Genomic DNA, 55,737 nt, shown 5'->3' with positions numbered 1-55,737 from the left:
GACAAGTGGACGATGCTGGTGGCCCCGAAGGCGGGCACGTACCGGCTGGCGGCGCCCTATGACGTGCCGCGCGGCACGCCGTGTCCCGACGCCCTGAAGTGACCCTCCTCAGCGGAGCTGGTCGACGTACCTGTCGGTGCCCGGGACGGTCGGGACGAAGGGGGCGAGCAGTTCGATCCGGCCGAGCCCCTCGGTGCTCAGCTCCGTGAAGTACGGCTCCCAGCACTCCCGCGGGTCCGTCTCCAGGAACCACAGCAGGGTCAGCCGGGTGTCGACGCCCTCGACCTGCTTGACGTAGGTCATCCGGTCGCCGGGCAGCGGGGTCGGCCGGAAGATCGTCACCATCGCCGCCGGGGAGCCCGCGAGGCGCCCCGGCAGGTGGCGCGAGCGCAGCCACTCCAGCAGCTCGGCCCGCCGGTCGGCCGACTCCGCGTCGACGACCTCCAGCACGAGCCCCCGGTACGGGTGGTCCAGCGCGTGGAAGTCACGCGGGCCCGCCGCCCCGTCCCGGTACACCGTCGTCTCGTGGTCCTGGAAGGCCGTGAAGACGTGGGTGCGGTCCTGGTGGACGCGGGCGTCGCGGTTGAGGCGCTTGTTGATGGCCACCGTCCACCGCATGTGGTCGTCGTAGCGGCCCTCGGTGATCCAGTACGTCGAGAGGTAGCAGCCCGCGGTGACCGGCTGGGCGACGGCCGACTTCTCGGGCACGCGCAGGAGTTGCAGGTCCCGGGTGGCGACCCAGCGGCGGCCCGCGTACATCCAGGGCATGGCCATGGCGCCGGCGTAGTAGTGATCGTCCTCGTACCAGCGGTTGTAGGCGTACTCGTGGCCCGGGTGCGGTTCGACCATGGTGATCAGGGCATGGCCGGGGCGGACGCCGTACGGGCCGACGGCGGCCAGTTCGGCGTAGACCTCGCTGCGGGTGTCGCTCCCGCGGTCCTGAGCGCTCATGCGGTTCCCCTTTCCTGCGGTCGCCCATACTCTGACGCTCCGTCAGATAGAGCGCCAGAGGCCGGGAGGGGTCGGGATGTCATTGCTCGCGGGCAGGACCGTGGTGGTGTCGGGAGTCGGTCCCGGACTCGGACACCAGGTGGCGGCGGCGGTCGTACGGGACGGCGGGAACGCGGTGCTCGGGGCGCGCACGGAGGCCAACCTCGCCAAGAGCGCGGCCGAGATCGATCCGGGCGGGGCGCGCACGGCGTACCGTCCGACGGACATCACCGACGAGCGGCAGTGCCGCGCGCTCGCCGAGCTGGCGCGGGAGCGGTTCGGGCGGATCGACGGCGTCGTCCATGTGGCGGCCTGGGACAGCTACTTCGGGGGCCTGGAGGACGCGGACTTCACCACCTGGCAGTCGGTGCTCGACGTGAACCTGCTGGGGTCGCTGCGGATGACGCGCGCGTGCCTTCCGGCCCTGCGGGACGGCGGCGGCGGTTCGGTCGTGTTCATCGGTACGCAGTCGGCGGTGGCGGCGCCCTCGCAGGTGCGGCAGGCCGCGTATGCCGCCTCGAAGGGGGCGCTGACCAGCGCGATGTACTCGCTGGCGCGGGAGCTCGGGCCGTCCCGGATCCGGGTCAACACCGTGCTGCCGGGCTGGATGTGGGGGCCGCCGGTGCAGGCGTACGTCCAGTTCACGGCGCAGACGGAAGGGGTGGCCGAGGCTGTCGTCCTGAAGCGGCTCGCGGACCGGATGGCATTGCCGGAGCTCGCCACGGACGGGGATGTGGCGGACGCGGCGGCGTTCCTGGTGTCGGATCGCGCACGAGCGATCACTGGGCAGTCTTTGCTGGTCAACGCGGGGGAGCTGATGCGATGAGTTCATACATGTGAACCAAAGCCATGTTCTCGAATACTTTTACCTTCCCTTGACCCTACGCTCACTTGTCGTGCTCACGCAGCAGTGCGGACGATGAGCGCCGGGCTGAACCCCTGGGAGGGCGCACATGAACGGTCTCGACTGGGCCGTGCTCATCGGCTATTTCGGCGTGATGGTGGCCATCGGCATCTGGTCGCACAAGCGCGTGGACAACGTGAGCGACTTCTTCACGGCCGGCGGGAAGATGCCGTGGTGGCTCTCCGGCATCTCGCACCACATGTCGGGCTACAGCGCGGTGATGTTCACCGGGTACGCGGGGATCGCCTACACCTACGGTGTGACGTCCTTCGTCACCTGGTCCTTCCCGATCGCCCTGGGCATCGCCATCGGCTCGAAGCTGTTCGCGCCGCGGATCAACCGGCTCCGCTCACGGCTCCGTGTGGCCTCCCCGCTGGAGTACCTGAAGAACCGGTACGACCTGAAGACGCAGCAGGCGCTGGCATGGTCCGGGATGCTGCTGAAGATCGTGGACGTGGGCGCGAAGTGGGCGGCGATCGCGACCCTGTTGTCCGTGTTCACCGGGATCTCGCTGAACCAGGGGATCCTCATCACGGGCTCGATCACGGCCGTGTACTGCACGATCGGCGGGCTGTGGGCGGACGCGCTGACGGAGCTCGGCCAGTTCGTGATCCAACTCCTGGCCGGTGTGGCGATGTTCGTGGCCGTGGTCGTCGAACTGGACGACAAGGGAATCGGGTTCTTCGGCGCCTGGGACGAACCGGAGCTCCAGGGCCACGGTGAGCCGCTGGTGGGGCCGTACGGGACCGTCTTCCTGCTGGCGTTCCTCTTCATCAAGCTGTTCGAGTACAACGGCGGCATGCTCAACCAGGCGCAGCGGTACATGGCGACGCCGAACGCGCGTGAGGCTGAGCGGTCGGCGCGGCTGTCGGCGGTGCTGTGGCTGGTCTGGCCGTTGGTGCTGTTCTTCCCGATGTGGATGTCGCCGCTGCTGGTCGAGTCGCAGAAGCCGGACGGTTCCGACTCCTACGGCCTGATGACGGAACAGCTGCTGCCGCACGGCCTGTTGGGCCTGGTGATCGTCGGCTTCTTCTCGCACACCATGGCGATGTGCTCCTCGGACGCGAACGCGATCGCGGCGGTGTTCACCCGGGACTGCGCGCCGGTGGTGTGGCGCAGGGCGCGGAGCTGGAGCCAGGGTCAGGGGCTGCGGGTGGCCCGGGTCGCGACGGTGGTCTTCCTGGGCCTGTCCATGGCGGCGGCGACCCAGGTGAACTCACCGACGTTCGGGGACATCATCACCGTGGTGATCAAGTGGGTGGCCGGTCTGATGGGCCCGATGGCGATCCCGATGATGCTGGGCCTGCTGCGCCCCTTCCGCCGCTCCGGCCCGACGGCGGCGCTGACCAGCTGGTCGCTCGGGCTGCTGGCCTTCTGGCTGGTGAACTACCCGATCAGCTGGAGCATCGAGGGCGGGGTACCGCTGCAGTACCAGGTCTCGATCCCGCTCGCGGTCTCCCTGGTCCTGTACATCCTGGTCGGCTACATCAAGCCGGAGGACACCCCGGAACGCCTGGCCGTCATCGAGAGGATCAACACGGACGACGACAGCGCGGCGGCCGCGGTACCGGCCCCCGCACCGGCCGGGGACGACGTGGTCGGCATGCGGGTGAAGGACTAGCGCGGGTAGCGGGCCAGCCAGCCCGGGGAGGAGCCCGCCGGGCCGTGCAGGGCCGGGCCCTGGGTCATCTCCATCGCGAAGTCGTCCGCCAGTTCCAGGATCGTGGGACGGCCCTCCAACTCGGCCAGCCAGGCCGGGGGAAGGGCCGTCTCGCCGTGCAGGGCGCCCAGGAGGCCGCCGGTCAGGGCGCCCGCCGCTCCGGACGGGCCGCCGTGGTTCACCGACAGGCACAGGCCGTGCCGTACGTCCTCGCCCACCAGGGCGCAGTACACCGCCGCCGCGAGGAGACCGTCCGCCGTGGCCTCGCCCAGCAGTTCCTCGACCCGCGCCGGCGTCGGCATCCCCTGCCGCACCGCCCCGAGCGCGTGCTGGAGCGCCGCCGAGACCGGCTGGTGGCCGGGGCGGGCCGCCAGCAGCGCCAGCGTCCGCTGGACCGCGCCGTCGAGTGACTCCCCGCAGGCCAGGCCGTGCACGATCACCGCGTACGCGCCCGCCGACAGGTATCCCACGGGGTGGCCGTGGGTCTGCGCCGCGCACTCGATGGCCAGCTGGGCCACCAGTTGGGGCTCCCAGCCGACCAGGAGCCCGAAGGGGGCCGACCGTGCCGCCGCCTCCGGGCCTGCCTCGCCGGGGCTCTTCGGCGTCTCCGGCGTGCCCATCGTCTCGTCGCCCAGACCGATCAGCAGCGACCGCGCCGGATCCCGCCGCGCGTACAGCCACTCCTCGCGGGCCAGCCAGCCGTCGTCCTTGCGCCGCTCGTCGGGACCCCAGTCCCGCTGGGTCGCCGCCCACCGCAGGTACGCCCGGTGCAGGTCCGTCGGCGGATGCCAGGCGCCGGTGTCCCGGCGGACCTGCGCGCGTATCAGCCCGTCGACCGAGAAGAGGGCGAGCTGGGTCAGATGCGTCACCGCGCCCCGGCGGCCGTAGCCGAGCCCCAGATCGACCAGGCCCTCGGCGCCGTACGCCTCCCTGATCTCCGCCAGGCTCAGTGCGTCCACGGGCGCGCCCAGCGCGTCCCCGACCGCGACCCCGAGCATCGTGCCGCGCACCCGGCTGCGGAAGTCCTGCTGTTCGGAACGGCCCCAGACCGGGCCGGCTGTCGCACCCACCAAGACCTCCCCGGGACACCGTGCGTACGTAGACCGCTCAGCACTGTAATCGACCAGGAACGGTCGGTTCAGGGCATGGAAGGGTATGCGGGGTGTGCGGAGAACGGCTCGTACTGACCCGCCTTGCTCACCGATGGTCACATTTGCGGCTACGGCGGATCAGGCGCCGTCCAGCCGTCCCGCCCGCTCCTCGTCCGCCGCCGCGAGCTCCTCGGCGCCCAGCGCCCGGTGCACCGCCGTCCGCTGCACCAGCGCCCATGTGTACGCCGGCCGCGCCGCGAGCACCCGGTCCAGTTCCGCCAGCGCCTCCTCGCACCGGCCGTGCACGGCCAGGGTGGCCCCCCGGCTGGCCCGCGCCGACACGTACCCGGGATCCAGGGCCAGCGCCCGGTCGAGGTCGGCCAGGGAGTCCTCGCACCGACCCACCGCCCGCAGCGCGTCTCCCCGCTCGCACAGCCCCCACGCCCAGTCCGGGTCCACGGTGAGCGCCCGGTCCAGGTCCGCCAGTTGCCGCTCCGGCTCTCCGAGCGCCCGCCAGACCCTGGCCCGGCGCGCGAGGGCCCACGGGTACTCCGGGTTCAGCTCCAGCGCCCGGTCCAGGTCCGCGAGGGCCGCCCGCGGGTCCCCGTGCCGCAGCCGGGTCGCGCCCCGGGACGCCCAGGCGAAGTCGAGGGCGGGGTCGAGCCGGATGGCCTCGTCCAGGTCCCGTACGGCCTCGTCGTGGTGGCCCTGGGCCCGGTGGTACTCCCCGCGGACCGCGAGCCAGCGGGCGTCGTCCGGGGTCAGGGCGAGCGCCCGGTCCAGGTCGGCCACGGCGGCGGCGTAGTCGCCGAGTTCGGCGTGGGTACGGGCCCGGCCCCGGTGGGCGTGGGTGTGGCCGGGGTCGAGGGCGACGGCCCGGCCGTACTCCACGAGCGCCTCCTCGTGCGCCCCGGAGTCCCGCAGCGCACCACCCCGTACCGTCAGCGCCCGGGCCTTCGCGGCGGCATCGAAGCCCGCGGCCCGTACCAACAGCCCCAGGGCCGCGGGTACTCCGCCCTCCGCAAGCGCCCCGCCCAGCTCACTCCCCCACCGGCCGGCCTCCCCGGCCCCCGCGTCCTCGCCCGCCTCCGCCAGCGCGCGTGCCCAGCGCACCGCCACGGTGTCCCCGGCGTCGCAGGCGGCGACGAACTCGCGCAGCACCTCGGGCAGTGCCTCCCGCGCGCCCGCGCACAGCCGGTGGTAGGCCTCCGCGAGCCGCAGCTCCCGCCACTCCTCGTCCGCCCACAACTCCTCGGCGTCCCGGCCGCCTTCGACCTCGGCCCGCCACGCCGCGAACGCCTCCGCGAGCCGCCGCTGCCGCGCGGCCCACCCGCGCGGGGAGCGCCGCCGTTCCAGGCGCAGCATGGGCGCCCGTACGACGTCGTGGTACCGCACCCACCCGCCGTGCTCGACGACGAACGGCAGCGAGCGCAGCCAGTCGTACAGGGCGTCGGCCTCGTCGTCCGGGCAGTCCACCAGTGCCCGGAACACATCCGCGTCCAGCCGGCGGGGCAGCGCGCAGGTCAGGGCCACCCGGCGGCGGACGGGATCGCCCTCCCAGCGCAGGAAGCGTTCGACGGCGGTGGCGCTGGGATCGCCCACGTCCGCCAGCCCGCCGGGCCGGGCCTCGGCCAGCGTCGAGACCAGGACCGGCAGCCCGCCGGTCAGCCGGAGCACCTCCGCCACCACGGGCTCGGCCACCACGCCCCGCGCCGCGAGCAGGTCGCGCGCCTCGGCGTCGGTGAACGGCGCGAGCGGCACCTCGGTCACCGAGTCCAGGCCGCTCCAGCGGGCGGCGGGCAGCGGCCGCTGCCCGGCGGTGACCACGACCACGGCGGCGGGCAGTCCGCCGTACCGCTCCGGCTGGGTGAGCACGTCGTAGAGCCAGGGATCGAGGAAGGGTCCGGTCCGCTCGTACGTGTCGAAGAACAGGACGATCCCCGGTACGGCCGAGGCGGCGGCGCGCAGTTCGTCGAGGAGGACCGGGGTGAGCACCTTCTCCGGTGTGAGGACCAGGTCCACGTCCTCGGGGCTGCGGAAGCGGGCGCTGAGGCCGGCGCGCAGCCGGTCCGCGCCCTGGGCGAGCCGGTCCACGGGCACGGCCCGCGTGACGAGCCCGGCGCCCGGAACGGCCGTGTCCAACAGTCCGAGGCCCAGTTCGACGGCCGCCCTGCCGCCGTCCGAGGGCCCCTCCGGCTCCGCCGCGAGCGCGGCGACGGCCGCCGCCTGCGCCTCGTGCCGGCGTTCCCGGTAGGACGTCAGGCGGCGCTCCAGTTCCTTCAACCGCCGCCCCTGGTCCGCAAACTGACGGCACAGCACGTCCAGCGCCTCGGGCACACTGCCCGCGCCCTCGTCGACGTAGGCCGTCAACGCACCTCGGTCGCGCGCCAGTTGAGCCAACTCTTGGATCAGGAAGGTCTTTCCGACGCCCGCGCTGCCGTGCACATGGAAGCGGAAGCGGCGCCGGGCGTCCCCGGCAGGGATGTCGAAATTCCCGGTGAACAGGGCCCGTTCGGCCTCGCGGCCGACGAATCCGGCACGGGCGCGCTGCCGGATCAGTTCCTGCCACGAGGGGTCAGCGTGCGCCATGCGCTCCATTCTGGCTCAGTCGGTCTGGATCACACCGCCCCGCCACGGGAAGATGGCCGTCATGGCATCGACACCCCCACGCACCGCCCTCCGCCTCACCGCCACCCTGCTCACCGCGAGCGTCGCGCTCTACATGGCGCTCGTGGCGTTCGGGAACATCACGGACTACGGCACGAACCAGCAGTTCGTACGGCATGTGCTCGCGATGGACACCACGTTCAAGGACGACGACCTGATGTGGAGAGCCATCACCAGCACGGGACTCCAGGACACCGCGTATGTCGCGATCATCGTCTGGGAGACCGTCGCCGCGCTCGTCCTCATATACGGCACCTGGCTCTGGGCCCGCGGCGGTGACCGCGGGGCCCGGCGCTTCTCGACCTACGGTCTGCTCATGGTCATGCTGCTGTTCGGCGCCGGGTTCATCGCGATCGGCGGTGAGTGGTTCGCCATGTGGCAGTCCGGGGACTGGAACGGTCTGGACGCGGCGACCCGGGTCTTCGTGTTCAGCGGGATCGTGCTGATCGTCAACCAGCTGCCGAGTCCGGCCGAGTCCTAGTCGGAGCCGCCCGAGCCGCTGTTGCTCCGCGAGCCCTTGCCCGAGGACTTCGCCAGGACCGACAGCAGCTCGCCGGCGCCCCGGGTCACGGCGGCCCACACCCGGGCCCAGCGCGGAGCCGTGCCCCGGGCCGTCCACACCACGCAGACACAGCCCCCGACGGCCAGCACCAGAATCACCGAAAGGATCAGTACGCCCACTGCCGCGTCCCCCGCTCTCCGTCCGCTCGACCAGGTCTGGTCGATCAGGTCTACTCGACCACCGTCACGGTCGTCCCCGCCGTCCCGAACTTCCACACCGCCGAGCCGTCCGCCGCCCTCATCCGGATACCGCCCGTGCTGGCCCCCTCGGCCGGGGGCGGCGGGGACGAGCCGTCCACGGCGTTGGAGAAGGCGAAGTTCACGCCGGACCCCGCGGCGAAGTAGACCACGTTCTCGATCTCCACGCCGTCCGAGCCCGTCGTCTCCTCGGCCCGCGTGCCCACCTCGTAGCTGCCCGGGTCCGGGGACACCGTGCCGGGCCAGACGGTGAACGTGCGGCGCGTGGCCTCGCTCGCGTCCACCAGCCACACCCGCTTCTCGCCGAGCGAGTACACGATCCGGCGGCCCGTGCCCGAGCCGTCCGGCACCCGTGTCGGCTTCGCGGACTCGGTCGGCTTCGGCGTCACGGTGGCGGAGGCGCTCGGCCGGGCGTCGCCGGCCGTGGGGCGCGGGCCCTTGTCGGCCTGTACGGCCAGGACGGCGACGGCGGCTATCGCTCCCACCGTCAGACCGGTCACCCAGACCTTCGGGGCAGGCACGGCACGGATCTCCTCAGCTCACCGACAGGGTCGGATCATCGTACTGCCCAGTGGCGGAGACCTTTGCTCCAGCCAGGGGGCAGCAGCCCTCCGCCCCGGACTGCGGCCGCGGCCTGCTACTCCAGCACCGGCAGCAACTCCGGCAGATGCCCGTCCGACATCGCCGCCGCCCGCCGGCGCTCCTCCGGGACCTCGCCGTACAGCGTCGTGCGCGGTCGCGCCGGGCGTCCCGCCGCCTCCGCCACCGCGACCAGGTCCTTGACCGACTTGTAGGAGCCGTAGGAGGAGCCCGCCATCCGGGAGATCGTCTCCTCCATCAGCGTGCCGCCGAGGTCGTTCGCGCCGGAGCGCAGCATCTCCGCCGCGCCCTCCGCGCCCAGCTTCACCCAGCTCGTCTGGATGTTCGGGATCCAGGGGTGCAGCAGGAGACGGGCCATCGCCGTCACCGCCCGGTTGTCCCGCGGGGAGGGGCCGGGGCGCGCGATGCCGGCCAGGTAGACCGGCGCGTTCGTGTGGATGAAGGGAAGTGTCACGAACTCCGTGAAGCCGCCGGTCTCCCGCTGGATGCGGGCCAGGGTGCGGAAGTGGCCGAGCCAGTGGCGCGGCTGGTCGACGTGGCCGTACATCATCGTCGAGGAGGAGCGGATGCCCAGCTCGTGCGCCGTCGTGATCACCTCGATCCACGTGGCCGTCGGCAGCTTGCCCTTGGTCAGCACCCAGCGGACCTCGTCGTCGAGGATCTCCGCCGCCGTGCCGGGGATCGAGTCCAGGCCCGCTTCCTTCGCCGCGCCCAGCCACTCGCGGATCGACATCCCGGTGCGGGTGGCGCCGTTCACGACCTCCATGGGCGAGAAGGCGTGCACATGCATCCCGGGCACCCGCTCCTTCACCGCCCTCGCGATGTCGAAGTACGCCGTTCCCGGCAGGTCGGGATGGATCCCGCCCTGCATGCAGACCTCCACCGCGCCCACGTCCCACGCCTGCTGGGCGCGGTCGGCGACCTGGGTCAGCGAGAGCGTGTAGGCGTCGGCGTCCGTGCGGCGCTGGGCGAACGCGCAGAACCGGCAGCCGGTGTAGCAGACGTTGGTGAAGTTGATGTTCCGCGTGACGATGTACGTCACGTCGTCGCCGACCGCTGCCCTGCGCACGTCGTCGGCGATCCGCGTCAACGCGTCCAGCGCCGGTCCGTCGGCGTGCAGCAGCGCCAGCGCCTCCTCGTCGGTGAGCCTCGTCGGGTCGTCGGCGGCGGTGGCGAGCGCCGCCCGTACGTCCGTGTCGATGCGCTCCGGCGCCATCCCGGGGGCCGCCGCCTCACGCAGGGCGCCCCAGTCGCCGTAGACCTCATCGAAGTCGTCGCGCCGGTCGGACGTACGGCCCTCGGTGTCGATGGTGGCGTGCAGATCCGTCCGGCCGGAGGCCTCGAAGACCTCCTCGGGCTCCTGCCAGGGACGGCCCTCGACCACGGCGTCCGCCCTGGCGAGCCCGGTCGACGGATCCGCCAGCGCCGCCACGTGCGGACGCAGCCGCGGGTCCAGCCAGGGCTCGCCGCGCCGCACGAACTCCGGGTACACACAGAGACGTTCCCGCAGTGTGAACCCGGCGGCGTCCGAGCGGGCGGCCAGTTCCTCGATCTGCGGCCACGGCCGCTCGGGGTTCACATGGTCGATGGTCAGCGGGGAGACCCCGCCCCAGTCGTCGATCCCGGCGCCGATCAGCCGCTCGTACTCGGAGTCCACCAGGTTCGGCGGGGCCTGCAGACAGGCGGCGGGCCCCATGATGTGCCGGGCGACGGCGATCGTGGCGACGAGTTCGTCGAGTTCCGCGTCCGGCATGCCGCGCATCGCGGTGTCCGGCTTGGCGCGGAAGTTCTGGATGATCAGTTCCTGTATGCCGTGGTAGGCGCGGGAGACCTTGCGCAGCGCGAAGAGGGACTCGGCGCGCTCCTCGTAGGTCTCGCCGATGCCGATCAGCAGCCCGGAGGTGAAGGGGACGGAGGACCGGCCCGCGTCCTCCAGCACCCGCAGCCGTACGGCCGGTTCCTTGTCCGGGGAGCCGTAGTGCGGGCCGCCGGGCTCGGACCACAGCCGGGTGGCCGTCGTCTCCAGCATCATGCCCATGGAGGGCGCCACGGGCTTGAGGCGCTGGAAGTCGGTCCACGTCATGACCCCGGGGTTGAGGTGGGGCAGCAGGCCCGTCTCCTCCAGGATCCGGATGGAGACGGCGCGGACGTAGGCGATGGTGTCGTCGTAGCCGTGCGCGTCCAGCCACTCCCGCGCCTCCGGCCAGCGGTCCTCGGGCTTGTCGCCGAGGGTGATGAGGGCTTCCTTGCAGCCGAGGGCGGCGCCCTTGCGGGCGATGTCGAGGACCTCGTCCGGGGACATGAACATCCCGTGCCCGGCCCGGCGCAGCTTGCCGGGCACGGTGACGAACGTGCAGTAGTGGCACTTGTCCCGGCACAGCCGGGTGAGGGGGATGAAGACGCTCTTCGAGTACGTGATGACCCCGGGCCTGCCCGCCGCCTCGAGGCCCGCGTCCCGGACCCGGGCGGCGGACGCGGCGAGGTCGGTGAGGGCCTCGCCGCGTGCCTGGAGCAGGACGGCCGCCTCGGTGACGTCCAGGGCGACGCCGTCCCGGGCCCGTTTGAGGGCGCGACGCATGGAGTTCTCGGTCGGGCCGGTTCCGGAGGTCGCCGAAGTCGTCATCCTTCGAGGATACGGTCGCCTTGATCGACGCTCGCCGGTCACTCGGGCCTCCCTCGTACGTCAGCGCCCGCCTCGGCCGAGGAAGCCCGCGAGGTCGTCCAGCACCCGCAGCACCTCGGCCTCTCCGGCGGGCGGCAACTGCGCCACGACCTCCTCGATCCCGAGGTCCGCGTAGTGCGCGAGCTTTCCGGCGGTGGGGAAGACGGCGTACGGCACGACCTGGAGGGCGGCCGGGTCGCGGCCCGCGTCGGCCCAGACGGTCCGGAGCACGGGCAACGATTCGGTCAGGCCCCGCCCGCCGATGGGCATCCAGCCGTCGGCGTACTCGCAGATGTGGGAGAAGAGCTTCGGCCCGGCGGCGCCGCCGACGAGCGTGCGCGGCCCGAGCACGGGACCGCGCGGCTTGCGCACCGGCTTGGGGTAGGCGTACGAGGCCCGGACGCTGCCGAACTCGCCCTCGTACGCGGTCGGTTCCTCCGCCCACAGCGCGCGCATCAACGCCATCCGGTCGCGGACGAGTTCGCGCCGGGTGCGCCACTCGACGCCGTGGTCGGCGGCCTCCTCGACGTTCCAGCCGAAGCCGAGGCCGAGGGTCAGGCGCCCGCCGGAGAGGTGGTCGACGGTCGCGATCTGCTTGGCGAGGGCGATCGGGTCGTGCTGGGCGACCAGGGTGATGCCGGTGCCCAGGGCGAGCCGCTCGGTCACGGCGGCGGCCTGGCCGAGCGCGACGAAGGGGTCGAGGGTACGGCCGTACTCGGGCGGCAGCTCGCCGCCGGCCGGGTACGGGGTGGTCCGCTCGACGGGGATGTGGGTGTGCTCGGGCAGGTACAGCCCGGCGAACCCCCGCTGCTCCAGCTCGCGCGCGAGCCGGGTCGGGGAGATCGTCTCGTCGGTGAGGAAGATCGTGACGGAGAGGCGCATGACCCATCTGTACCGGGGGCGACGCGAGAAGTCGATACCGACTGGTCGGCATCGTGTGCGGCCGGTGACCGATTCCCGCCGATCTCCTTCCCACCCTTGCGAGTTCACGCCCGATGGGCACACTCCCGGGCATGGGTGATGACGACGCGAGGCTCACAAGACGCGCCCTGTTCGTGACGGGCGCCGCGGCCGCGCTTACGTTGGGAAGCGTGACCTTCGCGAGAGGGGCGGACGACATGGACCACACCGAGACCCGCACGGTACGCGGGACTCTGCCGCCCGGCTCGCCCGATTTCGTGTACGTCCCCGTCGAAGTACCCGACGGCGTACGGGAGATCAAGGTCTCCTACACCTACGACCGCCCGACGGTCCCGGCCGGCACCCCCGGCAACGCCCTCGACATCGGCATCTTCGACGAACGCGGCACCGACCTCGGCGGCAAGGGCTTCCGGGGCTGGTCGGGCGGCGCCCGGACCGAGTTCCACCTCCGCACCGACGACGCCACGCCCGGCTACCTCCCGGGGCCCGTCAACGAGGGCACCTGGCACATCGTCCTCGGCCCCTACACGGTCGCCCCGCAGGGCCTGGGCTACGAACTCACGATCACTCTCTCCTACGGCGAGCAGGCCCCGGTCGCCGAACCCGTGTACCCGCCGCAGCGGGCCAGGGGGCGCGGCCGGGACTGGTACCGCGGAGACTGCCATCTGCACTCCTGGTACTCCGACGGCCGCCGCACCCCCGCCGAGATCGCGGACCTCGCCCGCGCCGCCGGGCTGGACTTCATCAACAGCTCCGAGCACAACACGCACTCGGCGCACGCGCACTGGGCCGACGTGGCCGGGGACGACCTGCTGGTGATGCTGGGCGAGGAGGTGACCACCCGCAACGGGCACGTCCTCGCCCTCGGCACGGACCCCGGCACCTTCGTCGACTGGCGCTACCGGGCCCGCGACAACCGGTTCGGCAGGTTCGCCCGCCGGATCCGGAGGTCCGGCGGCCTGGTCGTCCCCGCGCATCCGCACGCCCCCTGCATCGGCTGCGCCTGGAAGTTCGGGTTCGGCGAGGCGGACGCGGTCGAGGTGTGGAACGGCCCGTACACCCCGGACGACGAGGTGGCGCTGGCCGACTGGGACGGCATGCTGGTGGCGTCCGTGCGGGAGGGGCGCGGCTGGATCCCGGCCATGGGCAACAGCGACGCCCACCGCTCCCCCGATGCCGTGGGCTCACCGCAGACGGTGGTGCTCGCCGACGACCTGACCCGGGAAGCCGTCCAGGACGGCATCCGGGCGGGACGGTCGTACGTCGCCGAGTCCCGTCATGTGTCCCTGGCGTTCACGGCCTCCGGGGGGCGGGGTCAGCACGCGGGCGTGGGTGAGCGGTTGCGGACGGACCCGGACACTCCCGTCACGGTCCGGCTGGAGGTCACGGGAGCGCCGCGCTGCACGGTGCGGTTCGTGACGGACCAGGGCGTGCTGTTCACGAGCGCGCCGCTGCCGGTCACGGGCGACGGGACGGTGGAGTGGGTGACCACCGCGTCGTACGCGGCCTATGTGCGGGCGGAGTTGCGGCACGAGGCGGTGCTGGCGCCGCTGCCGGGGGCGTTGGCGGCGTTCACGAATCCGATCTTCCTCGGGCGCGACTGAGTTCGGGCCGGGGCGTGCCGCTGAACCCGCGCATGATCGCCGGACGTCAGCACACCAGGTCGGCGACGACCGCCGCGTGGTCGGAGGGCCACACCCCGTCCACGGGCCGGTCACCGGCCCGCCGTACCGCGCGCGCGGACACGGGCCCGCCCAGCCGGACGTAGTCGATCCGGGCCCCCCGCCGCGGTCCCCGCCGGTACGGCAGCCCCGGGTCCCAGTCCCAGGTCGCGGCCGGGGCCGCGGGATCGGCGGCCTCCGCCCAGGCGTCCCGGAAGTCACCTGCGAACAGGCACAGTTCGGGTGAGTCCGGCTCGGCGTTGAAGTCGCCGGTGACGATGGTCGCGCCGTCGCGCCGGGCGAACCCGGCGAGCGCTTCGACCTGCCGGCGGCGTACGGCGGAGGCGTTCGGCGCGCTGGTCAGGTGCGCGGTGACGAAGGACACCGGTCCGGTGCGGGCGTACAGAGCCAGCCGCCCGTCGTCCAGTTCCCCGGGCGCCGGAAGCCGCAGGACCTCCGTGGCCTGCACCGGCCAGCGGCTCAGTACCGCGTTGCCGATGTCCACCGGCGCGTCCCCGATCCGTCGGCGCCAGCGCTCGGGGGCCGGAGAGGCGGCCCAGGTCCAGTGCAGGCCCAGTTCGCCGGCGAGCCATTCCGCGAGGTTCTCCCCGTCGGCCGCCCACACCTCCTGGAGGCCCACGAGGTCGGGCCGCAGGTCCCGCAGCACGGAGCGGATCGCCTTCTGCCGCTCCCGCCACGGCCCGAACCGCCACCACAGGTTCCAGGTCACCACGCGCACGGGCCCACTCCTCGGTCATGGCACCGTCAAGGGCACCATTAAAGGGGGGCGAGGGACCGCCGCCCGGCGACACCACCGAGAAACCTTCGTGAACACGTCCCCCCAGCGCCGCACCGGCCGATGACAGGAGACCGACCGAGCATGCCCCGCAGCATCGAGAGCAAGTACCGGACCGCCAGGGCGTTCCAGCGCCGCCTCAACGCCGTGATGCGCCGCCTGCCGAACCACACCCTCCTGGAGACCACGGGCCGCACCTCGGGACTGCCCCGCCGCACCCCGGTCGGCGGCCGTCGGGTCGGCGACTCCTTCTGGCTGGTCTCGGAGTTCGGCGAGCGCTCGCAGTACGTGCGCAACATCCTGGCCGACCCGAAGGTACGGGTGCGCATCCGTGGCCGCTGGCACGAGGGCACGGCCCATCTGCTGCCCGACGACGACCCGGTGGCCCGGCTGCGCACCCTGCCCCGCCTCAACAGCGCGGCGGTACGGATGATCGGCGCTCAACTGCTGACGGTACGGGTGGACTTGCAGGACTGAACGGCCGTTCCCTAGCCCGGCCAGACGATCGCCTGCACCTCGCTGTACGCGTGCAGGGCGTGGGACCCGACGTCGCGGCCGACCCCGCTCTTCTTGAAGCCGCCGAACGGCGCCTCCATGTTCCGGCCGACCGTGTTGACGCCCACTCCGCCCGCCCTCAGCCGCCGGGCGACCCGGAAGGCCCTCGCCACGTCCGCCGACCAGACGTAGTCGATCAGCCCGTAGTCGGAGTCGTTGGCGAGGGCGATCCCCTCGTCCTCCTCGTCGAAGGGGATCACGGCCACCACGGGACCGAAGATCTCCTCCCGCGCGACGGTCATGTCGTTGGCGCAGTCGGCGAGGAGGGTCGGGGCGACGTAGAACCCCTGGTCGAGCGGGGGCCGTTCGCCACCCGTCACCACCACCGCGCCCTCCTTGCGGCCGAGTTCGACGTACGCCTCCACGCGCTCCCGGTGCGCGGCCGAGATCACCGGCCCGACCACGGTGTCCGGCTCCCGGGGATCGCCCACCTTCAACCGGCCCGCATAGGCACACAGTCGGTCCACCAGCCGGTCGTAGACCCCTCTTTGGGCCAGCACCCTGGTGGGTGCCGTGCAGATCTGCCCGCTGTAGAAGGAGAAGGTCGTCCCGATCCCCGCGACCGCCGAGCCCAGGTCCGCGTCGTCGAAGACGAGGGCCGCGCCCTTCCCGCCCAGCTCCATCAGCTGCCGCTTCATGTCCCGGCCGCACACCTCGGCGATCCGGCGTCCCACGGCCGTGGAGCCGGTGAAGCTGACCATGTCGACGTCCCCGGAGGCGACCACGGCCTCCCCCGCCTCCGCCGAGGCACCGGAGACCACGTTCACGACCCCCGGCGGCACCCCGGCCGCCTCCAGCGCCTCCGCCATCCGGTAGACGGACAGGGGATCCTGCGGGGCGGGCTTCACCACGACCGTGTTGCCCATGGCCAGCGCGGGCGCGATCTTCCCCGCCGCGTTGGCCCAGGGGTTGTTGTACGAGGAGATGCAGGCCACCACCCCGACGGGCTGCCGCACGGCCAGCGCGCCCATCACAGCGGCCTTCCCCATCGGCCCGGCCTCGTTGATCTGCGGTGGAACGGCCCACTCGGCCGGCTCCACGCGCGCGTACCGCCGGAACCGAGCGGCGGCCACGCCCACCTGCATCCCCCGGGCGGTCCCGGTCGTCGCCCCCGTCTCCGCCCGCGCCAGCTCGGCGTACGGCACCAGCCGCTCCCGTACGAGGTCCGCGGTCCGGGCGAGCAGCGCGGCCCGTTCCTCGGGTGCCGTGCGCGACCAGGAGCCGAAGGCCTCGCGGGCCGCGGCGCAGGCCGCGAGCACCTGGTCCCGCGAGGCCTCCGGAGCCCCTCCGACGGTCTCCTCGGACGCCGGGTCGACGACGTCGTAGAACCCGCCCTCCGGCTCGACCCAGCGTCCGCCGATGAACAGCCGCTGCCTCACCGGGTGCTCACCGTCCGGGTGTCCTGTCCGGAGCGCAGCACCTTCCCCGGCACCGCCCCGCTCACCACGTCGTCCCGGATCGCCTCGACGCCGTTGACCCACACGGCGCGCACGCCGAGGGCCTTGGAGTCGAGCCGTGGGCTGTCACCCGGCAGGTCGTGCACCAGGGTGGCCGTGCCCGCGTCGATCCGTTCCGGGTCGAAGAGCACCAGATCGGCATGGAACCCCTCCTGCACCCGCCCCCGATCGCGCAGCCCGAAGAGCCGGGCCGGGTCGTCGGTCAGCATCCGCACGGCCTGCTCCAGACCGACCAGCCGCCGCCCGCGCAGGCAGTCACCGAGGAACCGGGTGGTGTACGGCGCCCCGCACATCCGGTCCAGATGCGCCCCCGCGTCCGAACCGCCGAGCAGCACGTCCTCGTGCTGCCAGGTCTGGGCCCGCAGGGCCCAGGAGGCCGGGTCGTTGTCGGTGGGCATGGGCCACAGCACGGTCCGCAGGTCGTCGGCGGCGCAGATGTCGACGAGGCAGGCGAAGGGGTCCTGACCGCGCTCGGCGGCGATGTCCCGCACCACCCTCCCGGTCAGCCCGCGGTTCGCCTCGCTGTAGGTGTCGCCGATGACGTACCGCCCGAAATCGGCGAGCCGCCGGAAGACGCCGGCCTCCTTGGACGCGGCGCGGGCCAGCATCTCGGCCCGGACCCCGGGTTCCCGGAGCCTGGCGATGCGCTCCGGGACGGGCAGCTGGAGGATCGGCCCCCACCCCGGGATCAGGTTCAGCGCGCAGAAGGTGCCCAGGGACATGTTCATCGGGGTCAGGATCGGCATCGTCAGCGCGACGACCCGCCCGCCGGCCTTGCGGGCCCGCTCGCTCGCGAGCAGCTGCCGGGGCACGCGGTCGGGCACGGCGGCGTCGACGGTCAGCACGTTCCAGTTCAGGGGCCGTCCGGCCGCCGCGCTCATCTCCGCCAACAGGTCGATCTCGGCGTCGCTGAACTGGTCCAGGCACCCGGCCACGATCGCTTCGATCTGCGTCCCCTCGTGCTCGCCGACCGCCTTGGACAGGGCGAGCAGCTCCGCGGGCCGGGCGTGCCGGGAGGCGACGGGCCGCCCGTCGCCGTCGGAGTGGGTGGACGACTGAGTGGTGGAGAACCCCCAGGCCCCGGCGTCCATGGCATCGCGCAGCAGCCGCACCATCGCGTCGAGCTGCTCGTCCCCGGGCTGCCCGCCGACGGCCTCCGCGCCCATCACATACCGCCGCAGGGCGCAATGCCCCACCATGAACCCGGCGTTGACGGCGATCCGCCCCTCCAGGGCGTCCAGATACTCCCCGAAGGAGTGCCAGTTCCAGGGCGCCCCCTCCTCCAGCGCGACCAGCGACATCCCCTCGACCTTGGACATCATCCGACGCGTGTAGTCGGCATCGGCAGGCCGCGACGGATGAAGGGGCGCGAGCGTGAACCCGCAGTTCCCGGCGGCCACGGTGGTCACGCCGTGATGGAGCGAGGGGGTGGCGTACGGGTCCCAGAAGAGCTGGGCGTCGTAGTGGGTGTGGGGGTCGACGAACCCGGGGGCGAGGACGAGACCGGTGGCGTCCTCCACCGTGCGAGCGTCCTCGGTGACCCGGGGCGCGATGACGGCGATCCGCCCGTCCCGGATGCCGACGTCGGCGGTGTAGGCGGGGGCTCCGGTGCCGTCGACGACGGTGGCGTTCGTGATGACGTGATCGAGCAAGGGGGTCACCTCCTGAGCTGGGGATGCGGTGTCCTACTCAGGGGCGCGGGGAACTGCGCGACCAGCCACACATCACCCGCACCCGCCGACGAAGGCTCAGGCACCCCGACGGAACCGCGTAGTCCGATGCACCGGATCCGTGTCGATCTTCGGAATCACGTGCTCGCCGATCAGCCGGATCGTCTGCAGCGTCTCCTCCTTCGGCACCCCCACCGGCAACCCGAAGCTCAGCTGGTCCGCCCCCGCCTGCTCCCACCGCTTGCACTGGCGCAGGACCTCGTCGGGGTCCCCGCAGATGAGCAGTTCCTCCTCGATGAGGACCTCGACGAACTCCTCGGTGTACTCGGGCAGCGTCTCCGGCCACACCGGGAAGCCCTCGGGCCGCGGGAAGGTGTCGTGGTACCGGAAGACCAGCGAGGGCAGATAGTGCAGCCCCCCGCTCACGGCGATCCGCACGGCCTCCTCGTGCGTCGGCGCGCAGATGGCGGTCGTCGTCACCATCACGTTGTCGTTGACGAAGTCCCCGATCGGCTCCGCGTCCACGATCGCCGTCTTGTACTTCTCCAGCACCCACTCCATGTCGGCGACCTTCTGCACGCTGAACCCCAGGACCCCGAGCCCCTTCTGCGCGGCCATGGCGTACGACGGCGGCGACCCGGCCGCGTACCACATCGCGGGGTGGGACTTCCCGTACGGCTTGGGCAGCACCTTCCGCGGCGGCAGCGACCAGTGCTTGCCCTGGAACCCGACGTACTCGTCCTGGAGCCACATCTTCGGGAACTCGGCGATGGTCTCTTCCCAGATCTCCTTGGTGTGGTTCATGTCCGTGATGCCCGGCAGGAAGCCGAGGATCTCGTGCGAGCCCGCCCCTCGTCCGCTGCCGAACTCGAAGCGGTTGCCGGAGAGATGGTCGAGCATGGCGACCTTCTCGGCGACCTTCACGGGGTGGTTGACCTGGGCGAGCGGGTTGAAGATGCCCGAGCCCAGATGGATCCGCTCCGTCGCGTGCGCGAGGTACCCGAGGAAGACGTCGTTGGCCGACAGATGCGAGTACTCCTCCAGGAAGTGGTGCTCGGAGGCCCAGGCGTACTTGAAGCCGGACTTGTCCGCCTGGATGACGTACTCGGTCTCCTCCATCAGCGCCTTGTGCTCGGCGAGCGGATCGGTCTCCGCGCGCTTGCCGACGTATCCCTGTACAAAGAGCCCGAATTCCACGGCGGTTCACCGTCCCCGGTCTGGAGTTCCCGTCCATTTTTCTGATGGTTCGTCAGATCGCTGACTGTGGCACCACCGGCATGAACCGTCAATAGCTGACGGCCAGTCAGATAACCGACACCCCCGCCAGCCAGCCGCCGTCGATCACGAAGGGCTGACCGGTGATGTAGGAGGAGTCCTCCGAGGTCAGGAAGAGGGCGAGCCGGGCCACCTCCTCCGGTCGCCCGATCCGCCCGAGCGGCACGAGCTTGCGGTACAGGCCGTCCAGGGCGCGCGAGGTCCCCTCGGCGTCCGCCGCCGGATCGAGCTGGGCCGGGTTGGACATGGCCGTGTCCACGGCGCCGGGGCACATGGCGTTGACACGGATCCCCCGGGGCGCCAGTTCCAGGGCGGCCACCCGGGTGAGTCCGACGATCGCGTGCTTGGTCGCCGCGTACGCCCCGACCGCCGCCATTCCGGTCAACCCGGTGTAGGAGGCGGTGTTGACGATGGTCCCGCCGTCCGCCATCTCCGGCGCGACGGTCCGGAGCCCGAGGAAGCACCCGACCTGGTTGACCCGCACGACCCGCATGAACTCGTCGAGGGGCGTGTCCACCAGGGAGTTGAACCGCAGGATCCCCGCGTTGCCGACGAGCCCGTCGATGTGCCCGTAGGCGCGCTTGGCGGCGCCCACGGCGGCCCGCCAGTCCTCCTCCTCCCCCACGTCGAGGTGCACGTACAGCGCACCGATCTCCTCCGCGAGGGCCTTGCCCTGCTCGTCGAGCACGTCCGCCACGACGACCTGGGCCCCCTCCGCCCGGAACAGCCGCGCCTCCTGCTCCCCCTGCCCGCGTGCCGCGCCGGTGACGATCACGACCCGTCCGTCCAGCTTGCCCATGCGCTGACTCCTCACAGATGGGGTCCGATGTCGGCGCCGAACGCCGCGATCTGGTCGACGAGTTCATCCCGGCTCCGGCTGCGGAACCGCACCTGTATCCGGTCCACGCCCATCGCGCGGTACGCGCGCAGCGACTCGGCCAGTTCGTCCGGGCGGCCGGTCAGCGTACGGCGGCCGACGTGCCAGTCCGGGGTGCCGACGTAGAGCGGTTCGGCGATGGCGCCGATGGTGAAGGGGCCGCCGCGCCCGGCCTGCTCCCGTAGCTGCCGGATCCGGCCGATCTGTGCCGGCAGCCGGTCCCTGGGATCCCCCTGGGGCAGCCACCCGTCCCCCCTGAGCGCCGCCCGGCGCACCGCGGCGGGCGAGGAGCCGCCGACCCAGAGGGGGACGTGCCGCTGCGCGGGCCTGGGCAACTGCCCGAGCCCCTCGAAGTCGTAGTGCTTGCCGTGGTGCTCGGGGAACTCCTCCGGTCCGAGCGCGGCGCGCAGGGCGTCGATGTTCTCGTCCAGTACGGCGCCCCGCTGCCGGAAGTCGACGCCGAGGGCCTCGAACTCCTCCTGGACGTGCCCGGCGCCGACGCCCAGGATCAGCCGCCCTCCGCTGAGGTGATCGAGGGTGGCGTACTGCTTGGCGGTCAGGAGGGGGTGCCGCAGCCCCACGACGGCGATGTGGCTGAGCAGCCGCACCCGCTCGGTGCCGGCGGCGAGGTAGGCGAGGGTGGCGACCGGGTCGTACCAGACCGTGCTCATCGCGGAGGCGAGCCGGCGCGGGATGGCGACGTGGTCGCAGCAGGCGACGTAGGAGAAGCCGGCGTGGTCCGCGGCGCGGGCGACGGCGAGGAGGTCGTCAGGGCTCGCGGCGGCCTCCCAGGGCTCGGCGAAGAGGGTGCTCTGGGACTGGATCGGGAGCTGGATGCCGTAGGACACGCGGGTCCTCCTTGTCTGGCGGCACGTCACCGACATGGCGGGAGCCGCCGGCTCGTCAGCGCATCGGGCGAGTTCCGGGTGGTCGAGGGCGGCATCGCCTTCGGCCGGTCAGGGGCGCCGGGGGTGGGAGCCCGGCCACAGCCCGGCGTCCGTCAGGCCGAGCAGGTCGATGGCGTTGCGCCGTACGATCCGCTCGACGACGTCCGCGTCCAGGTGGCCCATCTGGGCCTCGCCGACCTCCCTCGACCTGGGCCAGGTGGAGTCGGAGTGCGGGTAGTCGGTCTCGTAGAGCACATTGCCGAGCCCGATGGCGTCGAGGTTCCGCAGCCCGAAGGCGTCGTCGAAGAAGCAGCCGTAGACGTGCTCGGTGAACAGCTCGGACGGGGGCCGGTGCACCTTGTCGGCGACCCCGCCCCACCCCCGGTTCTCCTCCCACACCACGTCCGCCCGCTCCAGGATGTACGGGATCCACCCGATCTGCCCCTCCGCGTACATGACCTTGAGATTCGGGAAACGCTCGAACTTCCCGCTCATCAGCCAGTCGACCATCGAGAAGCAGCAGTTGGCGAAGGTGATGGTGGAGCCGACGGCGGGCGGGGCGTCGGCGGAGGTGGAGGGCATCCGGCTGCTGGAGCCGATGTGCATGGCGACCACGGTGCCGGTCTCGTCGCAGGCGGCGAGGAAGGGGTCCCAGTCGTCGGTGTGGACGGACGGCAGCCCGAGGTGCGGCGGAATCTCGGAGAACGCCACGGCCCGGACACCACGGGCGGCGTTGCGCCGCACCTCCTGGGCGGCCAGCTCGGCGTCCCACAGCGGGATGAGGGTGAGCGGTATGAGCCGCCCGCCGGCCTGCGGCCCGCACCACTCCTCCACCATCCAGTCGTTGTAGGCGCGAATGCACAGCAGCCCCAGCTCGTGATCGCGGGCCTCGGTGAAGGTCTGCCCGCAAAAACGCGGGAAGGTGGGGAAGCAGAGGGCGGACTGGACGTGGTTGAGATCCATGTCGGCGAGCCGCGCGGGGACGTCGTACGACCCCACCCGCATCTGCTCGTACGTGATGACCTCGAGCTTGATCTCGTCGCGGTCGTACCCCACGGCGGTGTCGAGCCGGGTGAGGGGCCGCTGGAGATCCTCGTACACCCACCAGTCACCGATGGGTCCGTCGTCCCCCTTCTCCCCCATGACGGGCTTGAACCGCCCGCCGAGGAAGGTCATTTCCTTGAGGGGGGCGCGGACGATCCGGGGCCCGATGTCCAGGTACTTCTTCGGGAGCCGCTCCTGCCACACCCGAGGGGGCTCCACCGTGTGGTCGTCGACGGAGATGATCGGAGGAAGGGGGGTTTTGGTCTCCATGGCCGTACGGTAGCGCCGATCTGACGACCCGTCAGCTACTGGGTCGTACCTGGAACCCCGCGTAGAGGTTGTAAGGACCTTGTGGTGTACCGCACGTCTGGCTGTGAGTGCCGTCTCGCACGGCTGACGCATCCGCCATGAACAAGGCAAACTGGCCTGGTTGTCATGACGTTCTGCAGGGGGACGGCGATGGACGGTGTACCGCGGGTGCCGGAGCAGCGGCGGGGCGGCTCGGTCGGCTCACCGGAGCCGACGGCGCTGCGCTTCGGCGTGCTCGGCCCGGTGCGCGCCTGGCGCGAGGAGGAGCTGCTCAACACCGGCTCCCCCCAGCAACGCGCGCTGCTCGCGGCCCTGCTGCTGCGGGAGGGCCGCACGGCTACGGCGGCCGAGCTGATCGACGCCCTGTGGGGCGAGGAGCCACCGTCCCAGGCGCTGGCGGCGGTCCGGACGTACGCCTCACGGCTGCGGAAGGTGCTGGACCCCGGGGTGCTGGTCAGCGAGTCCGGCGGCTACGCGGTGCGCGGCCTGGGCTCCGGTGCGCTGGACCTGGCGGTGGCGACGGAGCTGGCGACCGAGGCGGAGAAGGCCCGGGGCGCGGGCGACCTGTGCCACGCGCGGGAGGTCCTGAACCGGGCGCTGGCGCTGTGGGACGGAGAGCCGCTGGCGGGGGTGCCGGGCCCGTACGCGGAGGCGCAGCGGGTCCGCCTGGAGGAGTGGCGCCTGCAACTCCTCGAATCCCGCCTGGACATGGACCTGGAGCAGGGCTGCCACTCGGAGGCGGTCTCGGAGCTGACGGCGCTCACGGCGGCCCACCCGCTGCGGGAGAGGTTCCGCGAACTGCTGATGCTGGCGCTGTACCGGTCGGGCCGGCAGGCGGAGGCACTGGCGGTGTACGCGGACACCCGGCGGCTGCTGGCGGACGAGCTGGGCGTGGATCCTCGCCCGGGCCTGCGCGAGCTGCAGCAGCGCATCCTCCAGGCGGACCCGGGCCTGGCGGAACCGTCGGCTCCGCTGGCCGAACCGTCGGTCGTCCCGGTCCGCCCCGCGCAGCTCCCCGCGACGGTCCCCGACTTCACCGGCCGCACGGGCTTCGTCTCGGAGCTGAGTGAGGTGCTGGCGTCCGCGGAGGGCAGGGTGATGGCGGTCTCGGCGCTGGCCGGGATCGGGGGCGTGGGCAAGACAACGCTGGCGGTGCACGTGGCCCACCAGGCCCGGTCGGCCTTCCCGGACGGCCAGCTGTACGTGGACCTCCAGGGCGCGGGTTCGAGGGCGGCGGAACCGGAGACGGTGCTCGGGTCGTTCCTGCGGGCGCTGGGGACGGCGGACTCGGCGATCCCGGACTCGCTGGAAGAGCGGGCGGCGCTGTACCGCTCGGTGCTGGACGGCCGGAGGGTGCTCGTCCTGCTGGACAACGCGCGAGACGCGGCGCAGGTACGGCCGCTGCTGCCCGGCACGTCGGGCTGTGCGGCGCTGGTGACCTCCCGGGTGCGGATGGTGGACCTGGCCGGGGCGCATCTGGTCGACCTGGACGTGATGTCGCCGGACGAGGCGCTGTCGTTGTTCACGAAGATCGTGGGCGAGGAGAGGGTGGCCTCGGAACGGAAGGCGGCCCTGGACGTGGTGGCGGCGTGCGGCTTCCTTCCCCTGGCGATCCGCATCGCGGCGTCCCGCCTGGCGGCGCGCCGGACCTGGACGGTCTCGGTCCTGGCGGCGAAGCTGGCCGACGAGCGCCGCCGACTGGACGAACTCCAGGCGGGCGACCTGGCGGTCAAGGCGACCTTCGAACTGGGCTACGGCCAACTGGAACCACCCCAGGCCCGAGCCTTCCGCCTGCTGGGCCTGGCGGACGGGCCGGACATATCGGTGGCGGCGGCTGCGGCACTGCTCGATCTCGGGGTGCAGGAGACGGAGGAGCTGCTGGAGTCCCTGGTGGACACCTCGCTGCTCGAGTCCGCGGCGCCCGGCCGGTATCGGTTCCACGATCTGGTCCGGCTCTACGCGCGTGCTTGTGCGGAGAGGGACGAGTGGCCGCCGAGCGAGCGGGACGAGGCGCTGTCCCGGTTGCTGGACTTCTACCTGGCGACGACCGCACAGGTGTACTCGATCGAGCATGGCGAGGACCGGCTGACCGATCACCTGGCGCCTACCCGGTATCCGGGGCTGCGCTTCACCGAGGCGACGACGGCCCTCGACTGGCTCTACACGGAAGCTGGGCAACTGTTGGCCTGCGTGCGTCAGGCAGCGGGGACGGACCGGCTGCGGCGGGCCGTCGATCTGTTGTGGGCGGCGAAGGACCTGACCGAGTCGGGCGCCAACTCGCATCAGTACGAGATGACGGCCGAGGCCACCTGCGAGGCCACCCGGGTCGCGGGCCACGCACAGGCGGAGGGAAGGGCCCGCACGGTGCTCAGTGATGTGCTGCTGGTCTCCGGCCGGGTCAGGCCGTCGGAGCGGGAGGCGCGTGTGGCCATGGAACTCGCGGCAGGCGCGCGCGACTCCATCGCCGTGAGCTGGGTCGCCAACAATCTGGGGCTCATCTGCCTGCACGAGAAGCGGTTCGCCGACGGCAAGGCCTTCTTCGACCAGGCCCTCGAAGGTCTGCGGGCGGCGGGGAACCGGCCCTTCGAAGCGACCGTCCTGGGCAACCTGTCCCGTGCCCACCTCGGCATGGGCAATGTCGCCAAGGCCGTCGAGATCGCCCAGAGCGGTCTCGCCGTGCATACCGAGGTCGGCCGAACCGTGCGCCTGGCCAACGGCCATTTCCAGCTGGGCGTCGCGCTGACCAGGGCGGGTCGCCACACGGAGGCGCTCAGCCAGTTCTCCGACGCGCTCGGTCTCTTCAACGACCATCGGCAGCGGCTCTGGGAGGGCGTCACCCACTTCCGCATCGCCGAGGTGCACGCGGCCGAGCGCCGCCCCGCGCCCGCCGCCCAGCACGCTGAACAGGCTCTCGCGCTGGGCTGCATCGGTGGCGACCGGATGCGGGGCAACGTCCTGACGCTGCTTGGGCGTTCGCTGTCCGCACTCGGCCAGGCGGGCAGGGCGCGCGCCTGCTGGCGTGAGGCGCTCAACCTCTACGAGCAGAACAGCGCGCCGGAGGCCGAGGAGGTGCGCGCGCTGCTCACATCGCCTGCGGCAGCGTAGCGAACAGGCTTCTGAGCTGGGGATTGTCGGCGTTCAGCGTTCGTTTATCTCCACAGCGCAGACTCATACTCAGTTGAACCGGCGCCACGGGGGGCAGGCGGTTCGACCCGGAGCCCGCCGGTTAGTCTGCGGCTCCGAACGCCCGTCCGGTAATCCTCGGGGGAGTTACCGGACGGGCGTTCCTCACTCATCACCGAAAAGAGGAACACGAGCCCATGAGCGAGCAGAAGAAGGACGAGACCGTCTCTCAGGAGAACGAGGCCACGCCCAGCGAGACCGTCGCGGCCGAGACGATCACCACGCTGAACAACTCCATGCCGAGCGAGCCGGCCAAGGCCGAGACCATCAAGACGCTCAACAACTCCATGCCGGCCCCGCCCGCCCTGGACCTGGACGGCAACAAGTAAGCCTCATACAAGGGGGATCGGCCGCGGCGGCGCGGAGGGGAGCCGCCGCGGCCGACGCGCGTCCGGGGGCGGAAGCAAGACCATCTCGGTCTGGAGGAACCCACTTCTTCCCTGATGGCGTTGGGAATTCAGACCGCCCAGGTCTTGAGAACGTCAGCCACGCTCCGAGCCGTACAGCTCTCCTTCTTCAGCTCGGCAGCCAGCGCCGTGACCCGCCCCTGATCGAGCTTGGCCGGAACGCCCGCGGCGACGAGATACGCGTGGGCGACCACGATGGCCACCCGGAGGTTGGACCGCTCCAGCCAGCGCATACGGCCGAGGGAATGCGCGAGGGCCGCAGCCTTGGCGTACGGCCCCTGATATACATCCTGACCGACGATCACAGCCCGGTGTCGTTCGACTGCCGCGAGTGGCACACCGTAGTCGTCCACGGCCGGGTCCCCCTGGCCCGCCATGTGCGCGACGTCCAGGATCCACGCAAGGTCGACATGGAGACTCACGTACGGGACTCCCCCTGCTCCCCCTCGATCTCATCGAAGAGATCGGCGAACTCGTCGAGCGTCTGCTGCGCGGTGGCCATGAAGACGGCACGCACCTGCTCGTTGTCGTTGCGAATCAGCTGCTCGACGTACTCGTTGACCGGTATACGCCGGGTTTCGGCGGCCTGGCGCGCCATTTCTGCCGTCTCGTCGTCCATGCGGATGTTGATCTGCGTCTTGGCCATAGCCGAAGGTACCACCTGATACCAGCTGGCGCTACCACGTGATACCACCCCAGCCGCGGCCACGTCGCCTGCGTAGGCTGGGCGCATGAGCGAGCCGTGGCAGGCGGATCGGGTCGGCAGTGCTCTTCGGGGGCGGAATCCGACCGTGCTGAGGAGGCTCGGGAGTGGGGGGTTCGCCGTGATCGGGGACGTGCAGTTCCTGCCCGGGTACTGCGTTCTTCTCGTCGGTCGGCCCTCCGTGCGGCGACTGTCCGAGCTCCCCAGGCCCGAGCGGCTCGCCTTCCTCGGTGACATGGATCTGCTGGGCGAGGCCGTCGAACGGGTCTGCGGGCGGCTGGACCCCGGCTTCCGGCGAGTCAATCTGGAGATCCTCGGGAACACCGACCCCTACCTCCACGCGCACGTGTGGCCCCGCTACGACTGGGAGCCGCCCGAGCTCGTCGGCAGGCCCGTGTGGCTGTACCCCCGCGACCGGTGGAGCGACCCGCGGTATGCGCTCGGGAGCCGGCACGACCCCCTGCGGGAAGCCCTCAGGCAGGAGCTGCGGAGCCTGGCGGAACCCGGCGCCGTATGACCCCCGGCCCGGCTACGCCCTGCGCCCCGTCCCCGAGCCGAATCCCAGCCACGTGTGCCGGTTGCCCCACCAGCACCAGCCCACCTTCGGGGCGTCCCGGCGTTCCCGGCCGTCCCTGCCCGTGCCGTTGCTGATCCAGATCGCCGGGGTCCGCGCGTCCAGGCCGCCGTTCGGCTTGCGGAGACGGGAGGCGATGGTCATGAAGCAGTGGTTGCGCTCCAGGGCCGCGGGTTCCTGGAGCAGCCAGTGGATGCCCTCCGTCAGCAGCAGCGGCGTACGGCCCTCCTTCGTCAGCGCGGGCAGCGCCTCCTCCGGGCTCCAGTTGGACTTGTCGTCACCCCTGTCCACGCCCGTCACGACGTACAGTCCCGCGGGCGACGGCAACTCCACCTCCCACGGCGCGAATTCGTCCACGTCCGGCATGTCCACCACCACGAACCCCGGCTTCCCCTCGTGCCGCAGCAGCGGCGCCAACGCCGACGCCGGCACCCGATCCGGATGCACCGCCAGCAGCGCCCCTTCCCCGCCTTCCGCCTTCTCCGCGAAGGCACGCACGTCCTCCGCCGGTATCCCCGCCAGCTCATGCACCCCGAGTTCGATCAGGCGCTCCGCCTGCGCGGTGAGTTCCGGCAACGCCGCGGTGTAGGACACGGTCCGCACTCCTCAGTTCGGTCACAGGTCAAAATCACGGTCACGGTCAAGGTCAAGGTCAAGAGTCAGGAACGCACGCGTCGAGCGTTCACTGGCTGATCATTCATCACCGCCCATGTTTCATGGGCTATTTGGCGCCGGACACTGTCAGCACGGCACTCACTGATCCATCCTCATGACATGAACCTGCCGCCCGACGGACGGGCCGCAGCCTCATGGAGGTGTGGGATGCACCGCAGACTCGGTACCGCACTTGCAACCTCGGCCATCACCCTCGTCACCGTCGTCGCCACGGCCACCGCCGCCGACGCCGCCCCCGCCGACAAGCCCCAGGTCCTCTCCAGCTGGACGCAGACCAGCGCGACCAGCTACAACGCCTGGGCCTCCGCCCGGAACAACCAGTCCGCCTGGTCCGCCTACGGGTTCGACTGGTCCACCGACTACTGCTCCTCCTCGCCGGACAACCCCTTCGGCTTCCCCTTCAGCCTCTCCTGCGCCCGACACGACTTCGGCTACCGCAACTACAAGGCCGCGGGCACGTTCAGCGCCAACAAGGACCGCCTCGACAGCGCCTTCCACGAGGACCTCAAGCGCGTCTGCAACAACTACGGCGGCGCCACCAAGACCGCCTGCACCAGCACCGCCTGGACCTACTACCAGGCCGTACGCGCCTTCGGCTGACCAGAGAGCACGAGGGGGCGCCGGGCTCAGCCGCCGGCGCCCCGCCTCAGCTCGCCCTTCACCACCTTGCCGCTCGCGTTCCGCGGCAACTCCGCCACGAACTCCACCGACCGCGGCACCTTGTAGTTGGCCATCTCCCGGCGGGACCAGGCCATCAGGTCGTCCGCCGTCAGCACCGACCCCGGCCGACGCACCACGTACGCCCTGCCCACCTCGCCGAGCCGCGCGTCCGGCACGCCGATCACCGCCACGTCCGCCACGTCCGGGTGCAGGGCCAGCAGTTGCTCGATCTCCGCCGGGTACGCGTTGAAGCCGCCGACGATGAACATGTCCTTCAGCCGGTCCGTGATGCGCAGGTTGCCCTGATCGTCCAGCACCCCCACGTCGCCGGTCCGCAACCAGCCGTCCTCCGTCAGCGCCTGTGCCGTCGCCCGCTCGTCCTCGTAGTAGCCGCGCATGACGTTGAAGCCCCGGACCAGGACCTCCCCCGGTTCTCCGGCGTCGGGGGCGTCCACGCGCACCTCCACCCCGGGGATCGCCCGCCCCGACGTCGACGCGATCAGCGAGAGGTCGTCCCCCCGGCGGCACATCGTCACCACACCGCTCGCCTCCGAGAGGCCGTACGCGGTCAGGACCGTCGACACCCCCAGCTCCGACCGCAGGCGCGAGACCAGTCGCAGGGGCACCACCGCGGCGCCCGTCACCACCAGCCGCAGAGAAGAGAGGGTGAAGGAGTCCCTCGCCGGGTGGTCCAGCAGTGACTGCAGCAGCGTCGGCGGGCCCGGCAGCACCGACACCCGCTCAGCCGCCACGTTCGCCAGCACCGTGTCCACGTTGAACACCGGCTGCGGGATCATCGTCGCCCCGCGCATCAGACAGGCCAGGACGCCCGCCTTGTAACCGAAGGTGTGGAAGAAGGGGTTCACGATCAGGTAGCGGTCGCCCCGCCTCAATCCGGCGAGGTCGCACCAGACTTCGTACGCCCGCAGGCTCTGCGCGTGGGTGATCACGGCGCCCTTCGGGCGGCCCGTCGTCCCGGACGTGTACACGATGTCCGACGGCCACGACCCCTCGACGCCGTCCCAGCGCCGCCGTACCTCCGCGGGCCCCACGCCCTCCCCTGCCGCCAGGAAGTCCTTCCAGGTACGGAAGTCGGGCGGGGCGTCGTCCGAGAGCACGACCACGTCCAGCGAGGGAAGGCCGCCGCCGAGCGCCCTGCGCAGGGACGCCACGTACGACGTGCCCAGGAACGTCCCCGTCACGAACAGCAGCCGCGCCCCGCTCCGGCGCAGCACGTCCGCAGCCTCGACGCCCTTGAACCGGGTGTTCAACGGGACCAGCACCGCCCCGGCCGACACCGCCCCGAGCGCCGCGACGATCCAGTCCAGCGAGTTCGGCGCCCAGATGGCCACCCGGTCGCCCGGCCGGACCCCGTTCGCCATGCACGCCGCCGTCGACCGCTCGACACGGGCGCCCAGTTCGGCGTACGAGATCCGGGTCCGGCCCTCCACCACCGCCTCGGTGTCCGCGTACCGCTCGGCCGCGTACCGCACCAGGCCCGGAATGCCGCCCCACTCCACGTCACCGCGCACAACAGCCCCCACTCACTAGCTGACTGCCCGTCAGATTAGCTGTAACCTGACGCCCTGTCAGCCGCCGGGAAGCGGACCGGGAGGGGCTCAGCCATGGTCGGGATCAAGGACGCCACCGCCATCGTCGGGATCGGACAGACCCCCTTCGCCAAGCGCCTCCCCGAGGACGAACGCACCCTCGCCTGCCGTGCCGTGCTGGCCGCCCTCGACGACGCCGGCATCGCGCCGGGCGAGGTGGACGCGCTCGCCTCCTACACCATGGAGGAGACGGACGAGGTCGAGCTGGCGAAGGCGGTCGGGCTCGGTGACCTCACCTTCTTCTCCAAAGTCGGCTACGGCGGCGGCGGTTCCTGCGCCACCGTCGCCCACCTGGCCGCCGCCATCGCCGCGGGGCAGGCCACCGTCGGCGTCGCCTGGCGGTCCCGCAAGCGTGGCTCGGGACCCCGGCCGTGGACCAACACGACCGTCCAGCTCCCCACGCCCGCCCAGTGGACCCGGCCCTTCGGTCTCCTCAGGCCGGTCGACGAGATCGCCATGCTCGCCCGCCGTCACATGCACGAGTACGGCACCACCCGGGACCACCTGTTCAATGTCGCGCTCGCCTGCCGGAACCGGGCCAACCAGAACCCCGCCGCGATCATGTACGAGCGCCCCCTGACCCGCGAGATGTACATGACCTCCCGCTGGATCAGCGAACCGCTCTGCCTGTTCGACAACTGCCTGGAGACCGACGGCGCGTTGGCCTGTGTCGTCGTCAGCGCGGAGCGCGCCCGGGACTGCGCCCAGCGGCCCGTCTACGTCCACTCCGCCGCCCAGGGCCTGCCCGCCCAGCATCACGGCATGGTCAACTACTGGAACGACGACCCGCTCACCGGTCCCGCCTGGACCGCCGCCCGGCACCTGTGGAAGCACGCCGACCTGACCCCGCAGGACATCGACGTCGCCCAGATCTACGACGCCTTCACCGCGCTGGTGCCGCTCTCGCTGGAGGGTTACGGCTTCTGCGGGCGCGGGGAGGGCGGGGCCTTCACCGAGCAGGGCGCGCTGGAGATCGGCGGGCGGCTGCCGCTGAACACCGGGGGCGGCGGGCTCTCCGAGGCCTACGTGCACGGCTTCAACCTCGTCAACGAGGGCGTCAAGCAGCTCCGCGGGACCAGTACCGCCCAGGTCCCGGGCGCCGCCACCTGCCTCGTCACCGCCGGCGAGGGTGTCCCGACGTCCGCTCTGCTGCTGAGGAGCTAACCATGCTCACGCCGGTCACCGACCCCGACGGCGCCCCCTTCTGGCGGTACGCGGCCGCGGGCGAGCTCCGTGTCCAGGCCTGCGCCGACTGCGGCGAGCCGCGCTTCCCGCCCCGCCCGTGCTGTCCGCACTGCCAGTCCTTCGCCACGACCTGGCAGAAGGTCGGCGGGCACGGACGGATCTGGTCCTACGTCGTCCCGCACCCGCCCCTGCTGCCGGACTACGCGGCGCAGGCGCCGTACAACGTCGTCGTCGTGGAACTCCTCGACGCGCCCCGGATACGGCTGGTCGGCAACCTCGTCGCACGGGCCGGGGGCGCCCTGGACGAGGTGCCCGCCGACCGGTTGCGCATCGGGGCCCGGGTCCAGGTCGTCTTCGGTCCCGACGGGCTGCCGCAGTGGGTTCTGGAGCGGCCGTGAGCGGTCTGCTGATCAGTGCCGACAAGGACAGCGGGGTCGCCGTCGTCACCCTGAACCGGCCCGACCGGCTCAACGCCCTCGACCTCGCCACGGCGGCCGAACTGAGCGAGGCCTGGCGGGCGTTCCGGTTCGACGACTCCGTGCGGGCCCTCGTGCTCACCGGGGCCGGGGAGCGGGCCTTCTGCACCGGGATCGACCGGGACGCCGAGGTGCCGCAGCCCCACTCGCCGTACATGCAGGACGATCCGCTGCTGAGGGCCGGGCCCAGGTCCAACGACCTGTGGAAACCGGTCGTCGCCGCCGTGCGCGGGATGGCCTGCGGCGGGGCCTTCTATCTGCTCGGCGAGTGCGACTTCGTGGTGGCCGATCCCACGGCCGTCTTCTTCGACCCCCACACCACCTACGGCATGGTCAGCGCCTACGAGTCGATGCTCATGGCCCAGCGCATGCCCTCCGGCGAGGTCGCCCGGATGATGCTCATGGGCACCGCCGAGCGGATCTCCGCCCGCCGGGCCCATGAGGTGGGACTGGTCTCCGAACTCACCGAGGAGGGCGGCGACCTGGCGGCGGCCGTGCGGTGCGCGTCCGTCATCGCCGGGTATCCGGCGGACGCCGTGCAGGGCACCGTCCGCGCGCTCTGGGCCGCCCAGGAGGCCGCCCGGGCCGCGGCCTTCGCCCAGGCGCCCCACCTCATCGCCCTGGGGAACCTGCCACCGGGAGAGCAGTCGGAGCTGTTCTCCCGGCGGCAGCGGACCTACCGCGTCCGGTAGCCGCTCACTGAGCGGTCGCGAACGACTCCGACGCGCACTCGGCCACCTTCGCCGCGAGCCCGCCGTTCGACAGCTCCACCTGAACGGTCGCCGTCTCGCTGCCGGCGACGAACTCGTCCACCGTGCGGGTCTCCACGATGTTCTTCGACGCGTCGAGGAAGTCGACCGTGATCGTGAAGGTGGCGCCGGAGGTGTTCGGGTTGGCGACCTCGAGCGTGGCGTACGGCTCCTGCTCGGTCGCGCAGCTCACCAGCCGCACCATGGCGTCCTGCGGCTGCTCGGCGCTCGCACCGCCCGAGCCGGAGCTGGAACCGCCCGAACTCGCGTCGTCATCGTCGTCGTACCGCGACGACGAGCTGTCGTGGTCCTGGCTCGAACTGCTGCACCCGCCCCCGCTGTCACCGTCCCCGCTGCCGCCGCCATGTCCCCGCCCCGACGAGAAACCCGTCAGGGAGAGGACCACCAGCGCTGTGATCGCTGCGAACTTGAGCTTGCGCCCCCGAAGATCCATGAGCGGAACCCTAGCGATCACCTGTCACGACCATGTCACCGCATGGCGACCGGGGCGTCCCCGGCGTAGCGTCTGGGGTGAGAGCGGCGTACCCCCCGCTCCCGGCAGCGACGGCCGCCGTCTGGCCCCTTCCGTGCACCGGTACGACGGCCGTCCCCCGACCCGGGGGACGTCAGGCGGTCCGCGCCGTGCCCGTCCCCTTCTCCGCGTCCAGCGCGTACACGCACCGGTCCTTGCTGCACGCGTACACGACGCCGTCCTCCACCACCGGCGAACCGGTGATCTCGCCGCCGGTCGCCAGCTTCCACCGGAGCCGGCCGTCGTCGGCCTTCAGGGTGTAGAGCAGGTGGTCCGTGGACCCGAAGTGGATACGGCCTTCCGCCACCGCCGGGGCGCCCACGATGTCGCCGCCCGACTGGAAGCGCCACTTCGGGGTGCCGGTGACCGCGTCCAGCGTGTACAGCCCCTTGCCGCTGCCGACGTGGACGTGCCCGGCGGCCACCAGGACCGGCTCGATCGAGGACCGGGACTCCGTCGCGATCCGCCAGCGGTCGCGGCCGTCGGTGGCGTCCAGGGCGTAGACCGTGCCGAGGTAGTCGGCGAGGTAGACACCGCCGCCGGTCACCGCGGGGCCCGGCACGAAGGCGGGCGGGCAGAGGAACACCGCCGGGGCCTCGAAGTGCCAGCGGACCTGACCCGAGGCGACGTCCAGCGCCAGCACCCGGGTGCCGGCCGAGACATAGACATAGCCGTCCTGCGCCTGCGAGATCCGCACGGGCACACCGCCGCAGGAGGCGGCGTCGCCGATCGGGTACGACCAGCGCTCGTCGCCGGTACGGGCGTCCAGGGCCCTGAGCCGGGCGTCCTGCCAGACGTACACCGTGCCCTCGCAGAGCGCCGGGCCCGCCTCCGGGGACTCGAAGTCGGTCTGGGCGCCGGTGAGCTCCCACAGCTTCTGTCCCGTCGACGCCTCCCAGGCCTGGACCCCGCCGCCCCGGGTGCCGGTGACGACCGTGCCGCGCTCGGCCTTGAGGGAGTAGACCCAGGCGTCCGTCGGCAGCCGCCACAGGTCACCGCCCTCCCGACAGTCCAGGGCGAACAGCGTCGGGCCGTCGGAGGCGTGGATCCGGCCGTCGGCGACCGCCATGGACCAGGCGACGTCCCTGGTCTTGAAGCGGCGCCGGCCCGTGCCGACGTCCAGCGCGTGCACCTCGAAGGAGGTGACGTAGACCAGGTCACCGGAGACCGCCGGGGTGCCCCACACGTCGTTGGACATCCGGAACCGCCAGGGACGCCAGCCGCTCGCCGCCTCCGGGGGCGCGGCCGGGGCCGGGGGTACGGCGGGGCCCACGGCGGAGTCCGTGCCGTTGACCCCGGGGCGCGGCTTGGACCAGGAGGCGACCAGGCCCGCCTCCGGCGGCGGCGCCTTCACGGCGGCGGCGCGGGCGTCGGCGACGCGCGGACCGGGGCCGATCGGCACCTGGGCGCCCGCCAGGCGCACCGGGCCGGTGTCGGGGGCGCCGACCGGGACCGGCGGGCTGTGGGAGGGCGGGGGCGGGATGTTCCGCCCGGCGCTCCGGCCGGAGGGCGGTGCGGACTTGGCGGGCGGGCGGCCGTTGCGCCGCGCCTCGATCAGGCCCACCGCACGCTCGGGCAGCCAGGCCGACGCCGTACCGCTGTCGTCCGAGCCCGAGCCGAACAGGTGCGGGGCCAGCTGGGCCTGGAGATCGGCCGGGTTGGGGCGGCCGGTCGCCTCCATCTGCATGCAGGACTCGATGAGCGGGCGCAGCTCGTCCGGGAGGCCTTCGAGGTCCGGGCCCTCCCGGAGCAGCATGAAGACGGTCTCGACCGGGTTGGCGCCGTGGAAGGGCGGGTGGCCGGTCGCCGCGAACACCAGCATCGAGCCCAGCGAGAAGACATCGCTGGCGCCGGTGACGCTGCGGGAGTCCTTGGCCTGCTCGGGGGACATGTAGGCGGGGGTGCCGACGGCGACGTTGGTCATCGTCAAGCGCGTGTTCGACACGCCGGAGGCGATGCCGAAGTCGATGACGCGGGGGCCGTCCTCGACCACGAGCACGTTCGACGGCTTCAGGTCGCGGTGGACGAGCCCCGCGCCGTGGATCGACTGCAGCGCCTCGGCCACGCCCGCCGCGAGCCAGCGCACCGCCTGGGCCGGGAGCGGCCCGCACTCGTTCACTATCTCTTCGAGGGAGGGCGCGGGCACGTACGCGGTGGCCAGCCAGGGCACGGCGGCACGCGGATCGGCGTCGACCACGGCCGCCGTGTAGAAGCCCGAGACGGCCCGGGCCGCCTCCACCTCGCGCGTGAACCGGACGCGGAAGAGCTGGTCCTCGGCGAGTTCCGTACGGACCGTCTTGATCGCCACGCGCCGCCCCGACGCCGAGCGCGCGAGATAGACCAGCCCCATGCCGCCGGCCCCCAGCCGTCCCAGCACCTCGAACGGCCCGATCCGCCGCGGATCGTGCTGTGTCAGCTGATCCACCACTTGCCTGCCACCTCCCCGTACGGGCCGCGTCACCCACGTATGTACGCGACCCCGTGCAGCGTCTCACCACCGCACCGCCATGGCGGCACGCACCCCGATTCTTCCTGTCCGCGGGCGCGGTTGCGAACCCGGGGTCGAATCGGGGTGTCTCCGGACAAAAGCCTCAGTTCGACCGCTCCAGCAGCGCGAACGAGGCTCCTTGATTGTCGGTGACGACCGCCACCGTTCCGTACGATGTCTCAAAGGGTGGAGCCTGCACCCGTCCCCCGAGCCGCTGCACCGCCTCCACGGCCTCCTGGCAGTCCGCGACCCGGAAGTGGACCAGGAAGTGCGGGGGCATCTCGGGCGGGAAGACGTCGGAGACGGGCGCGCGGCCGAAGTCGGGCTCGGCGTCCGGGCCGAACAGGGCGTCGTGGAAGAGGCCGCCGTAGAAGGCGTTGGCGTTCTCGGTGTCCCGGGCGTACAGCTCGGCCCAGACGAAGGTGCCCTCCTCGTGGCGGCGGCCGAAGCCGGTGTGCTCGCCCGCTTGCCAGAGCCCGAAGACCGCGCCCTCGGCGTCGGTGACCAGGGCGGTGAGCCCCTCCCCCGCGCCGACCTCGACCGGCGCGGTGACGACCTGGCCGCCCGCCTCCCGGATCCGCCGGACCAGCGCCTCGGCGTCCGGGGTGGCGAAGTACACCGTCCAGACGGTCGGCATCCGCCCGTCGGTCTTGTGGATCAGCGCCGCGACGCGCTCGCCGTCCTTGAGGGCGTAGGCGTCCTCGAAGCTCCACCCGAAGAGCTCCCCGTAGAACCGCTTGCCCGCCTCGACGTCGGGAAGCTGGGCGTCGACCCAGCAGGGGACGCCCTCGACAAACCCGGATGCATCCCCGGATGCCCTGTTTTCGGCCATGCCGCCAAAGTAACGGGCGCTCACGCACGCCGCAGACCAGGCACACCAGCCTCGTGGCACCCGTGCACCCCATTTGCAGTCGGCCGAATCGCGCTCCGATCACCCCTCGGTAAGCTGACGGCATGACAGGACAAGTGCGTACCGTCGACGGCCGCGTGGCCGGCCGGCGTGGGCAGGCGACCCGGCAGAAGCTGCTCGACTGCCTCAGCGAGATGCTCAGCTCCTCCCCCTACCGGGACGTCAAAGTCATCGATGTCGCCCGGAAGGCGGGCACTTCGCCCGCCACCTTCTACCAGTACTTCCCGGACGTCGAGGGCGCCGTCCTGGAGATCGCCGAGCAAATGGCCACCGAGGGCGGACAGTTGACCGCGCTGCTGGAGGGCCGCTCCTGGGTCGGCAAGTCGGGCTGGCAGACCGCGCAGGAACTCGTCGACGGATTCCTGGAGTTCTGGCGGAAGAACGACGCGATTCTGCGTGTGGTGGATCTCGGGGCCGCGGAGGGCGACAAGCGGTTCTACAAGATCCGGATGAAGATCCTCAACTCGGTGAACAACTCCCTCGCGGACGCGGTCGCGGAGTTGCAGGCCAAGGGCAAGGTCGACAAGGACGTCAACCCGGCCGCGGTGGCGGGTTCGATCGTCGCGATGCTCGCGGCGGTGGCCTCGCACCAGAAGGGCTTCCAGACCTGGGGTGTGAAGCAGGCCGAACTCAAGCCGAACCTGGCGCTGTTGGTGCACCTGGGCGTCACGGGCAAAAAGCCGACCAAGTAGACGCCCACACCTCTTTCCAGGCCCCCAAGTCCTGTCTGGCAGGCGGCTGTTCATCCCGGTCGACCCGGGTGAACCGCCGCCTGCCGTGCTATGCGGGCAGGGGCCGGTCCCGTACGACGTGCTTCATCACCAGTGTCGAGGTCAGCCGCTGCACCCCGGGCAGCGTGGCCAGGCGGTCGTCGTAGAGGCGCTGGAAGGCGGCGAGGTCGGCCGTCGCGACCCGGAGCAGGTAGTCCGGCTCCCCGAACAGCCGCTGGGCGTCCAGGACGTGCTCGATCTCGCCGATGGCCCGCTCGAACTCGGCGACGGTGTCCCGGTCCTCCTGCCGCATCGAGACGAAGACCAGCGCCTCGAAGGTCAGCCCGACGGCGGCCGGCTCCACCACGGCCCGGTAGCCGCTGATCGCCCCCGACCGCTCCAGCTCCCGCAGTCGCCGGTGACAGGGCGAGACACTCAGCCGCACCCGCCCGGCCAGCTCGGTCACGGTCAGCCGCCCATCCTGCTGAAGCTCGGCAAGAATTTTCCGGTCTACGTCGTCCATGGGGTAGATCTTCCCTCACGCTGCGAGAGGCCGCGCAAACTTCGACAACACTTTCGGGCCATTCCCGCCTAATGTCCCCACCATGGACTCCGCAACCCTCCTCTCCTTCCTCGCCCTGGACCTGCTGCTGGTCTGTGTGCCGGGCGCCGACTGGGCGTACGCGATCTCGGCGGGACTGCGCGGCGGCTCGGTCGCGCGGGCGGTGGGCGGTCTGGTGAGCGGTTACGCCCTGCACACGGCCCTCGCGGCGGCGGGCCTCGCGGTGCTGGTCGCGAGCAAGCCCGCCCTGCTCACGGCGCTGACGGTCGCCGGTGCCGGGTATCTGGTGTGGCTGGGCTGGAGCGTGCTGCGCCACCCGGGGACGCCAGGGGAGGCCTCCGGCGCGGACGGCGAACGGGTCTTCCTGCGCGGGGCGATGATCAGCGGCCTGAACCCGAAGGGCCTGCTGCTCTATCTCTCGGTGCTGCCGCAGTTCCTCGCGACGGACGGATCGCACCTGCCGGTGCCCGCGCAGACGGCCCTCCTCGGCGTGCTCCACATGGCGTGCTGCGCCGCCGTCTACCTGACGGTCGGCCTCGGCGCCCGCGCGATCCTCGCGGCCCGCCCGGCGGCGGCCAGGGCGGTCACCCGGACCTCCGGCGCGGCGATGCTGGGCATCGGGGCGTTCCTGCTGGTCCAGCACACCCTGTGACCGCCGTCGCAGGGCGGCCCTCCCTCACCGTCGTACGAGCCTGAAGAGCCGGATCTCCCGCTCCACCCGCGCCTGATAGGTCGCGTACGGCGGCCAGAAGGCCAGCGCCCTGGTCCACACCGCTGCCCGCTCCTCGCCCGTCAGCAGCCGCGCGGTCACGGCGATGTCGGCGCCCTTCCAGTTGATCTCGGCCGCGGGATGGGCGAGGAGGTTGGCGGTCCAGGCGGGATGACCGGTGCGGCCGAAGTTGGAGCCGATGAGGATCCAGCTGTCCCCCTCCGGCTCCGGCATACAGGCGAGCGGGGTGCGGCGGGACAGTCCGCTGCGGGCGCCGGTGGAGGTCAGGACCACCCCGGGCAGCATCCGGGCGCTGAGCAGCACCCGGCCCCGGGTGATCCGGTGCACGGCACGGTCGAGCGCGGGGATCACATGCGGGGCGACCTTGGCGAAGCCGCGCGTCGAGGACACCTTCTGGACCATCCGGACGCCGATCACACCGTCACCTCCGCCGCCTCGAAGAGCCGCGCCGCGTCCGCCGCGCGCGCCCGCAGCCGGTGCACGGGCCCGAACAGCAGCTCGTCGCCCGCGGCCCGCTTGAAGTACAGGTGAACGTCGTGCTCCCAGGTGAAACCGATCCCCCCGTGCAGCTGGATCGCCTCCCCGGCGGCGGTCCGCAGGGCCTGCAGGGCCTGGGCGAGGGCGAGCCCGCCGACGCGTTCCGGGTGGGCGGGGGCCCCGGGGCGGGTGGGGTCGGCGGTGGGTTCCGGGGGGACGAGGGCCCCGCGGCGGGTGGGGTCGGCGAGGGGTCCCGGGTGGACGAGGGCCTCAGGGCGGGCGACATCCTCGACGGGTCCCGGGTGGGCGGTGGCCCCGGTACGGGCGGGACCGTCGGCGGGCCCCTGCCGGGCCGTGGCCCATGCCGCGTAGTAGGCCGCCGAGCGTGCTGCCTGCACTCCCACGTACACATCCGCGAGCCGGTGCTTCACCGCCTGGAAGGACCCGACCGGGCGCCCGAACTGTTCCCGCTGCTTCACGTACTCGACGGTTCGCTCCAGCACCCGGTCGGCGGCACCGACCGCCTCGCAGGCGAGCACGGCGGCCACGGTGTCCCCGAGGCGAGCCAGGGCAGCGAGCACGTCCGCGCCCTCCTCCCCCAGCAACCGCGCCGTCACGTCCCGGAGTTGGAGCCGGGCGAGCGGACGGGTGGAGTCGAGGGCGGTCTGCCGGACCCGCTCCAGCCCCGCCGCGTCCCCCCGGACCAGGAACAGGTCCGTCCGTGAGCGGGCGAAGCCGCCGGAGTGGGCGGCGACGAGCAGGAGCCCGGCGCGGTGGCCGTCGAGCACGTGCTCGATCTCGCCGTACAGCCGCCAGGCGTCCCCCGCCCGCCGGGCCTGGACGCCCCCCGCGCGCCCCCCTCCGGCCCAGTCCCCCCGATTGTCACCGGTGAGCCCCAGGGAGGCCGGGGGAGCCGCCAGGGCCGCCGTCAGCGAACCGTCGGCCATGCGCGGCAGCAGCTCGGCGCGCTGGGCGTCGGTGCCGAGGGCGAGGACCAGGGGAGTCGCGAGGACGGCGGTGGCGAGGAAGGGCGAAGGGGCGAGGACGCGTCCCAGTTCCTCCGCCGCCAGGGCCACCTCGGTCGCCGAGCAGCCGACACCGCCGTACCGCGAGGGGAGGGCGAGGCCCGGCAGGCCGAGGTGTTCGGCGAGGGCGGTCCACAGGGCGGGGTCGTGGCCGGCGGGGGTGTCGACGGCGCGCCGCAGTTCCTCCGGGCCGCACCGCTTGTGCAGCAGTTCGCGGAGAGTACGGCGGATCTCGACCTGCTCGGCGGTGAATCCGGCATCCATGGCTGCCCCTTCCCTCCGGATCTGACGGTCCGTCATATTAGGAGGGCCGGAACGAGATGCCCAGAGGGAGAGGCCGTTGATGGTGCTGACCGCCGGAAACCGGAAAGTCGCCGTGGTCGGGGTGGCCCTCTCCGACTGCGGCCGGGTGGACGAGGCGACCCCCTACGCCCTGCACGCCCAGGCGGCCCGCCGGGCGCTGGCGGACGCGGGTCTGGACCGGGCGCTGGTCGACGGCTTCGCCTCGGCCGGCACCGGCGTGCTCGCACCGGTCGAGGTGGCCGAGTACCTGGGCCTGCGCCCCACCTGGGTCGACTCGACCTCGGTGGGCGGCTCGACCTGGGAGGTCATGGCGGCCCACGCGGCGGACGCGATAGCCGCCGGACACGCGAACGCGGTCCTCCTCGTCTACGGCTCCACGGCCCGCGCCGACATCAGGGCGGGCCGCAGGACCGGGAACCTGTCCTTCGGCGCCCGCGGTCCCCTCCAGTTCGAGGTGCCGTACGGCCACACACTCGTCGCCAAGTACGCGATGGCGGCCCGCCGCCACATGATCGAATTCGGAACGACGATCGAGCAGCTGGCCGAGGTGGCGGTGCAGGCGCGGCAGCACGCGGCGCTGAACCCGGAGGCGATGTTCCGGGACCCGATCACGATCGACGACGTCCTGTCGGGGCCGATGATCGCGGACCCGTTCACCAAACTGCACTGCTGCATCCGGTCCGACGGCGGGGCGGCGGTGCTGCTTGCGGCCGAGGAGTACGTCCGGGACTGCCGCACGGCGCCGGTGTGGGTGCTGGGGAGCGGGGAGTGCGTCTCCCACTCCACGATGTCCGAGTGGGCGGACTTCACGGTGTCGCCGGCGGCGGTGAGCGGGCGGCTGGCGTTCGAGCGGGCGGGGGTGCGCCCGGCGGAGATCGACCTCGCCGAGATCTACGACGCGTTCACCTACATGACCCTGGTGACCCTGGAGGATCTGGGGTTCTGCAAGAAGGGGGAGGGCGGGGCCTTCGTGCAGGCCCGGGAACTGCCGGTCAACACGGACGGGGGTGGGCTCTCGGCCCAACATCCGGGCATGCGGGGCCTGTTCCTGCTGGTCGAGGCCGTACGGCAGCTTCGGGGCGAGTGCGAGGCGCGGCAGGTGCGCTCAGGCGACGGCGGGTTGCCGCGCCTCGCGGTGGCGTCCGGGACGGGCGGGTGGTTCTGCTCGTCGGGGACGGTCGTGCTGGGGCGCTAGCCCCGGCTGGTTGCTAGAAGAAGGCGCGCTTGTCGGCGCGCAGGCGCTGGTCGAGCCGGATGGTGATGAACTCGTTGTCGTCCGCCTTGCCCGCCGTACGGCCGGAGGAGAAGGGGAAGTTGTTGTCGTTCAGTACGGCGAGGGTGCGGTCGTCGAGCAGGACGACGTCCTCGATCGTCTGGAACGGGAAGGTGAAGGTCTCGCCGAAGCCGCCGAGCTTCCTCGGGTTGGCGATGTCCATCAGGTCGGCGACGAGGGTCTTGTCCATCACACCGTCGTGGTCGCGGTCGCGCAGGTCGGCGAGGTAGATCCGCTTGAACTTGGCGGTCTCGCCCTGACCGCCGTCCCGCTCGATGACCAGGAAGCGGTTCTTGTCGATGGCGATGGCGTCACCGATCGCGTTCGCCGGGGACTCCAGGCGGTACGTCCAGCGCTTGCCGGTGTACGCCCTGGCCTTCAGGTCGAACTGGTTGAAGCGCAGGTCACCGGCGGTGTCACCGGCGACCGTGCCCTCCAGCAGCGGGTAGAGGTACCGCCCGTCCACGGAGCGGGCCATCCCCTCGAAGCCCTTGCTGCCGCCGAGGCTCGGGGTGCCGCCGTTCAGGTACGGGTTCTCGGGCGCCTTGACGCCCTCCAGGGAGATCGGCGCCTCCAGCAGCTCGCCGGTGCGCGAGAAGTGCAGCAGGAACGGGCCGAACTCGTCCCCGATCCAGTACGTGCCGTCGTAGGCCCGCACGATCGACTCGACGTCGAAGTCGGCGCCGGTCAGCGTGCGGTCGTCACGGGTGAGCGTGAACGGCACCTTGTGGTCCGGGTCGGTCAGGTCGAACCCACCGAGCACCCTGACCGCGCCGGTGCGGGTGTCCGGCTTGAGGCGATGGACCCGCAGCAGGAAGTCGGCGCTGTTGGCCTTGCCGCCGTAGCCGTTGTCCGACAGCACGTCGTAGGTGCCGTCGTGCCGGTTCACGATGCCGGAGAAGCCCTGCACCGGCTGGTCGGCGAAGGGAGCGGCGATGCCGTTGAACGGACCCGCGCCTATCGCCGCGCCGGACGGCTCGCTGCCCGGCACGAACGTCTCCGCCGGGAGCGAGGCCCATCCGGTGAGCGTGGCCTGCCCGAAGTCGTGCGACCGCTCACCGGCGAGAGCGGAGGGCGCCGTGAGGGCGGCCGTCAGGGCGACGGCACTGAGCGTGATCGAGGTTCTTCTCATGGCCCGCACGGTAGGGACGCCTGGTGACGAGCGGCGGAACTGCGGAGGAACGCCGACCGGGTGGCGCGTCCGCAGGACGGGAACACGCGCCCACTCGGTCCGCGTTGTGGGGACGGGAGGCACGTGTATCCGTGGAGTAGGAGACCGCGATGGCCCTGAACCGCAAAGAGCGCGAGGACTTCCTCGCCGAGCCGCACATCGCCGCGCTGGCGGTGGACGCGGGCGCGGACCGCGCACCCCTGACCGTGCCGATCTGGTACCAGGTCGAGGACGACGGCAGCGTATGGATCATGACCGGGCTGGACTCACGGAAGAACCAGCTGATCAGGGCGGCGGGCCGGTTCTCGCTCATGATCGACCGGGTGGAGCCGACGATCCGGTACGTGTCCGTGGAGGGCCCGGTGATCGACACCGAGCCCGCGACGATCGAGCGGCTGCGGGAGCTCTCGGCACGGTATCTGCCGGCCGAGAAGGTCGACGCGTACGTGGACTTCGCGTGGAAGAACCACGGCGAGCAGGTGGTCGTACGGATGCGGCCCGAGCGTTGGGTCTCCTCCGACCTGGGGACTGTCTGACAATCAGCGCATGGAACTTCATGATCTGCTGAGGTCACTGCGGGTGTGGGACGCGAAGGTGACCGAGCTGCGTCCCTTCGCTCCGGAGTCGGCGCCGGCCGAGCCGTTGCCGCTGTTCACGACCTGGTTCGCGGACGCGGTGGCGGCCGGGCAGACCGAGCCGCACACGATGTCGCTGGCGACGGCGGACGAGGAGGGCAGGCCGGACGTACGGACCGTGATGCTGCACGGCGCCGACGCCGACGGCTGGTCCTTCGCGACGCACGTCGGCAGCCGGAAGGGACGCCAGCTCACCGCCCGTCCGTACGCGGCGCTGGGCTTCTACTGGCCGGTCCTCGGGCGGCAGGTGCGCGTACGGGGACCCGTCACGGCGGCGCCCTCGACGGAGAGCCAGGCGGATCTGCACGCCCGCTCGACGGGCGCCCTCGCCGCGGCCTTGACCGGACGCCAGAGCGAAGTGCTGGACTCCCTGGAGGAGTTGGCCCGGGTCTCGGCGGAGTCCTGGGCGCGGGCGCGACAGGAACCGCGGGCGCCCGCACCGACCTGGACCCTGTACCACCTGCACCCCGAGGAGGTGGAGTTCTTCCAGGGCGACGAGCGGCGTCAGCACGTACGGCTGAACTACCGCCGTGAGCAGGGTGGCTGGACCCGGGAACTCCTCTGGCCCTGACGCCCGTGCCGAACGTGCCTCCCGGCGCTCAGACCGTGAACTTGACCGCTTCCAGCCAGCGCGTGTTCTCCAGGGTGCCCCCGAAGGCGAAGTCGGGGCGCTGGTCGGCGCAGTCCTGGCCGCCCCAGTCGTAGCCGCGGACCTTGGCGGTCGGGCAGATCCGGCCGCTGCCGATGTTGACGGCGAAGCCGGTCAGGTACGGGGCGCCGCTGCTCGTGCTGCCGATGTAGTTGTTCCTGCCGTCGGCCACGACGGCGGTCCACTGCTTCACCCACTTGCCCTCGCCGTTGGTCGACGCCGGGTCGTGGCGGAAGGCGTTGGCAGCCGAGCCCCCGGCGCCGGTCACGGCGATGTTGACGGCCTTGATCGGCTTGTTCTGTCCGGTCGTACCGGCCATCGTGCCGTCGCACACGGGCTTCTGCCAGCCTCCGGCCGAGAGGTACACGCGGTAGCAGATGTGCCGTCCGCCCGGGTCGCTCCTGGCCAGGCGGTTCACGGCCGTGGCGGCCGTCTCCCGCGGCGGCCGCGCGGTCACGGTGGCCCGCGGCGGGCGGGCGGTCACCGTGACGACGACCTCGCCCGCGCCCTCTCCGCCCGGCGTCGGGCTCGCCTTGTCCTTCTCCTTCGCCTTGTCCTTCGCCTTGTCCTTCTTGGTCGCCGACGGGCTGGGGGACGGCGAGTTGCTCGGGGACACCGAGACGGTCGGCGCCGGTACCCCGGTGACGGTCCCGGCCGAACGGCTCGGGCTCGTCGCGCCCTTGGCACCGGCGTTCCGGGTCTCGTCCCCGCCGCCCGAGCCGCCGCTGCCCAGCATCACCAGCGGCACGATGACGAGGGTGGCCACGCCGAGCGCCACCGGTGCGATGACCAGCGGCCGTTGGAGCAGCCCGGGGCCCTCGAACTCGTCGTCCGACTGACGCGGCGCGTTCCTGCGGCCGATCCGCGACGCCGGGGCGGGCTCCCGGGCGGGGGGCCGAGCGGGCTCCGGGGCCGGGCGGGCGGCGAGCGGGGGCGGCTCCGGCGCGGGGTGGGGCAGGCCGTGCGGCTCGTCGTCGAGGCCGTCACCCGGTTCCGCGTGGGGTTCCGCGTGGGGTTCCGCCTGTGGTTCCGCATCGCCTGCTGCGGTGACGCCTTCCCCCGCGTCCGAGGTCTCCTGGAACTCCTCCAGCAACCTGCTCGACCCGTCGGGCGACACCTCGACCGAGGCCACACAGCCCACCGACGGGTCGGAGATGTCCGCCGTCACGGCGGTGTCCCGCTCGCGGGCGTACTCGTGGAGCAGGTCGAGGATCGCGGCGTCGAGCGTCACCCCCTCCGCCGCCACCACGGGTTCGCCGTCGACGGCGGCGGAGTCCTCACCGGAGATGACCACCTCGTAATGCGGGGCGACCGGTTCCTCTTCCGGTACGGCGGAGTCGGCCCCCGTGTCCGGCCGGTCCGGCTCTTCACCTCGGCTCATGCCCGTTCCCTCCTGACGTCGGTCCTCGTACCGCAACGGGCGGCGCGGGGGAACGGTTCAATCCGGCGCAGCCTCGGTCAGTAGAGTCCGAACATGACAAGCGTTGAGGACTCCATACGCTTTGCCTTGTTAGGGCCGGTACGGGCGTGGCGCGGAGAGCGGGAACTGGAGCTCGGATCGCCGCAGCAGCGGGCGGTGCTGGTGGCGCTGCTGCTGCGCCGGGGGCGCCCCGTCACACTCACCGAACTCCTGGACGCCGTATGGGGCGAGGACCTGCCGTCCGCCGCCGTGTCCGTGCTGCGGACCTATGTGTCGCGCCTGCGCAAGGTGGTGGAGCCCGGCCCGGGCGCGCCCGAGTCGGAGCGTGTGGTCGTCTCGGTGGGAGACGGATATCTGGCCCGGGTTCCCGAAGGCGCCCTGGATCTCGCCGTGTTCGAGCAGCGGGTGACCGCGGCGAAGGAGCGGCGGGCCGCCGGGCGGGTGGCTGAAGCCGCCGAGCTGCTGCGCTCCGCGCTCGACGGATGGCAGGGCACGGCGCTGTCCGGGGTTCCGGGACCGGCCGCCGAGTCGGAGCGGTCCCGGCTGGACGAGGAGCGGCTGGCCGCGCTGGAGGCCCGGCTGGACGCCGACGTCGAACTCGGGCGGCACGGCGAGGTGATCGCCGAGCTGATCTCGCTGACCGGCACCCACCCGCTGCGGGAGCAGCTGTGCCGGCTGCTCATGCTGGCCCTGTACCGCTCCGGGCGGCAGGCGGAGGCGCTGGAGGCGTACCGCAGGACGCGGAGCACCCTGGTGGAGGAGCTGGGCATCGAGCCCGGCGCCGCGCTCCAGGAGCTGCACGACCGTATCCTCGCCGCCGACGGGTCCCTGACCCCCGTCGTCCCGCCCGCGCGGCCGGACCCGCCCGAGGAACCCGTCTCCCGGCCCGCGGCGCACTTCGCCCGTCCCGCGCAACTGCCGGCGGATCTGCCCGCGTTCGTCGGAAGGCGGGCCGAACTCGAGCGGACCCGCGCCCTGCTGCCCGACGACGGCGGTCCTCCCGCCACGGTCGTGATCAGCGCGATCGGCGGCATGGGCGGCATCGGCAAGACCACGCTGGCCGTCCACTGGGCGCACGAGATCGCCGACCGCTTTCCCGACGGCCAGCTCTACATCAATCTGCGCGGCTTCGATCCGACCGGCAACACCGTGCCGCCGGAGGAGGCCATCCGGATCTTCCTCGACGCGCTCGGCGTTCCGTCGATGCGGATTCCGGCCGGGCTCGACGCGCAGGCGGCGCTGTACCGCAGCATGCTCGCCGAGCGCCGGGTACTGGTCCTGCTCGACAACGCGCGCGATCCCGAGCAGGTACGTCCGCTGCTGCCCGGCTCCCCGGGCTGTCTGGTCATCGTCACCAGCCGCAACCAGCTCACCGGCCTGGTCGTCGGCGAAGGGGCGCATCCGCTGACCCTGGATCAGCTGTCGCCGACCGAGGCGCACGATCTCCTCGCGTGCCGGCTCGGCCACGAGCGGCTCGCGGCGGAGCCGGAGGCGGCCGAGGAGATCATCAGACAGTGCGCCCGGCTGCCGCTGGCGCTGGCCATCGTCGCCGCCCACGCCGCCGCCCACGCCGGCTTCCCGCTCAGCGCCGTCGCCGAGGAGCTGGCCGACAGCCACGGCAGTCTCGACGCCTTCGCCGGGGGCGACGACATCACCACCGACGTACGGGCCGTCTTCTCCTGGTCGTACAAAGCACTGTCCGCCCCGGCCGCGCGCCTGTTCCGCCTGCTGGGCCTGCACCTCGGACCCGACATCTCCGCGCCCGCCGCGGCCGGTCTGGCGGGACTCGCCCCGCGGGAGGCGGCCGGTCTGCTCGTCGAGCTGACCCGCGCCCATCTGCTCACCGAGCACTTCCCCGGCCGCTACACCCTGCACGACCTGCTGCGCGTCTACGCCGCCGAACGCGTCCACGCCGAGGAGACCCCCGCGGAACGGGACCGGGCGATCGAGCGGCTGCTCGCCTGGTACCTGCACACCGCCGACGCCGCCTACCTGCACCTGACCCCGCGCCGCCAACGGATCCCCCTCGAAGCGCCGCCCGCCGGGTGCGCGCCCTTGGAGTTCTCCACCTACGACGAGGCCCTGAACTGGTGCGAGACCGAGCGGGCCAACCTGGTCTGCGCGGTGCGCCGGGCCGCCGAATCGGGCCACCCGGGGATCGCCTGGCGGCTGCCGGCCGTTCTGTGGGGGTTCTTCTACCTGCGCAGTCATCGGCAGGACTGGCTCGACACCGCCCGGACGGGTCTGTCGGCCGCCCGCGCCGTCGGCGACCGGGCGGGTGAGGGCCAGGCGCTGGCCGACACGGCCGCCGCGCTGCGCAGCTCCGGCCGGTTCGAGGAGGCCATCGGCCATCTGCACGAGGCCATGGCCGTGTGCCGGGAGAACGGTGACGTCACGGCGAGGTCGTCGGTGGTGGCGAACCTGGGCGATGTCTACCTCCAGGTGGGGCGACTGGACAGGGCCGTCGAGTACACCCGCCGGGGGCTGGTCCTCGACCGGGCCCTCGGCAGTGTGTGGGGGGAGGGCATCGCCCTGGTCAACCTGGGCGACGCCTACCAGCGCCTCGGCCGGTACGACGAGGCCCTCGACTGCCTCGGGCAGGCCCTGACCGTGCTGCGCGCGAGCGACAACCACTGGGTCATCGGCGTCGCGCTCGACATCCTCGGCACGGTCCATCACCGGCTGAACCGACTCGACGACGCCGTCGACTGCTACCACCAGGCGCTGGAGACGCACCGCAAGGTCGGCAACCGGTGGGGGGAGGGCCACACCCTGGGCAACCTCGGTGACGCGCAGGTGGCCGCGGACGAGGTGGAGGCGGCGCGCGCCAGCTGGAAGCGGGCCCTGGAGATCTTCGCGGAGTTCGACCATCCGGACGCGGTGAAGGTCCGCGAGCGACTCGACCGGCTGGGGGGCGGCTGACCCCGGGGACGCCGAGCGCGCCGGTCTCTCCCGCGGGTGGTCGAGCCGGGGGTGTTCATCAGCGGCTGAGGTCATGGGCTGCACGTCAGCGGGCCCGGCGCTGCTGACCGGCGCCCTGGCCCGGCCGGCCTGGCGCGGGGCTGGTCCGCCGGGACGGGGAAGCGGCGGTATCGGACCCCCGGGACGTGGCGGGCCTGGAGGTGGCGACCTGATCGCGGAGGAGTGCGTGGCCTTCCTGGTTGAGCAGGGCGGGCGCGGGCGGCGGCCGGGACGGGTCGGCGACGGCCCGGAAGTTCTGGCCGTCGACGAACTCGCCGCCCCGGCGGGGGGTCGAGGAACGGGTGGCGCTCGCCTCGCGTCTGTTCCGTTCGAACTCCTCGGCCACCTCGAGGGAACGGGCGTCGGGCCCGCCCGGAACCGGGTCCCGGGACCGCGCCGGGCGTTCCCAGCGGTCCCGGAGCGCCGCGAACTGCCGGGCGTCGGCGGCCATGATGGTGTCCCGGGCGGCGTTCATGGCCTCCTCGGCCGTGACCGGATCCCGCTGGGGCCGCTCGGGGGCCGGGGGCGTTTCGCGCGGTGATTCGTGCTGTGCTTCGCGCTGTTCGCGCTGTGACTCCCGCTGCGATTCCCGCAGTGATTCCCGCAGATGGGCGTCCACGGCGTACTTGGCGACGGTGGGGATGCCGTCGGGGGCCTGCTCGAAGGCGGCCCGCAGGGTGCCGTCGGTTCTGACCAGGTGCAGCACCGCGTCCTCGAAGACCGTACGCGCCTCCGGCGGCAGCCGGTCGATCCGCTGTTGCAGGCGGGCGACCTCCTGACGGGCCGCCGCCTCGGAGGCGGACGGCAGCCCCCGCCCGGCCGGCCCGGTCATCGGCGACGGCAGCGCCGACTCGGCCGGGCCCGGTGCGTACGCGGTGTCCGCACCCGTCGGCGCCGCCTGCCCCCGGCCGGTGACGCGGTCCCAGAGGCGGCGCAACTTCGTCCGCGAGCCGTGCCCAGGGGCTCTCCGGCTCCGCGGGCCGTGGCCTGCGCTGTTCCCGCAGCGCCAGATCCGCCCTGACCAGTTGCCGCGCCAGCTCGACTTCGGGTCGTTCCTTGGTCAACCGGTTCCTGGCCGGGGAAGCCGCGTTGTCTTCCGGCACGGTGCCCCTCTTTCGAGTCGGAGGTGCTGACGCGAGCGACAACGGGCCGCGGGGGCTCAACGGTTCAGCCCGGGTACGGGTCCATCCCCGGCCCCTCCTTCGCGCGGTGCGCTCCGGCCTTGCATCCCGCGAACGGGCCCGCCGGGTCCCGCAGTGACGCCATGACGTGGGTGAGGTGGTCGCGGTGCCAGCTCGCGGGCCCGGTCCCGCCGGAACCCGGCCCGGTCAGCTCCTGCCACGCCATCCACAGGCCGTACAGCTGGGCCACCGCCTCCGGGTGCTTCCACCACGCGGGGCACCAGGGCGCGGTGGAGCCGACCTCCCTGCCGTACACGGGCAGCAGCAGGTGACGCACCCACAGGGTCAGCCGGTGCAGTCCGTCGTCGTACTCGGAGCCCTCCAGGTACAGGATGAACGCGGGCCCCTCCTGCTGCTGAGGTGCGGGCTCCGGGGCGAGGGTCATGGCGGTACTCCGGGATCTCGGTCGGGGTCGGGTCGCCCGTACTACGGCCGTGACGTGTCCCGGGGTTCAGCCCCGGAGCTGAACCCCCGGGGCCGCGCCCTCCGTTGTGCGGTCAGCCGGTGGCGTTCGGCCGCCGGGCAGGAGGGAGCGCGCATGCCTGACCGCGATCCGGTCACCGAGCCGGAGAAGGTGCAGTTCATCTGGTTCGGCGAGGAGATGAGCGACAACGCGAAGGCGGGACTGCGGGCGCTGAGCCAGCGGTACCCGAACTCGGCCAAGGAACTGGTGGTGATGCCCCGGCGTCCGCCCGGAGAAGCGGGACGCCAGCACGTCGAGCGGCTCCTGGAGGGGTACCGGAGCGAGGCGGCGCAGCACGGTGTCGACGTACTGCACGTCCGTGATCACACCGGGAGGCTGGCCGCCGCCTTCGAACCGAAGTACACCAAGCAGACGCTCGACGACATCTTCAGCGCGGAGATGGGCAACCAGGGCTACATCGCGGCCAAGGATCTGGCGACGTTCGCCCTGCGGGGCACCGAGACGGGTCTGAGCCTCGACCTGTCCCATCACCACATGACGGACGGCGAGTGGGAGGCCGTGCAGCAGGACCCCGCCTTCTCCCAGGACGCCGTGGCGCCGTTCGACTTCTCCACCGCCGAGCTGAAGGTCGTCGACCTCTCGCACGGCGAGGACGCCAACATGCGGCACGTCCTGAACGCGGGCTTCATGCCGATGACGCGGCAGCACGACGAGGCGGGCATCGAGCCCCAGATGATGCCGCACCTCGATGTCTTCGCCATGTACACCCGGCAGGGCACACGCGGTCAGGAGGTGGCCCGGGCCGCCGCGAACCAGCACATCGGCTATCTCGCGCAGATGTCCCAGGGCGAGGTGGCCAAGGGCAACGTCAGCTTCCGGCCCAAGGACGACAGCACGCGGTTCCGCCCCGACACCATCAACCTCTCGGACGACAACCTGCTGGGCGCCAAGTACAACACCCAGGATCCGAGCCGTGGGGACATCATCGGCCGCATGGCCGTCAGCGCCCTCGCCGACGGCATCCACCTCGTCTACGGCAGGCCGGTGACACCGCCCGGACAGAGCCAGGAGGACATGCCGATGCTCCAGGTGGACCGGGAGACCTGGAAGGACGTCACCATGCAGGCGTACCAGGTCGGCGATGTGCGGGTGCTGCCGCAGCTGAGCCTGGGCAAGGACAACCAGAACAGCTGGCGGACCCAGGCCACCGCCGACCCGGGCGATGTGACGGGGCTCGCCGCGGAGCGGAAGGTCACCCTCGTCCAGGTCAGCAACTTCGGTGTCCGGGAGGCGGCCGCGCTGGGCATGGAGGGGTTGAACAAGCCCTCCCACATCCCCTACGAGGTGCACTACTCCACCTCGGCGGGCAACTCGCCGCGCCGCACCCCGAGCCCGCCGACGGAGGTGAACGTGGAGCAGCTCCGCCAGCAGGTGGCCAGCATGTCCATGCCCCGGACGCCGTCCCCGGAAGGGTCGAACGTCACCGCTGCCGTGGCGCAGGCACCGGCGAAGCCTCCGGTGAAGCGGGCGGCGACCGGCCGCTAGGCGTGAGCGGGGCGAGGGCGGTGCGGCTCTCCCTCGCCCCGCCCCGGTCACCCCTTTCGGCCCTTCTTCTTCCCGGACGGCCCTCCCCCGGCCGCCCACTTCAGCCAGGCGGGCGGTTCCTGGTGCCGCCGGTTCCCGTGGCCGCCGTGCCGGCGCTCGGACGAGGAAGCGGCCTCGTTGCTCGGCGCGGCGGCGGGCGGATCGCTGGGCACCCGGTTCACCCGCTCCAGACCGGGCCCCTCGTACTCCGAGGAGGCCGTGCTCGGGGTCCGCTCGGGGCTCTGCTGCCCCGGGTTGAACGACTGGGTGCCGCTGACCGGGGGGACGGGATAGGAGAAGGACGGCCCGGTCTGCGGCCGCGCGGTGTGCGGGACGTTGCCCACCGCGACGTAGGAGGGGTAGGCGCCGGATCCGGACGGCACGGGAGCCATGCTCAGCCGGGAGAAGTCCTCGGCCGACCGGGACACCTCGTCCCCTTGGCCCCGCACGTCGGTCACGGACGGCACGGGCGAGTTGGAGTCACTGCCGCTGCGGGCCTGCTGCGCCCGCAGGGCCTCCAGTTTGGAGTCCAGCATCGCGCTCGCCAGCAGATCCGCCCCCTGCCGTGCCCCGGCGCTCTCGGGCGTGCCCTGCCCGGCCAGGCCTTCGCCGGACCCGGTCCTGGAGAGCTGGTTCGTCGTGACCCTGGAGAGCTGTTCCGGGCTCGCGGTGATGGGCCCGGTGATCTGCGGCGGTGCCGCGTCGGGGTCCGACAGGACGACGATGGTGTACGGCTTGTCGAAGACCTCGTGGAAGTTGTGGAGCGAGTACTCGTCCGAGGAGCCGCTCGACGAGCTGTCGGTGGTGGCGTCCGCCCGCTGACGGGCGTGCCACCGGCCCTGCCTGGTCCAGAAGTCCGCCGCCGCGGGGCGCGGGAGGTTGTCGAACGACTCCTGCGAGCGGACGTCGAACCCGGCCACCGTGTCGAGCGTCCAGGTCCGCGAGTCGGTCGGGTCACCGACGATGTTCATCACGTTGACCCGCAGGTGGGGAACGTCACCGGCCTCGATCCGCTCGCGCAGGTGGGGCCATTCGAGCCGGGTCAGCACACTGTTGTCGACGATGCCGTCGAGCACCAGCGCCTTGACCGGTCCGTCGAGGCCGTCGACGTAGTGGGTGGAGAAGTTCTCCCAGAGCTTGCCCATGGTGGGCGAGTCCGACCACTTCTCGAACCCGAAGTTCTTGCCGTCGAACAGCTTGCCCGGGACCGAGGTCTCCAGGATCAGCCCCTTGTCCGCCGCGGCCCGCTTCGCCGCGGGCCCAGGTTCGGTCTTGGACCACAGATAGCCGTGCCCCGCGGCCTCCGCCGCCTTGTCCCGCCGCTTGTCGCGGAACCCGCTGTCGTTGCGGTGCCGGCGCCACCAGTCGGCCGGTACGTGGAACGCGTGCTTACGGTCGAACTGGCCTATCAGGGCGTCCACTTGACGTTGACCGACCCAGTTGGGGTTGGGTGTGTGGCCCTGCGCGACCCACTGCCCCTCCAGTTGGAGCTGGTCGAGATAGCCGCCCAGCGCCTCCGTGAATTTCGTGTCCTTGTGCAGGTTGTAGTGGCGCAGGTCCCTCATGAGAGCGGTCCTGTCGCGGTCGAACTGTGCCTGGTCGAAGCCCGCCATCGGAGGCCTCCCCTTCCACGATGTCGACAGGCCCAACGGCTCGCGCTCACCGCCCGGTTCAATCCGCTCGTCGCTGAACCACGCGCCCGCGCACGGGCGTTGTGGTGCCGATGTCCGCCGCACGCCAGGGAGGAGAACCGGTGAGGTTCATCCTGTATCAGGAAGGCCCGGAGTACGGGCAGACGCTGCGGGGGCTGACCCTGTGGGTCCACCATGTGCTGCTGCCGGTCTACGGCAGGGAGGTCACCTCCACGTCCCCGTGGTGCTCGCGCTGGTGGGACCATCCGGAGGCGGTGGCCCAGTTGCACGGCCTGTGGCTGGCCTGGGAGGAGCTGACCGGGTCCGACTCCCCGGGCAGCGGCCCCACCACCTGGCACCGGGACTGCCTGGGACCGGTCATGCAGAGCCTGCGGGACCCGGCGGGCCCGTTCGCCGGGTGCAAGCCCGGCGCCCACCGCCCGAAGGAGACTCCCCCGGTCGACTCGGCCGACCCCTTCGGTCCGCCGCCGTCGGACGCGGCGGGCTGAACCGGGCGCCGCGCGGGCCCGTTGTGCCTCTCGAACCGGCGCCGGCGCGGACCGGGCCGGCGCCCCCGCAGGTCTCGGAGGAACGCTTATGCCAGAACCGACTTCAGCCGTTCCCCTCCCCCCGCGCGGGCTCCTGGCACGGCGCCGCCCGGCGTCGGACGCGGACGGGACGGCCGTACGGCAGGACCCGCCGCCCGGGTCCGAGCCCGCGCCGCGGCTGCCCATGGCCCCGCTGCCCGCCGGTCTGCTGCCCCTGCCCCCGGGATTCGAGCCGACGCCGGAGGCCGGGACCGCCACCCGGAGTGCGGCCCCGGGGCGGCTGCCGGGGCGGCGCGCGGGCTGAACGGACATCGCCACCAAGCCGCGGGGCGGGCCCGGGGGTCACCCCGCGCCAGCCCAAGCGTGGGGCCCCGCCCCCGCCGGGCCAAGGCACGAGGGCCCGCCCCGCGCAGGGCCAGCCACAGGGCCCAGCCCCGCCAGCCCAAGCATGGGGCCCGCCCCGCCGCCGCGCCGGGCCGGGCATGAGGGACCGCCCCACGCCGGGCCAGCCACAGGGCCCGGCCCCGCCAGCCCAAGCATGGGCCCCGCCCCGCCGCCAGGCCAGGCATACGGGCCCGCCCCGCGCCAGGCCAGGCATAAGGGTCCGCCCCACGCCGGGCCAGCCACAGGGCCCGGCCCCGCCAGCCCAAGCATGGGCCCCGCCCCGCCGCCAGGCCAGGCATACGGGCCCGCCCCGCACCAGGCCAGGCATAAGGGTCCGCCCCACGCCGAGCCAGCCACAGGGCCCGGCCCCGCCAGCCCAAGCATGGGCCCCGCCCCGCCGCCGCGCCGGGCAGGGCAGGGCATGAGGGTCCGCCCCGCGCCGGGCCAGCCACAGGGCCCGGCTCCGCCAGCCCAAGCATGGGGCCCCCGCCGCCCCGCCGGGCCGGGCATGAGGGTTCGATGCCGTGTCAGGCGTCCGGTCGTACCGCCCCGAGGATCTCCATCGACGCCGCCGGTGAGACGTACACCCAGCGCCCGGGGCGAGGGGCCTGGATGACTTCGCCGTCGCCGATGTAGAGGGCGACATGGCTGGCGTCGGCGTTGTAGATGATCAGGTCGCCGGGGCGCATGTTCTCGACCGGGACCCGCGTGAGCTGCCGCCACTGCTCCTGGGAGGTGCGGGGGATGACGACACCGGCGTGCAGCCAGGCCTGGGAGGTGAGGCCGGAACAGTCGAAGGAGTCGGGGCCCTCGGCACCCCAGACATAGGGCTTGCCGAGCTGCCGGGTGGCGTAGGCGATGGCCTTGCGGCCCGCCGGGGTCGCGTCGGTGCCGACCTGGTCGAGGACGCCCGTGCGCTCCCACTCCGCCTGGGCCTCCTCGGCCTCCCTCTCCTCGAGAGCCGCCAGTTCCCGGCGCTGCTTCGCCTTCAGGCGGGACTCCACCTTCCGGGCGGCGGCGATGTTCTTCTCGATCGTCCTGCGCTCACCGGCCATGGCGCGGCGCCCGGCCCGCAGGTCGTCCAGCTCCCCCGCGGCCTCGTCCCGGCTGGTGCGCAGGTCCTCCTCGGTCT

The 55,737-nt window shown here is 72.3% G+C and carries 52 protein-coding genes (2 of these 52 cut by a window edge); 22 read left to right on the top strand and 30 right to left on the bottom strand.

What is annotated here, in order from left to right:
* Positions 1-102 carry the 3' end of an MFS transporter gene (locus ACWDRW_RS03560; protein ID WP_451719471.1) on the top strand. The gene continues 1,713 nt to the left of window position 1, outside the view, so the window shows 102 of its 1,815 coding nt (coding positions 1,714-1,815); the start codon falls outside the window, past its left edge; its stop codon occupies positions 100-102.
* A 6-nt stretch (positions 103-108) separates the two neighbouring features.
* Here the strand turns inward: ACWDRW_RS03560 and ACWDRW_RS03555 are convergent, their stop codons facing one another.
* On the bottom strand, positions 109-951 hold the full coding sequence (locus ACWDRW_RS03555) for a hypothetical protein (protein ID WP_451719468.1): 843 nt from the start codon (positions 949-951) through the stop codon (positions 109-111).
* A 76-nt stretch (positions 952-1,027) separates the two neighbouring features.
* Between ACWDRW_RS03555 and ACWDRW_RS03550 the strand changes: the two genes are divergently transcribed.
* Complete coding sequence (locus ACWDRW_RS03550) at positions 1,028-1,816, top strand: SDR family oxidoreductase (RefSeq protein ID WP_451719465.1); 789 nt, start codon at positions 1,028-1,030, stop codon at positions 1,814-1,816.
* A gap of 127 nt (positions 1,817-1,943) precedes the next feature.
* A complete protein-coding gene (locus ACWDRW_RS03545) occupies positions 1,944-3,515 on the top strand; it encodes a sodium:solute symporter family protein (protein WP_451719463.1) in 1,572 nt (523 codons plus the stop codon).
* On the opposite strand, the gene ACWDRW_RS03540 is transcribed toward ACWDRW_RS03545, so the two are convergent.
* Both ACWDRW_RS03540 and ACWDRW_RS03535 read right to left on the bottom strand, forming a co-directional pair.
* Entirely contained in the window at positions 3,512-4,624 is a 1,113-nt protein-coding gene (locus ACWDRW_RS03540) for an ADP-ribosylglycohydrolase family protein (RefSeq protein ID WP_451719460.1), read from the bottom strand. The two genes, ACWDRW_RS03545 and ACWDRW_RS03540, sit on opposite strands and share 4 nt — an antisense overlap.
* Positions 4,625-4,783: 159 nt before the next feature.
* On the bottom strand, positions 4,784-7,234 hold the full coding sequence (locus ACWDRW_RS03535; protein ID WP_451719457.1) for a tetratricopeptide repeat protein: 2,451 nt from the start codon (positions 7,232-7,234) through the stop codon (positions 4,784-4,786).
* Positions 7,235-7,295: 61 nt separating this feature from the next.
* On the opposite strand from ACWDRW_RS03535, the gene ACWDRW_RS03530 reads away from it, so the two are divergent.
* Entirely contained in the window at positions 7,296-7,793 is a 498-nt protein-coding gene (locus ACWDRW_RS03530; RefSeq protein ID WP_451719455.1) for a DUF2165 domain-containing protein, read from the top strand.
* Here ACWDRW_RS03530 and ACWDRW_RS03525 read toward each other — a convergent pair.
* The 4 genes from ACWDRW_RS03525 to ACWDRW_RS03510 all read right to left on the bottom strand — a co-directional run bounded on the left by ACWDRW_RS03525 (position 7,790) and on the right by ACWDRW_RS03510 (position 12,215).
* Entirely contained in the window at positions 7,790-7,993 is a 204-nt protein-coding gene (locus ACWDRW_RS03525; protein WP_451719452.1) for a hypothetical protein, read from the bottom strand. The two genes, ACWDRW_RS03530 and ACWDRW_RS03525, sit on opposite strands and share 4 nt — an antisense overlap.
* A gap of 50 nt (positions 7,994-8,043) precedes the next feature.
* Positions 8,044-8,592 carry a hypothetical protein gene (locus ACWDRW_RS03520; protein WP_451719450.1) on the bottom strand — a complete coding sequence of 183 codons (549 nt, stop codon included), beginning with the start codon at positions 8,590-8,592 and terminating at the stop codon, positions 8,044-8,046.
* 116 nt (positions 8,593-8,708) lie between these two features.
* On the bottom strand, positions 8,709-11,294 hold the full coding sequence (locus ACWDRW_RS03515; protein ID WP_451719447.1) for a bifunctional FO biosynthesis protein CofGH: 2,586 nt from the start codon (positions 11,292-11,294) through the stop codon (positions 8,709-8,711).
* A gap of 60 nt (positions 11,295-11,354) precedes the next feature.
* Positions 11,355-12,215 carry an LLM class F420-dependent oxidoreductase gene (locus tag ACWDRW_RS03510; RefSeq protein ID WP_451719444.1) on the bottom strand — a complete coding sequence of 287 codons (861 nt, stop codon included), beginning with the start codon at positions 12,213-12,215 and terminating at the stop codon, positions 11,355-11,357.
* 131 nt (positions 12,216-12,346) lie between these two features.
* On the opposite strand from ACWDRW_RS03510, the gene ACWDRW_RS03505 reads away from it, so the two are divergent.
* Complete coding sequence (locus ACWDRW_RS03505; protein WP_451719441.1) at positions 12,347-13,858, top strand: CehA/McbA family metallohydrolase; 1,512 nt, start codon at positions 12,347-12,349, stop codon at positions 13,856-13,858.
* A 46-nt stretch (positions 13,859-13,904) separates the two neighbouring features.
* Here the strand turns inward: ACWDRW_RS03505 and ACWDRW_RS03500 are convergent, their stop codons facing one another.
* Positions 13,905-14,654: an endonuclease/exonuclease/phosphatase family protein gene (locus ACWDRW_RS03500; protein WP_451719439.1), complete on the bottom strand. Its 750-nt coding sequence runs from the start codon at positions 14,652-14,654 to the stop codon at positions 13,905-13,907.
* Between the two features lie 141 nt (positions 14,655-14,795).
* On the opposite strand from ACWDRW_RS03500, the gene ACWDRW_RS03495 reads away from it, so the two are divergent.
* Positions 14,796-15,188 (top strand): nitroreductase/quinone reductase family protein, encoded by a 393-nt coding sequence (locus tag ACWDRW_RS03495; RefSeq protein WP_451719436.1) that lies wholly within the window; start codon positions 14,796-14,798, stop codon positions 15,186-15,188.
* 11 nt (positions 15,189-15,199) lie between these two features.
* On the opposite strand, the gene ACWDRW_RS03490 is transcribed toward ACWDRW_RS03495, so the two are convergent.
* The 6 genes from ACWDRW_RS03490 to ACWDRW_RS03465 all read right to left on the bottom strand — a co-directional run bounded on the left by ACWDRW_RS03490 (position 15,200) and on the right by ACWDRW_RS03465 (position 22,746).
* On the bottom strand, positions 15,200-16,645 hold the full coding sequence (locus tag ACWDRW_RS03490; RefSeq protein ID WP_451719434.1) for an aldehyde dehydrogenase family protein: 1,446 nt from the start codon (positions 16,643-16,645) through the stop codon (positions 15,200-15,202).
* A complete protein-coding gene (locus ACWDRW_RS03485; RefSeq protein ID WP_451719432.1) occupies positions 16,642-18,375 on the bottom strand; it encodes an N-acyl-D-amino-acid deacylase family protein in 1,734 nt (577 codons plus the stop codon). The genes ACWDRW_RS03490 and ACWDRW_RS03485 overlap by 4 nt, the downstream gene beginning before the upstream one ends.
* A 96-nt stretch (positions 18,376-18,471) precedes the next feature.
* Positions 18,472-19,590 carry an LLM class flavin-dependent oxidoreductase gene (locus ACWDRW_RS03480; protein ID WP_451719429.1) on the bottom strand — a complete coding sequence of 373 codons (1,119 nt, stop codon included), beginning with the start codon at positions 19,588-19,590 and terminating at the stop codon, positions 18,472-18,474.
* A gap of 106 nt (positions 19,591-19,696) precedes the next feature.
* On the bottom strand, positions 19,697-20,467 hold the full coding sequence (locus ACWDRW_RS03475) for an SDR family NAD(P)-dependent oxidoreductase (protein WP_451719427.1): 771 nt from the start codon (positions 20,465-20,467) through the stop codon (positions 19,697-19,699).
* Between the two features lie 11 nt (positions 20,468-20,478).
* Positions 20,479-21,429, bottom strand: a complete 951-nt coding sequence (locus ACWDRW_RS03470; RefSeq protein ID WP_451719424.1) for an LLM class F420-dependent oxidoreductase — start codon at positions 21,427-21,429, stop codon at positions 20,479-20,481.
* Between the two features lie 72 nt (positions 21,430-21,501).
* Positions 21,502-22,746 carry an amidohydrolase family protein gene (locus ACWDRW_RS03465; RefSeq protein ID WP_451719421.1) on the bottom strand — a complete coding sequence of 415 codons (1,245 nt, stop codon included), beginning with the start codon at positions 22,744-22,746 and terminating at the stop codon, positions 21,502-21,504.
* Between the two features lie 189 nt (positions 22,747-22,935).
* Between ACWDRW_RS03465 and ACWDRW_RS03460 the strand changes: the two genes are divergently transcribed.
* Positions 22,936-25,890, top strand: coding sequence for a BTAD domain-containing putative transcriptional regulator (locus ACWDRW_RS03460; RefSeq protein WP_451719419.1), 2,955 nt, complete (start codon positions 22,936-22,938; stop codon positions 25,888-25,890).
* A gap of 215 nt (positions 25,891-26,105) precedes the next feature.
* Positions 26,106-26,297 (top strand): hypothetical protein, encoded by a 192-nt coding sequence (locus ACWDRW_RS03455; RefSeq protein WP_451719417.1) that lies wholly within the window; start codon positions 26,106-26,108, stop codon positions 26,295-26,297.
* A gap of 128 nt (positions 26,298-26,425) precedes the next feature.
* Here the strand turns inward: ACWDRW_RS03455 and ACWDRW_RS03450 are convergent, their stop codons facing one another.
* A complete protein-coding gene (locus ACWDRW_RS03450) occupies positions 26,426-26,797 on the bottom strand; it encodes a fic family toxin-antitoxin system, toxin component (protein WP_451719414.1) in 372 nt (123 codons plus the stop codon).
* Positions 26,794-27,021, bottom strand: coding sequence for a hypothetical protein (locus ACWDRW_RS03445; protein WP_451719411.1), 228 nt, complete (start codon positions 27,019-27,021; stop codon positions 26,794-26,796). Before ACWDRW_RS03445 ends, ACWDRW_RS03450 begins: the two co-directional genes overlap by 4 nt.
* 85 nt (positions 27,022-27,106) lie before the next feature.
* On the opposite strand from ACWDRW_RS03445, the gene ACWDRW_RS03440 reads away from it, so the two are divergent.
* On the top strand, positions 27,107-27,595 hold the full coding sequence (locus tag ACWDRW_RS03440; protein ID WP_451719409.1) for an HIT family protein: 489 nt from the start codon (positions 27,107-27,109) through the stop codon (positions 27,593-27,595).
* Between the two features lie 12 nt (positions 27,596-27,607).
* On the opposite strand, the gene ACWDRW_RS03435 is transcribed toward ACWDRW_RS03440, so the two are convergent.
* Complete coding sequence (locus ACWDRW_RS03435) at positions 27,608-28,246, bottom strand: DUF5701 family protein (RefSeq protein WP_451719407.1); 639 nt, start codon at positions 28,244-28,246, stop codon at positions 27,608-27,610.
* Positions 28,247-28,474: 228 nt separating this feature from the next.
* Between ACWDRW_RS03435 and ACWDRW_RS03430 the strand changes: the two genes are divergently transcribed.
* A complete protein-coding gene (locus ACWDRW_RS03430; RefSeq protein ID WP_451719405.1) occupies positions 28,475-28,927 on the top strand; it encodes a phospholipase in 453 nt (150 codons plus the stop codon).
* A gap of 26 nt (positions 28,928-28,953) precedes the next feature.
* Here ACWDRW_RS03430 and ACWDRW_RS03425 read toward each other — a convergent pair whose 3' ends face one another.
* A complete protein-coding gene (locus ACWDRW_RS03425; RefSeq protein ID WP_451719402.1) occupies positions 28,954-30,519 on the bottom strand; it encodes a FadD3 family acyl-CoA ligase in 1,566 nt (521 codons plus the stop codon).
* A 93-nt stretch (positions 30,520-30,612) separates the two neighbouring features.
* Here ACWDRW_RS03425 and ACWDRW_RS03420 point away from each other — a divergent pair, with 93 nt between their 5' ends.
* The 3 genes from ACWDRW_RS03420 to ACWDRW_RS03410 are packed head-to-tail and all read left to right on the top strand — an operon-like array spanning position 30,613 to position 32,950.
* The gene (locus ACWDRW_RS03420) at positions 30,613-31,761 is read left to right on the top strand and encodes a lipid-transfer protein (protein WP_451719400.1); all 1,149 of its coding nucleotides are present in this window, start codon (positions 30,613-30,615) and stop codon (positions 31,759-31,761) included.
* A 2-nt stretch (positions 31,762-31,763) separates the two neighbouring features.
* Positions 31,764-32,180 (top strand): Zn-ribbon domain-containing OB-fold protein, encoded by a 417-nt coding sequence (locus ACWDRW_RS03415; RefSeq protein WP_451719397.1) that lies wholly within the window; start codon positions 31,764-31,766, stop codon positions 32,178-32,180.
* On the top strand, positions 32,177-32,950 hold the full coding sequence (locus ACWDRW_RS03410; protein WP_451719394.1) for an enoyl-CoA hydratase/isomerase family protein: 774 nt from the start codon (positions 32,177-32,179) through the stop codon (positions 32,948-32,950). The genes ACWDRW_RS03415 and ACWDRW_RS03410 overlap by 4 nt, the downstream gene beginning before the upstream one ends.
* A gap of 4 nt (positions 32,951-32,954) precedes the next feature.
* Here the strand turns inward: ACWDRW_RS03410 and ACWDRW_RS03405 are convergent, their stop codons facing one another.
* The 3 genes from ACWDRW_RS03405 to ACWDRW_RS03395 form a co-directional block, all read right to left on the bottom strand.
* Entirely contained in the window at positions 32,955-33,461 is a 507-nt protein-coding gene (locus ACWDRW_RS03405; RefSeq protein ID WP_451719391.1) for a hypothetical protein, read from the bottom strand.
* Between the two features lie 172 nt (positions 33,462-33,633).
* Positions 33,634-35,967, bottom strand: coding sequence for an outer membrane protein assembly factor BamB family protein (locus ACWDRW_RS03400; RefSeq protein WP_451719389.1), 2,334 nt, complete (start codon positions 35,965-35,967; stop codon positions 33,634-33,636).
* Between the two features lie 163 nt (positions 35,968-36,130).
* Entirely contained in the window at positions 36,131-36,859 is a 729-nt protein-coding gene (locus ACWDRW_RS03395; RefSeq protein WP_451719386.1) for a VOC family protein, read from the bottom strand.
* Between the two features lie 122 nt (positions 36,860-36,981).
* Here ACWDRW_RS03395 and ACWDRW_RS03390 point away from each other — a divergent pair, with 122 nt between their 5' ends.
* Entirely contained in the window at positions 36,982-37,629 is a 648-nt protein-coding gene (locus ACWDRW_RS03390) for a TetR family transcriptional regulator (RefSeq protein ID WP_451719384.1), read from the top strand.
* An 88-nt stretch (positions 37,630-37,717) separates the two neighbouring features.
* On the opposite strand, the gene ACWDRW_RS03385 is transcribed toward ACWDRW_RS03390, so the two are convergent.
* Positions 37,718-38,170, bottom strand: coding sequence for an Lrp/AsnC family transcriptional regulator (locus tag ACWDRW_RS03385; RefSeq protein WP_451719381.1), 453 nt, complete (start codon positions 38,168-38,170; stop codon positions 37,718-37,720).
* Between the two features lie 82 nt (positions 38,171-38,252).
* Here ACWDRW_RS03385 and ACWDRW_RS03380 point away from each other — a divergent pair, with 82 nt between their 5' ends.
* Complete coding sequence (locus ACWDRW_RS03380) at positions 38,253-38,861, top strand: LysE family translocator (protein ID WP_451719378.1); 609 nt, start codon at positions 38,253-38,255, stop codon at positions 38,859-38,861.
* Positions 38,862-38,885: 24 nt separating this feature from the next.
* Here the strand turns inward: ACWDRW_RS03380 and ACWDRW_RS03375 are convergent, their stop codons facing one another.
* Both ACWDRW_RS03375 and ACWDRW_RS03370 read right to left on the bottom strand, forming a co-directional pair.
* Positions 38,886-39,356: a nitroreductase/quinone reductase family protein gene (locus tag ACWDRW_RS03375; protein WP_451719375.1), complete on the bottom strand. Its 471-nt coding sequence runs from the start codon at positions 39,354-39,356 to the stop codon at positions 38,886-38,888.
* Positions 39,353-40,705, bottom strand: coding sequence for an acyl-CoA dehydrogenase family protein (locus ACWDRW_RS03370; RefSeq protein ID WP_451719373.1), 1,353 nt, complete (start codon positions 40,703-40,705; stop codon positions 39,353-39,355). Before ACWDRW_RS03370 ends, ACWDRW_RS03375 begins: the two co-directional genes overlap by 4 nt.
* Before the next feature lie 85 nt (positions 40,706-40,790).
* Here ACWDRW_RS03370 and ACWDRW_RS03365 point away from each other — a divergent pair, with 85 nt between their 5' ends.
* Positions 40,791-41,939 (top strand): thiolase C-terminal domain-containing protein, encoded by a 1,149-nt coding sequence (locus ACWDRW_RS03365; RefSeq protein WP_451719580.1) that lies wholly within the window; start codon positions 40,791-40,793, stop codon positions 41,937-41,939.
* A 13-nt stretch (positions 41,940-41,952) separates the two neighbouring features.
* Here ACWDRW_RS03365 and ACWDRW_RS03360 read toward each other — a convergent pair whose 3' ends face one another.
* Positions 41,953-43,149 (bottom strand): esterase-like activity of phytase family protein, encoded by a 1,197-nt coding sequence (locus ACWDRW_RS03360; RefSeq protein ID WP_451719370.1) that lies wholly within the window; start codon positions 43,147-43,149, stop codon positions 41,953-41,955.
* A gap of 149 nt (positions 43,150-43,298) precedes the next feature.
* Here ACWDRW_RS03360 and ACWDRW_RS03355 point away from each other — a divergent pair, with 149 nt between their 5' ends.
* Both ACWDRW_RS03355 and ACWDRW_RS03350 read left to right on the top strand, forming a co-directional pair.
* Complete coding sequence (locus ACWDRW_RS03355) at positions 43,299-43,724, top strand: pyridoxamine 5'-phosphate oxidase family protein (RefSeq protein ID WP_451719368.1); 426 nt, start codon at positions 43,299-43,301, stop codon at positions 43,722-43,724.
* A 10-nt stretch (positions 43,725-43,734) separates the two neighbouring features.
* Entirely contained in the window at positions 43,735-44,394 is a 660-nt protein-coding gene (locus tag ACWDRW_RS03350) for a pyridoxine/pyridoxamine 5'-phosphate oxidase (protein ID WP_451719365.1), read from the top strand.
* 28 nt (positions 44,395-44,422) lie between these two features.
* On the opposite strand, the gene ACWDRW_RS03345 is transcribed toward ACWDRW_RS03350, so the two are convergent.
* Complete coding sequence (locus tag ACWDRW_RS03345; RefSeq protein WP_451719362.1) at positions 44,423-45,853, bottom strand: hydrogenase expression protein HypA; 1,431 nt, start codon at positions 45,851-45,853, stop codon at positions 44,423-44,425.
* A 93-nt stretch (positions 45,854-45,946) separates the two neighbouring features.
* On the opposite strand from ACWDRW_RS03345, the gene ACWDRW_RS03340 reads away from it, so the two are divergent.
* Positions 45,947-48,814 (top strand): BTAD domain-containing putative transcriptional regulator, encoded by a 2,868-nt coding sequence (locus ACWDRW_RS03340; RefSeq protein ID WP_451719359.1) that lies wholly within the window; start codon positions 45,947-45,949, stop codon positions 48,812-48,814.
* 85 nt (positions 48,815-48,899) lie between these two features.
* Here the strand turns inward: ACWDRW_RS03340 and ACWDRW_RS03335 are convergent, their stop codons facing one another.
* Both ACWDRW_RS03335 and ACWDRW_RS03330 read right to left on the bottom strand, forming a co-directional pair.
* Positions 48,900-49,790, bottom strand: coding sequence for a hypothetical protein (locus tag ACWDRW_RS03335; RefSeq protein WP_451719356.1), 891 nt, complete (start codon positions 49,788-49,790; stop codon positions 48,900-48,902).
* Between the two features lie 230 nt (positions 49,791-50,020).
* Positions 50,021-50,419 (bottom strand): DUF4913 domain-containing protein, encoded by a 399-nt coding sequence (locus ACWDRW_RS03330; RefSeq protein ID WP_451719353.1) that lies wholly within the window; start codon positions 50,417-50,419, stop codon positions 50,021-50,023.
* Positions 50,420-50,572: 153 nt separating this feature from the next.
* On the opposite strand from ACWDRW_RS03330, the gene ACWDRW_RS03325 reads away from it, so the two are divergent.
* A complete protein-coding gene (locus tag ACWDRW_RS03325) occupies positions 50,573-52,003 on the top strand; it encodes a hypothetical protein (protein WP_451719350.1) in 1,431 nt (476 codons plus the stop codon).
* A gap of 47 nt (positions 52,004-52,050) precedes the next feature.
* Here the strand turns inward: ACWDRW_RS03325 and ACWDRW_RS03320 are convergent, their stop codons facing one another.
* Entirely contained in the window at positions 52,051-53,655 is a 1,605-nt protein-coding gene (locus ACWDRW_RS03320; protein WP_451719348.1) for a hypothetical protein, read from the bottom strand.
* Positions 53,656-53,765: 110 nt separating this feature from the next.
* On the opposite strand from ACWDRW_RS03320, the gene ACWDRW_RS03315 reads away from it, so the two are divergent.
* Complete coding sequence (locus tag ACWDRW_RS03315) at positions 53,766-54,182, top strand: DUF4913 domain-containing protein (RefSeq protein WP_451719346.1); 417 nt, start codon at positions 53,766-53,768, stop codon at positions 54,180-54,182.
* Between the two features lie 88 nt (positions 54,183-54,270).
* Positions 54,271-54,525 carry a hypothetical protein gene (locus ACWDRW_RS03310; RefSeq protein WP_451719344.1) on the top strand — a complete coding sequence of 85 codons (255 nt, stop codon included), beginning with the start codon at positions 54,271-54,273 and terminating at the stop codon, positions 54,523-54,525.
* A gap of 607 nt (positions 54,526-55,132) precedes the next feature.
* Here ACWDRW_RS03310 and ACWDRW_RS03305 read toward each other — a convergent pair.
* On the bottom strand, positions 55,133-55,737 hold the 3' portion of the coding sequence (locus ACWDRW_RS03305; RefSeq protein WP_451719341.1) for an NlpC/P60 family protein. It continues 439 nt past the right edge of the window; the window shows 605 of its 1,044 coding nt (coding positions 440-1,044); its start codon lies off the right edge, out of view; it ends in the stop codon at positions 55,133-55,135.

It is taken from the genome of Streptomyces sp. NPDC003635, from assembly GCF_053587635.1.
This window is presented reverse-complemented; position numbering and strand designations above follow the sequence as displayed.

Excerpts from the sequence above, each read along its gene's own strand:
- ACWDRW_RS03470 (WP_451719424.1), bottom strand. The coding sequence starts at position 21,429 with ATGTCGGTGACGTGCCGCCAGACAAGGAGGACCCGCGTGTCCTACGGC.
- ACWDRW_RS03415 (WP_451719397.1), top strand. The coding sequence starts at position 31,764 with ATGCTCACGCCGGTCACCGACCCCGACGGCGCCCCCTTCTGGCGGTAC.
- ACWDRW_RS03355 (WP_451719368.1), top strand. The coding sequence starts at position 43,299 with ATGGCCCTGAACCGCAAAGAGCGCGAGGACTTCCTCGCCGAGCCGCAC.
- ACWDRW_RS03545 (WP_451719463.1), top strand. The coding sequence starts at position 1,944 with ATGAACGGTCTCGACTGGGCCGTGCTCATCGGCTATTTCGGCGTGATG.
- ACWDRW_RS03315 (WP_451719346.1), top strand. The coding sequence starts at position 53,766 with ATGTCCGCCGCACGCCAGGGAGGAGAACCGGTGAGGTTCATCCTGTAT.
- ACWDRW_RS03340 (WP_451719359.1), top strand. The coding sequence starts at position 45,947 with ATGACAAGCGTTGAGGACTCCATACGCTTTGCCTTGTTAGGGCCGGTA.
- ACWDRW_RS03445 (WP_451719411.1), bottom strand. The coding sequence starts at position 27,021 with ATGGCCAAGACGCAGATCAACATCCGCATGGACGACGAGACGGCAGAA.
- ACWDRW_RS03320 (WP_451719348.1), bottom strand. The coding sequence starts at position 53,655 with ATGGCGGGCTTCGACCAGGCACAGTTCGACCGCGACAGGACCGCTCTC.
- ACWDRW_RS03390 (WP_451719384.1), top strand. The coding sequence starts at position 36,982 with ATGACAGGACAAGTGCGTACCGTCGACGGCCGCGTGGCCGGCCGGCGT.
- ACWDRW_RS03455 (WP_451719417.1), top strand. The coding sequence starts at position 26,106 with ATGAGCGAGCAGAAGAAGGACGAGACCGTCTCTCAGGAGAACGAGGCC.
- ACWDRW_RS03475 (WP_451719427.1), bottom strand. The coding sequence starts at position 20,467 with ATGGGCAAGCTGGACGGACGGGTCGTGATCGTCACCGGCGCGGCACGC.
- ACWDRW_RS03460 (WP_451719419.1), top strand. The coding sequence starts at position 22,936 with ATGGACGGTGTACCGCGGGTGCCGGAGCAGCGGCGGGGCGGCTCGGTC.
- ACWDRW_RS03385 (WP_451719381.1), bottom strand. The coding sequence starts at position 38,170 with ATGGACGACGTAGACCGGAAAATTCTTGCCGAGCTTCAGCAGGATGGG.
- ACWDRW_RS03405 (WP_451719391.1), bottom strand. The coding sequence starts at position 33,461 with ATGGATCTTCGGGGGCGCAAGCTCAAGTTCGCAGCGATCACAGCGCTG.
- ACWDRW_RS03350 (WP_451719365.1), top strand. The coding sequence starts at position 43,735 with ATGGAACTTCATGATCTGCTGAGGTCACTGCGGGTGTGGGACGCGAAG.
- ACWDRW_RS03380 (WP_451719378.1), top strand. The coding sequence starts at position 38,253 with ATGGACTCCGCAACCCTCCTCTCCTTCCTCGCCCTGGACCTGCTGCTG.
- ACWDRW_RS03310 (WP_451719344.1), top strand. The coding sequence starts at position 54,271 with ATGCCAGAACCGACTTCAGCCGTTCCCCTCCCCCCGCGCGGGCTCCTG.
- ACWDRW_RS03465 (WP_451719421.1), bottom strand. The coding sequence starts at position 22,746 with ATGGAGACCAAAACCCCCCTTCCTCCGATCATCTCCGTCGACGACCAC.
- ACWDRW_RS03535 (WP_451719457.1), bottom strand. The coding sequence starts at position 7,234 with ATGGCGCACGCTGACCCCTCGTGGCAGGAACTGATCCGGCAGCGCGCC.
- ACWDRW_RS03325 (WP_451719350.1), top strand. The coding sequence starts at position 50,573 with ATGCCTGACCGCGATCCGGTCACCGAGCCGGAGAAGGTGCAGTTCATC.
- ACWDRW_RS03430 (WP_451719405.1), top strand. The coding sequence starts at position 28,475 with ATGCACCGCAGACTCGGTACCGCACTTGCAACCTCGGCCATCACCCTC.
- ACWDRW_RS03440 (WP_451719409.1), top strand. The coding sequence starts at position 27,107 with ATGAGCGAGCCGTGGCAGGCGGATCGGGTCGGCAGTGCTCTTCGGGGG.
- ACWDRW_RS03330 (WP_451719353.1), bottom strand. The coding sequence starts at position 50,419 with ATGACCCTCGCCCCGGAGCCCGCACCTCAGCAGCAGGAGGGGCCCGCG.
- ACWDRW_RS03360 (WP_451719370.1), bottom strand. The coding sequence starts at position 43,149 with ATGAGAAGAACCTCGATCACGCTCAGTGCCGTCGCCCTGACGGCCGCC.
- ACWDRW_RS03555 (WP_451719468.1), bottom strand. The coding sequence starts at position 951 with ATGAGCGCTCAGGACCGCGGGAGCGACACCCGCAGCGAGGTCTACGCC.
- ACWDRW_RS03530 (WP_451719455.1), top strand. The coding sequence starts at position 7,296 with ATGGCATCGACACCCCCACGCACCGCCCTCCGCCTCACCGCCACCCTG.
- ACWDRW_RS03345 (WP_451719362.1), bottom strand. The coding sequence starts at position 45,853 with ATGAGCCGAGGTGAAGAGCCGGACCGGCCGGACACGGGGGCCGACTCC.
- ACWDRW_RS03395 (WP_451719386.1), bottom strand. The coding sequence starts at position 36,859 with ATGGCCGAAAACAGGGCATCCGGGGATGCATCCGGGTTTGTCGAGGGC.
- ACWDRW_RS03510 (WP_451719444.1), bottom strand. The coding sequence starts at position 12,215 with ATGCGCCTCTCCGTCACGATCTTCCTCACCGACGAGACGATCTCCCCG.
- ACWDRW_RS03420 (WP_451719400.1), top strand. The coding sequence starts at position 30,613 with ATGGTCGGGATCAAGGACGCCACCGCCATCGTCGGGATCGGACAGACC.
- ACWDRW_RS03370 (WP_451719373.1), bottom strand. The coding sequence starts at position 40,705 with ATGGATGCCGGATTCACCGCCGAGCAGGTCGAGATCCGCCGTACTCTC.
- ACWDRW_RS03550 (WP_451719465.1), top strand. The coding sequence starts at position 1,028 with ATGTCATTGCTCGCGGGCAGGACCGTGGTGGTGTCGGGAGTCGGTCCC.
- ACWDRW_RS03515 (WP_451719447.1), bottom strand. The coding sequence starts at position 11,294 with ATGACGACTTCGGCGACCTCCGGAACCGGCCCGACCGAGAACTCCATG.
- ACWDRW_RS03495 (WP_451719436.1), top strand. The coding sequence starts at position 14,796 with ATGCCCCGCAGCATCGAGAGCAAGTACCGGACCGCCAGGGCGTTCCAG.
- ACWDRW_RS03505 (WP_451719441.1), top strand. The coding sequence starts at position 12,347 with ATGGGTGATGACGACGCGAGGCTCACAAGACGCGCCCTGTTCGTGACG.